Origin of the sequence: Comamonas sp. w2-DMI (assembly GCF_040187735.1) — a bacterium.
Taxonomy (GTDB): domain Bacteria; phylum Pseudomonadota; class Gammaproteobacteria; order Burkholderiales; family Burkholderiaceae_C; genus Comamonas; species Comamonas terrae.
Window position 1 is genome coordinate 1 of the sequence record NZ_JBANEL010000027.1, and the last position, 56,512, is coordinate 56,512.

Sequence of the window (56,512 nt, forward strand, 5' to 3'; positions counted from 1 at the left end):
GTTCGTAGCGGCTGGGACGAGACATTTAGGCTGGTTTCCTCCTGCCTGTATCGTCTCATCTCCCATGCGCATCGCTCTGAATGTCGATTCAGCCTAGGGTTGTCCCCCAAGGCAGCGGGCCACAGCGCAGATAGTCTCAAAATGAGACAACCCACCGCAGCCCACAAGCTCTCCACTCCATGACCTCACTCTGCCCCGCAGCGCCCCCGGCCGGCGAGCGCCATGTATTGGTCGCCCAGGCTCGCACCCAGATGCTTTCCGGCGCCGAGAACGCACTCGCGCCGCAGGGCGTGGCCGGCTGGCTGTGGCGCTCCTGGCAGCGCTGCATGGCAGGCGGCCGGCGCCCGCAGGACAAGGTGGAGTTCGAGGCCGTGGGACCGCATGCGCTGCGCCATGCGCAGGAGCGCCATCAGGCGCTGATCCAGGCCGCGCGGCCCGTGATGGCCCAGCTGGTGGGGGCCGTGGGGGCCATGCGCTATTTCTGCCTGCTGACCGATGCCGCCGGCACGGTGCTCGAAGTCCAGGGCCCGGTGAACCGCCAGGACCTGCGCGCCCTGGCCATCGGCCGCGTGGGCGTGGATCTGTCCGAGCATGGCGTGGGCACCTCGGCCATCGGCGCGGCGCTGGCCGAGCAGGGACCGGTCTGGCTGCACCAACGCGAGCATTTCTTCGATGCGCTGCGCGACTACAGCTGTGCGGGCGCGCCCGTCTTCGGGCCCGAGGGACAGTGCCTGGGCATGCTGGACATCACGGGCATCGAGGTGCCCGAGCGCCCCGAGCTGCAGCTGCTGGCCCTGCGCTGCGCGCGCGCCATGGAAGACCGTCTGCTGCGCGCCATGCCCCATGCGGTGCTGCTGCACCTGAACTGGCCTGGCGGTCCGCTGGGGCAGGAAGGCGAAGGCCTGCTGGCCCTGGATGCCGAAGGCTACCTGCTGGGCGGCAACACCGTGGCGCGCCAGCTGGTTCCACGCCCCCTGCAGCCGCCGGGCGGGCGGCTGCACTGCCAGGAGCTGCTGGCCATGCCCTGGAGCAATCTGGTGGACCATGCACGCCGCCGCCAGGACGAGCCCGTACAGGTGCCACTGTGGTCGGGCCTGCGGCTGCAGGCGCTGGTGCGCACCGGGCCGGCGCTGCAGCCCGGGCTCTTCCAGGGGCTGGCGGCCGCCCCCCGGCCCGCCTCGGGCGCCATGCCGCTGCGCACCAACGAGCAACTGCTGATCCAGCAGGCCGTGCAGGAAGCCGGCGGCAACATCAGCCTGGCGGCCAGGAACCTGGGGCTGAGCCGCGCCACGCTGTACCGGCGCCTGTCCCGGCGCAGGCCGCCGGCCGGCTGAAGCGGACTGCAGCCCAAAGCTTCGGCACGGGACTTACCCCAAGCGCCGCGCCGGCGCCGGGCGCTTGCCTTCGCAACCAATACGAAAGAAAAGCAGTTCGACCCCATATCCGGAAAGCGCCTGCAGCTATCAACAAAAGAGCACATGTTCACTGACGCTATGCCGCCACAGGCACGACGAAATTTGGCGGGAACAGGACCCGCCACTTCGTAGAATCCTTGGCTTGGAACGGCCAGCGCCACCGGCCCCGGCTTTTGCCGGGCATCGCCCTGCCTGACGGCTGCGATCACGGGGCAACCGGGGCCCCGGCCGTTTCCGATCCATCCAAACAGATCGCTCCTGAGGCTTACCGGCCCCCAGCGTGCGACGCACACAGCCTACTTTCTGGAGACACCATGCAGGCTTTACTTGCCCTTTCCAGGGCCATCGACAGGCTGAATGCCTTTGTCGGCAAATATTGCATCTGGCTGATATTTGCCGCCACCTTCATCAGCGCCGCCAACGCCATCGTCCGCAAAGTCTTCGACACCAGCTCCAATGCCTTCCTGGAAGTCCAGTGGTATCTGTTTGCCTGGTCGTTCCTGATTGCCGCCGGCTACACGCTGCTGCACCGCGAGCATGTGCGCATCGACGTGATCAACAGCCGCCTGTCCAAGAAGGTCCAGGTCTGGATCGACATCCTGGGCTTCGCCTTTTTCCTGACTCCGCTGTGCCTGACCATCCTCTGGCTGACGACGCCCGTGGTGATGCAGATGATCCAGTCCGGCGAGATGTCGGGCAATCCCGGCGGCCTGATCCGCTGGCCCGTGTGGATGGCGATTCCCGTGGGCGTGACGCTGCTGCTGCTGCAAGGCATTTCCGAGCTGATCAAGCGCATCGCGTTCCTGACCGGCGACGGCCCGGATCCCACGGGCAAGCTCGGCGACAAGAGCGCGGAAGAAGAACTGGCCGAGGCCCTGCGCGCCGAAGCCGAGCGCAAGCAGCTTGAGGCCCTGGCCGCGCAAGCCGGTTCGCACAAGGCCTGACGGCAGCAGGAGACACATCCAATGGAATTCATTGCTGCCAACTACGCCCCCATCATGTTCGCGGGGCTGATCGTCTTCCTGCTGCTGGGCTTTCCCGTCGCCTTCAGCCTGGGTGCCGCAGGCCTGGCCTTCGGCTTCCTGGGCATCGAACTGGGCGTGTTCCCCTCCTCCGTGATGGCCTGGCTGCCCCAGCGCCTGATCGGCATCATGGCCAACGACACCTTGCTGGCCGTGCCCTTCTTCACCCTGATGGGCCTGATCCTGGAGCGCTCCGGCATGGCCGAGGACCTGCTCGACACCGTGGGCCAGGTATTCGGCCCCATCCGCGGCGGCCTGGCGCTGGCCGTGATCTTCGTGGGCGCGCTGCTGGCCGCGACCACGGGCGTGGTGGCGGCCTCGGTGATCTCCATGGGCCTGATCTCCCTGCCCATCATGCTGCGCTACGACTACGACCGCCGCCTGGCCTCCGGCGTGATCGCCGCCTCGGGCACGCTGGCGCAGATCATCCCGCCGTCCCTGGTGCTGATCCTGATGGCCGACCAGCTGGGCAAGAGCGTGGGCGACATGTACAAAGGCGCCTTCATTCCAGGCTTCATGCTGATGGGCTTGTACGTGCTGTGGGTGGTGCTGCTGGCCGTGTTCAGGCCCAAGATGGTGCCCGCGCTGCCGCCCGAGGCCCGCATCTACCGCGAGGCCAATGGCAGCGGCGGCTACACCTCGCTGGTGGTGGTGGCCGCCATCTCGGCCGCCGTGGCCATCTTCATGGCCCAGCACATGACCGACATCCACACCTGGTGGCAAGGCCAGCTGGTGACCGAAGTCGCCACCGACGAAAAAATCGTCACGGCCATGTGCGGCGGCACCTTCATCGCCTTCGTGATCGCCTCGCTGAACCGCGTCTTCAAGCTGGGGCTGCTGTCCAGGCTGGCCGAACGCGTGACCTTTGTGCTGATTCCGCCGCTGCTGCTGATCTTCCTGGTGCTGGGCACCATCTTCCTGGGCATTGCCACGCCGACCGAAGGCGGTGCCATGGGGGCCATGGCGGCACTGGTCATGGGCTTCGCGCGCCGGCGCCTGAACATGGACCTGCTCAAGCAGGCCCTGGCATCGACGACCAAGCTCGCCAGCTTCGTGATGTTCATCATGATCGGCGCAACGACCTTCAGCCTGGTGTTCCAGGCCGCCGACGGCCCCAAGTGGGTCGAGCATCTGCTGACCAGCCTGCCAGGCGGCCAGGTGGGCTTCCTGATCGTGGTCAACATCATGATCTTCTTCCTGGCCTTCTTCCTGGACTACTTCGAACTCTCGTTCATCGTGGTGCCGCTGCTGGGGCCGGTTGCCGACAAGATGGGGATCGACCTGATCTGGTTCGGCGTGCTGCTGGCCGTGAACATGCAGACTTCATTCATGCATCCGCCGTTCGGCTTCGCGCTGTTCTTCCTGCGTTCGGTGGCGCCTGAAAAGCAGTATGTGGACCGGGTCACGCACAAGGTGGTCGAACCCGTGACCACCATGCAGATCTACAAGGGAGCCATTCCCTTCGTGCTGATCCAGCTGGTGATGGTGGGCGTGCTGATCGCCTTCCCCGGCATCGTGACCGGTGCGCTGGACAAACCTGTGGCCGTGGACATGAACAAGATCGGCGACCAGATGCTCGAGCAGCTCAACGACGCCGGTGGCGGCTATGGCACGGAAAACCCGTTTGGGCCCCCGAGGAAGGCGAGGAAGGTTCGGCCGCACCCGAGGCGCCCAAGGACGGCAGCCCGGCTGCGCCCGAAGCGCCAGCCCCCGACGCCGGCGCCTACGGCTCGGACGATCCGGCCAAGGCCTTGCAGGACTCGCTCAAGGCAGCCCCGGCAGCCAAGTAAAGTTCGCGAAGCCTTGCTTCATCAAGCCCTGTCTCGAAAGAGCTGGGGCTTTTTTTTCTGTCTGTTTCGCAGCGGATGCAGCGAACTGCCAAGCCTCGATATAGGGTGCAGAGATGCGGGCAGCACCACCTGCTCTGCGCGGCCATGTTCGACCGATCAAAGACTTGTCAGCGCCCCACGCAGCCGGCAACGTCCGGCAAGCATCTGCCCCCCTGACTCAGCCCTGGGATTTGGAATCTACACGCAGGCGCTTAAACTCCATCTCATTTTTTGATTACACATTGTTGCAAAGACCGGCGGTCAAATCCTTAGTCGTCTTTGCAAAGCGATGTGCCACAGACTCCAGCGCAGACTGCTTACCCATCCCCTTTGAATCTCAACATGGTTGCTACCGTTCTCGTCGGCATGCTGTGCGCACATCTGCTGTGCTTTTCGGTCATGTTTTTGCTCATCAGCAAGCGCCTGCAAGGCAAAAAAATGGGGATGGATTTTTTTGCCATGGGCAACCTCCTGCTGGGTTTGGCCTATGTGCTGCAACTGCTGGAGGGAGGCCCCGCCTGGAGCCTGATGAGCGTGGTCAACCATACCCTGACACTGGCCTCACCGGTGGCTTACTGGCTCGGGGCCATGCGCTTCTTTGGGCACCCCGTTCCTCTGTTGCGCCCGCTGCTGGCATTTGCCGCGGTCTACAGCGTCGCCCAAGTATTGGTGCAGTGGAGCCTGGGCCCGGTCGCCCGCTACGCCATGCTTTCAGGCATGTCGGCACTGCTGTTCTTGATCATGGCCATCACCGTGATCTATGGCGTGCGCACCTTTGCCAAGGACTTGTATGGCGAAATGGTGTTCTTTGCAGTTCTGATCAGCGGCATCTGCATACTCAACGCACTGAAGTTCATGAAGCTGCTGGAGGGGGGCCTGGAGGCGCTGCAGATGGACCGCAATTTTCAACTGGTGTTCTACATCTATATGTCGTTCCTGGCCACGGTGTTGCCGCCATCGATTGTCTGGCTGATATTGCGCCGCTTGACCGACGAGCTTCGCGGCATTGCTGCGCGCGACCCCATGACGCAGCTACTCAACCGCCGAGGACTCAAAGAGACCCTGCAACTGTGTTTCAACACGCGCAAGACAGAGGCTGCATACCTGCTGATGCTGGACGTTGACCATTTCAAACGCATCAACGACACCTATGGGCATCAGATCGGAGATGCGGTTCTATGCCACGTGGCCGAGGTTCTCCGGGCCACCGCTTGCCGCGGCGATCTGGTCAGCCGTCTTGGCGGGGAAGAGTTCGTTGTCATCTGCCTGGACACTGACACACAGGGAGTTCTGCATTTGGCGGAACGCTTGCGTCTGGAGGTAGAAAAGCAAGCTCTCCGGATCAACGACTCCGATCAATCGCTGCATTGCACAGTCACGATTGGGGTTTCACAGAGCTTCGCGAACAACTCTGCGCTGGAAGACGCCATGAAACAGGCCGACACCGCGCTTTACCGCGGCAAAACCTCAGGACGCAATCGGGTTGAATTGTTCCAACCTGCCGACAGCCATCACCCCGTTCAGGGCATGAGCTCATCTACGCGCCAGATCAGCCCGATGATCTAGCCTAGGCCCGCCGATCTTCCAGCAGGTATCAATCACCCGCGCCAGTCGCCCAGCGGCAGCCATATTTCGGCCAGTAGCAGGCCTTTGAGTCCATGTCGCAAAATGGGGAGCGTTTTTTCAAGCCACAAAAATCGATCAGTTAAAAATGGCGGTACATGCATCAACCAAATCATCGAAATGCTGTATCAGCACATCGGGGGCGAGCTCAGCAGCAGGAGTTTCGGTATAGCCGAAATCAACCAAGATTAGCGGTGTCGCCGCTGCACGAGCAACTCCCGCATCGGTATCTGCATCCCCGACCATGACCGTGCGAGCCAAATCACTTCCCACAGATTCCACCGCTTCAATCAAGTGTGCTGCATTAGGCTTCGCCGCAGTAACGGCATCAATTCCGACCACGCCATCAAATAGTGCAACCATACTGAGCTTGGTCTGCAGACTAATTGACAGGTCAGCAGGCTTATTGGTACAGACCACCAGTTTCGCGCCCGCTGCCTTCAATTCTTTTAAGGCATCAATCACACCGGGAAAAGGCAGGCTCTCATCCGCGATATGCGCACCGCAATGATTTAGAAAGCGCCCAAAAAGTGCATTAGCGAGACCGTCGGGGTCTTTCGCTCCAGCTTCCGTAAGACCCCCTGAAGCAGCCAATGGGCTCCACGGTTGATGAAAGGCCATGCATTTTTGTATAGGGCAGCGCCTTAAAGCCTTCTGAGATCAGGGTGGCGTTCACTGCTCCAATTAAATCTGGGGCCGCTTCACTTAGCGTGCCATCAAGGTCGAACGCGATGGTCGCGCCGCGAAGGGTTCGTGTATCAGTCACTGCGAATATCTCCAAAGGCTTTTCCGACTTATATGCCAAAGCCGAATGAGTTAGTGAAAAAGCGTATCGGGAAAGCAGTCAGCACGCCCCCCTATGGGAGCGATAAAGAGATCAAAGAGGGATGCGAAAGCTACCCCAGAGCAGCCTCAGCCACATCGTCCGCTGCTTAAATTTCTGCGAGCTCAAAGACAAAAACCGCAGCAAGCTGCGGTTTTTTTTCGAACAGGGCCATGCCCTGCTCATATCCATCAGATCTTGGCGGATGCCATGTACTGGTTGAACGGGAACTCGGAGAAGCGGTTCCACAGGATCTGGTCGCGCTGGAAGGCGCGCATGTCCTGGTGGATCTTCTTGAATTCAGGCGACTTGGCTTCGTGCTCGGCAAACACTTCCATCGAAGCCTTGAAGCCGGCGTCCATCAGCGCCTTGGGGAACATCTTGAGCTGGGTCTTGTTGGCCACCAGTTTCTTGATGGCGATGGGGTTGAGCACCTGGTACTTGCTGGTCATGTCGGCCGCCGCCACGCGGGTGGCGGCATCCAGGATGGCCTTGTTCTCGGGCGACAGCGCGTTGTACTTCTTGATGTTGATGAAGAACTCCAGGTCGGCCGAACCTTCCCACCAGCCGGGGTAGTAGTAGTAAGGCGCGACCTTGTTGAAGCCCAGCTTTTCGTCATCGTAGGGACCGACGAACTCCACGGCATCCAGCGTACCCTTTTCCAGGGCCTGGTACACGTCGCCGGCGGGCATGTTCTGCGCCACCACGCCCAGCTTGGCCATGGCTTCGCCGAACACGCCGCCGCCCAGACGCATCTTCAGGCCCTTGAGGTCTTCCACGCTCTTGATTTCCTTGCGGTACCAGCCGCCCATCTGGGTCGTGGTATTGCCTGCGCTGGCGGTCTTGAAGTTGTACTTCTCGAAGAAGGCGTCCAGCAGCTTGCGGCCGTTGCCGTGGTCCTTCCAGGCATTCATCTGCAGCGTGGTCAGGCCGAAGGGCACGGCGCAGCTGAAGGCGAAGATGGGGTCCTTGCCGGTGAAGTAATAGGCCGCCGTCTCGGCGATATCGATGGTGTCGGCCTGCAGGGCATCCACCACGCCGAAGGCGGGCATCAGCTCGCCGGCGGGGTGGACCGAAATTTCAAACTTGCCGCCCGACAGTGCCTTGACGGTCTGGGACAGCTTTTCGGCGCTGCCGAAAATGGTGTCCAGCGACTTGGGAAAGCTGGAAGCCAGGCGCCAGCGCACTGCGGCCTGGGCATGGACGGCAGGGGCCGCGCCGGCAGCCAGGACGCCGGCGATGCCGGCATTTTTGAGAATGGAACGACGATCCACTTCTGTCTCCTTGATGAACGGGGGGTATGGGCAGGCAGCCGATCTGCGTCGGCCTGCAATCGCAAAACGATCTCAAAATGTACACGAGCCATGGCCCGCGCCCCATCGAAAAAACAGCCGCATGCTTAGGAATTTCTACCTAGTGGCACGGCTCCAACAGCGGCTACAGGCGCGCCCCGCTCATATAGCTGCCGTAACGGAACTCCGAGAAGCGGTCCCACAGCAGCTGGTCGTGCTGGAAGCCGCGCAGGCTTCGATGGATCTTCCTGAAGGTGGCGGACTTGGCCTCGTGCTCGGCCATGGTCGCCATCACGGCCTTGAAGCCCGCATCCATCAGCTCGCGCGGGAAGGCCCTGAGCTGCACCCGTTCGCTGAGCAGCTTCTTGAGCGCCACGGGGTTGAGCGCCAGGTACTTGGCCGTCATGTCCTTGGCCGCCAGCGCGGCGGCGGCTTCCACCATGGCCTTGAATTCCGGTGTCAGCGTCGCCCAGGCCTTGGTGTTGATGAAATAGGACAGCTCGGAGCCTCCCTCCCACCAGCCGGGGTAGTAGTAGTAAGGCGCGATCTTGCCGAAGCCCAGCTTCTGGTCGTCGTAGGGACCGACGAACTCCACGGCATCGAGCCGGCCCTTCTCCAGCGACTGGTAGGCATCGCCGACGGGCAGATTGAAGGCCTGCACGCCCAGCTTCTGCAGGACCTCGCACAGCAGGCCGCCGCCGGCGCGCATGCGCAGGCCCTTGAGGTCGGCAACGGTCCTGATTTCCTTGCGGTACCAGCCGCCCATCTGGGTGCCGGTATTGCCCGCGCTCAGGCTCTTGATGTTGTACTGCGCATAGAACTCGTCCATGAACTTGCGGCCGCCGCCGTATTCCATCCAGGCATCCATCTGGCGGGCCGTGAAGCCGAACGGCACGGCGCAGCCGAAGGCAAAGCAGTCGTCCTTGTCCGTGAAGTAATAGGAAGCCGTCAGCGCCATCTCGACCGTGCCGCTTTGTACGCCTTCCATCACGCCGAAGGCGGGCATCAGCTCGCCGGCGGGATGGATGCTGACCTCGATCAGGCCACCCGACATGAGCTTGAGCGTCTGGGCGAACTTCTCGGCAGCGCCGGAGATCGCATCCAGCGATTTCGGAAAGCTTGTCGCCAGGCGCCAGCGCAGTGTCTCCTGGGCATGGACGGCGGGCGCCATGCCGGCAGCCAGTACACCGGCCAGACCCACGTTTTTGACAAGCGAGCGGCGGTCCATTGGCGTCCTCTTTCAGTTGCTTTGCGGTGGAACTCAGCGGGAGTGCAGGGCCTTGCGGATCGATGCTTCGATGCCTGCGGCATCCAGTCCCTGCCCGGCCAGCAGCTTGGCCGGATCGCCGTGCTCGATGAACTCGTCGGGCAGGCCCAGCTGCAGCACGCGCTTGACAACGCCATGGGCCTGCAGGCACTCCAGCACGGCGCTGCCCGCGCCACCCATGATGCATCCCTCTTCGACGGTGACGAGCAGGTCGTGCCCCGCAGCCAGCTCCAGCACCAGCTTCTCGTCCAGCGGCTTGGCCCAGCGCATATTGGCCACGGTGGCATCCAGCGCCTCGCCGGCAGCCAGCGCCGGATACAGCAGGGTACCAAAGGCCAGGATGGCCACTGTCCCGGCTACGGATTCCCGGCGGATCTCGCCCTTGCCGAAGGGCAGGCCCTCGAGGCCCTCCAGCGGCACCACGCCCACGCCCGCGCCGCGCGGATAGCGCACGCACACGGGGTGGTCCTGCTCGTAGGCCGTGCTCAGCAGCTGGCGGGTCTCGCGCTCGTCGGCCGGGCAGGCCATGCTCATGTTGGGAATGCAGCGCACGAAGGCGATGTCGTAGGCGCCGGCGTGCGTGGCACCATCGGCGCCCACCAGGCCCGCGCGGTCCAGCGCGAAGACCACGGGCAGGTTCTGCAGCGCCACGTCGTGGATCAATTGGTCGTAGGCCCGCTGCAGGAAGGTGGAGTAGATGGCCACCACGGGCTTGACGCCCTCGCAGGCCATGCCCCCCGCGAAGGTGACGGCATGCTGCTCGGCGATGCCCACGTCGTAGTAGCGGCCCGGAAAGCGCTTGTGGAACTCCACCATGCCCGAGCCTTCGCGCATGGCCGGCGTGATGCCGACCAGGCGCGGGTCCTTCTCGGCCATGTCGCACAGCCACTGGCCGAAGACCTGGGTGAAGGTCTGCTTCGCAGGCGTGGCCGGCTTGACCAGACCCACGCTGGGATCGAACTTGCCGGGACCGTGGTAGGCCACGGGGTCGGCCTCGGCCAGCTTGTAGCCCTGGCCTTTCTTGGTGACCACGTGCAGGAACTGCGGGCCCTTGAGGCTTTTGATGTTCTCCAGCGTGGGAATCAGCGAATCGAGGTCATGGCCGTCGATGGGACCGATGTAATTGAAACCGAAGTTCTCGAACATGGTGGCCGGCACCACCATGCCCTTGGCCTGCTGCTCCAGGCGCTTGGCCAGCTCCAGCAGTGGCGGCACCTGCTTGAGCACGCTCTTGCCCACGTCGCGGGCCTTGGCGTAGAACTGGCCGCTCATGAGCTGCGCCAGGTAGCGGTTGAGCGCGCCCACGGGCGGACTGATGCTCATGTCGTTGTCGTTGAGGATGACCAGCAGGTTGGCCTCCGACACGCCCGCATTGTTGAGCGCCTCGAAGGCCATGCCGGCCGTCATCGCGCCGTCGCCGATCACGGCGATCGCACGGCGGTCCTCGCCCTTTTGCTTGGCCGCCAGCGCCATGCCCAGCGCCGCCGAGATGCTGGTCGACGAATGGGCCGTGCCAAAGGTGTCGTACACGCTCTCGGCGCGCTGCGGAAAGCCGGACAGGCCGCCGAGCTGGCGCAGCGTGGCCATGCGGTCGCGCCGGCCCGTGAGGATCTTGTGCGGATAGGTCTGGTGGCCCACGTCCCAGACGATGCGGTCGTGGGGTGTGTCGAACACCGAGTGCAGCGCCACCGTCAGTTCCACCGTGCCCAGGTTGGAGCTCAGGTGGCCGCCGGTCTTGGAGACGCTGTCGAGCACATAGGCGCGCAGCTCGCCCGCCAGTGCCTTGAGCTGGGCACGCGACAGGCCGCGCAGGTCGGCAGGATCGTTGACGGTTTGCAGCAGGGAATAGGTGTTCGTGGACATGGGCATTATTTTGTAGGACTTGCGCAAACCGCAGAGCATCCGCGGCGGCGGCACAGAAGTAGGCCTGCCGTGGGCGCCTGTTTTGCGTAAGCCATGTTCGACAGCTGCGCCCGTGCATCCAGATCTGGATGGCGGTCGGGCAGCTGCTTCGTGGTCACAACAGTCGGGCAGTGTAGGCCGGGATGCTCAGTGCGTGCGGCGCACGACCATATCCGCGAGCGCCGCCAGCGCGCGGGTATCGGCCAGGCCGCTGCCCGCGAGGGCCGCATGGGCCTGTGCGCACAGCTCCTCGGCATGGGCGCGCGCGCGCTCCAGCCCCAGCAGCGAGACATAGGTGGGCTTGTCGTTGGCCGCATCCTTGCCGGCCGTCTTGCCCAGCGTGGCCGAATCGGCCACCACGTCGAGAATGTCGTCCACCACCTGGAAGGCCACGCCCAGCGCCTGGCCGTACGCGGTCAGCGCTTCCCAGGCTGCGGGATCGACCTGCGGATTGCAGGCCGCGCCCATGCGCACGCTGCCCAGCAACAAGGCCCCGGTCTTGAGGCGGTGCATCTCGCGCAGCTGGTCTTCGGTCAGCTGCTTGCCCACGCTGGCCAGATCGATGGCCTGGCCGCCGGCCATGCCCTGGCTGCCGGCCGCAGCGCCCAGCAGGCGGCATAGCCGCGCCTGCAGGGCGGCGGGAATCTCTTCGGCGGTTCCGTCGTTTTCCGGCACCAGCAGCTCGAAAGCCAGGGCCTGCAGCGCATCGCCGGCCAGCAGGGCCGAGGCCTCGCCGAACTGCACATGCACCGTGGGCTTGCCGCGGCGCAGCACATCGTTGTCCATGCAGGGCATGTCGTCATGCACGAGCGAATAGGCATGGATCAGCTCCACCGCGCAGCCGGCGCGGATCGCTGCGGCCGGCAAGCCGCCCACAGCTTCGGCCGCGGCCCAGACCAGCAGCGGTCGCAGGCGCTTGCCGCCGTCGAGCACGGCATAGCGCATGGCGTCGCCCAGGCCCGCCGGTGCGCCCACGCCGACCCAGCGGGACAGTGCGCTTTCGGTGCGTTCCAGGCACTGCTGCATCCAGGCGGAAAATTCCTGCGCGGAAAAAACCGCTCCGGCGGTCGGCTGCGGTTCGGCAATCATCGCTACGTTCATTGAGTGTTCGCTTACAGATGCACAAGGCAAGGCCCGGTCGGTTGCGGGCCGGCAAGAGGTTTCAGTCCTGGCTCCAGGGCGCCAGCGTGCCTTCGTCCAGCACCTTGACCTGCTCCTGCACCGCATCGAGCTTGCTGCGGCAGAAGTTCAGCAGCTCGGCGGCACGCTGGTATCCGGTCAGCATCTGCTCCAGCGGCAGCTGGCCCGATTCGATCTGGGCAATCAACTGCTCCAGCTCCTGCAGTGCAGCTTCGTAACTGGCGGGCAATGCGGCGGTCGGTGCGGACGTTTTGGAGGCTGCGGCCTTGGGCATGGGCGGTCTGGGCAGTGTTGGAGGCAAACGACGATTTTAGGCGCCCCGGCACGGCAAGCCGGCAATGCGGGCAAAGGCCGGCCGGCATTGCGCCTTTCATGCCCGGATCGGCCGTGGCCGCCATCTTTTCCATGGTGCCCCCGGAGCCCCGCTGCTTCAGGCCGCCAGCGGCTGCCCAGGCCAATACACGTACCGAAAAGCCGGAAATAACCCCACGGGCTATAATCCCATTCCCGTCAAGCCGGCCCCGTGCCTGGTCATCTTGGCTGGGCTTGAAGAAGGTGAGCGCTTGCGCCATGGATTCCAGCCCAGTGCCCATGTCCAGACAAGGCCGGTTTCGTTTTTTACCCGTGCGCACGCGCACCCTCCCTGTGGGGAGTCTTTAGGTCAGGTCACCCATGTCTGATTTAAGTCTTCAACTGCAGCAGGCCGCAAGCCAACTACCAGTTTCAAGCTACTTCGACGAAGCGCTGTTCCAGCGCGAGTTGGAAACCATTTTCAAGCCCGGCCCCCGCTATGTGGGCCACCAGCTGGCCGTTCCCGAGATAGGCGACTACTACGCCCTGCCCCAGGAAAAGGAAGGCCGTGCGCTGGTGCGCAATGCCAGGGGCCAGATCGAGCTGATCTCCAACGTCTGCCGCCACCGCCAGGCCGTGATGCTCAAGGGCCGCGGCAATCTGCTGACCGAGGGCAAGGGCCATGCGGGCGGCAACATCGTCTGCCCGCTGCACCGCTGGACCTACAGCACCAGCGGCGAGCTGCTGGGCGCGCCCCATTTCAGCCACGACCCCTGCCTGAACCTCAACAACTACAAGCTGCGCGAATGGAACGGCCTGCTGTTCGAGGACAACGGCCGCGACATCGAAGCCGACCTGGCCGGCATGAAGCTGCGCGAGCAGCTCAGCTTCGACGGCTTCGTGCTCGACCATGTCGAGATGCACGAGTGCAACTACAACTGGAAGACCTTCATCGAGGTCTATCTGGAGGACTACCACGTCGGCCCCTTCCACCCCGGCCTCGGCAACTTCGTGACCTGCGATGACCTGCAGTGGGAGTTCGCCAAGGAGTACTCGGTACAGACCGTGGGCGTGGCGCCCGGCTTCGGCCGCCCGGGCTCGGATGTCTACAGGAAGTGGCACGAGGTCCTGCTGAACTACCGCGAAGGCAAGCTGCCCGAGCGCGGCGCCATCTGGCTGACCTACTACCCCCACATCATGGTGGAGTGGTATCCGCATGTGCTCACCGTCTCGACGCTGCACCCGCTGGCCGTGGACAGGACGCTGAACGTGGTGGAGTTCTACTACCCCGAGGAAATCGCGGCCTTCGAGCCCGAGTTCGTGCAGGCGCAAAAGGCCGCCTACATGGAAACCTGCATCGAGGACGACGAGATCGCCGAGCGCATGGACGGCGGCCGCAAGGCCCTGTACGAGCGCGGCGACAACGAGGTCGGCCCCTACCAGAGCCCCATGGAAGACGGCATGCAGCACTTCCACGAGTGGTACAGAGGCGTGATGGGCGATTCCATCCCCAAACGCTGAACGAGGCATTCACCTCAAAACCGATAGCTGCTAGCGCTTACCCCACAAGCGCTGCAGCTATTTTTTATGCTGAATTGATTTAGGTATGCAAGCCCTGTGGATGGTGCTGGCCGCGTTCATTTTCGCGGTCATGAGTGTGTGTGTGAAGTTTGCCTCCCGGGACTTCAATGCGGCGGAAATCGTCTTCTACCGCGGCCTGGTCAGCATGGCGCTGCTGGCATTGCTGGCGCGCCGCGACGGCATCTCTCTGGCCACCAGGTTTCCCAGGGAGCATGCCTGGCGCAGCTTTGTGGGCGTGATTTCCATGGGTGCCTGGTTCTACGCCATCGGCCACCTGCCGCTGGCCACGGCCACCACGCTCAACTCCATGAGCAGCATCTGGATGGCGGTATTCCTCATCGTGCAGGGCCTGTGGCTGCGCCACCGCATGCGGCAGGACGATGCGCACGGCCTGCCTCCGGGACCGCGCACGTTGCCGCCCTTTCCCTGGGGCCTGGTCAGCACCGTGGTCATGGGCTTTGTGGGCGTGCTGCTGGTGCTGCGGCCCAGCTCCGCCCCTGCGGGCGAATGGGTGGCAGCCATGGGCGGGCTGTTTGGCGGCATGTTCGCCGCCATGGCCTATATGCAGGTGACAACGCTCTCGCGCATGGGCGAGCCCGAGTCGCGCGTGGTGTTCTATTTCTCCCTGGGCTCGGCAGTCGCCGGCGGCGCGGCCATGTGCCTCACGGGCGTTTCGCCCTTTCCGGGCTGGAGCGCGCTGTGGCTGCTGCCCGTGGGCGTGCTGGCCGCCGTGGCGCAGGTCTGCATGACCAAGGCCTATGCCTCGGCCGGCAGCAAGCGCAACACCCTGGTCGTGGCCAATCTCCAGTATTCGGGCATCGTGTTCGCAGCCCTGCTCAGCCTGGTGATGTTCGGCGAGCGCATTCCTCTGATCGGCTGGGCGGGCATCGCGCTCATCGTGGTCAGCGGCGCCATTGCGACGGCGCTGCGTTCCAGGACTTGACCCTGGAGCCGCTGAGCGGCTCCCCCTGGTCAGCCCCCAAGGAAGACGATGCCTTCGGCGAGGCCGCGGGGCCGCCTGGGTTCTGTGCTCCACGTCTTGCGCGAAGGGACGGAACAGGCATTGCCGGCAGGCTCAGGCCGCTGCCCCTGCGACCCGGAACACGGGCTTGGTGCACGCATAATGGATCGTCATTTCCGGAGCGCTCATCCATGACCACCACGCCTTCCATGCCCGCATCCGGGCATTACAACACCCTGATTTCCGTACAGCAGCTGGCCGACCTGCAGGCCGCCGGCAGGCCGCTCATGGTGTTCGACTGCAGCTTCGACCTCGCCGACCCGGCCGCAGGCCATGCGCAGTATCTGCAGGCCCATATTCCCGATGCCGTATTCGCCGACCTGGACAAAAACCTCAGCGCCCCGCACGGCACGCCCGGGGCACACGGCGAAGTGGCCACCAGCAGCCAGTCGGCCTCGGGCGGGCGCCATCCCCTGCCAACGCGCGAGCGCTTTTCCGCCTGGCTGAGCTCCGTCGGTTTCGACAACGGAATGCAGGCCGTGGTCTATGACCGCAACGGCGCCAACTACTGCGGGCGCCTGTGGTGGATGCTGCGCTGGGCCGGGCACGATGCCGTGGCCGTGCTCGACGGCGGGCTGCAGGCATGGCAGGCAGCCGGCCAGCCCGTCGTCTCGGGCGAAGAGCCCAGCCACTTCAGCAGCAATTTCGAACTGGGCACGCCGCTAGAAACCTTGAAGACCGTGGACCAGGTGCAGGCCGAGCTGGGCCAGCCCACGCAGACATTGATCGATGCCCGCGCACCGGCCCGCTACCGCGGCGAGGTGGAGCCGCTGGACCCCGTGGCCGGCCACATCCCCGGCGCGCTCAACCGCCCGTTTGCCAGCAATATCGCCGCCGATGGCCGCTTCAAGCCCGCGGCCCTGCTGCGCGCCGAATTCGAGGAGCTGCTGGCCGGACGCGATCCCTCCACCGTGGTGCACCAATGCGGCAGCGGCGTCAGCGCCCTGCCCAACCTGCTGGCCATGCGCATCGCGGGCCTGCCGCCCACGGCGCTGTTTGCAGGCAGCTGGAGCGAATGGTGCAGCAACCCCGAACGCCCCGTGGAGCGCGGCTGACCACAGGCATTTAGGCCTGCCACTACCACACGCACCGCCCACAATCGACAAAGCTGGCGCGGCCCAACAGCGGGACGGCCTGCAAGGGCCCAAGCCGGCCGCGCAGCCCCGCAGCATGGACTGCCCCAGCAAAGGCCGTCGTCCCCCTTGGGGGCGCCCGGCCAGGGGAAGCCGCGCAGCGGCCAAGGGGCAACTATTCAGCCCACACCACGCTGTTGCGCCCCTGCCGCTTGGCCGAATAAAGCGCCTCGTCGGTACGCTGCAGCAGCCGCAGCGGCGTCTCATCGCGGTTCAGTTGCGCCGCACCGATCGAGATCGTGAGATTGATGATGACGCCCGGCGCCAGCTGGACCGGCGTGTCGGCGACCGTCGCCCGCACCCTTTCGAGCAGGCGCTGGCCGTCTTCGGCCGAGGTGTCCGCCATGAGCAGCACGAATTCCTCGCCCCCCCAGCGCGCCAGAATGTCGGTATTGCGCACGCAGGCCAAGACCGTGCGGGCAAAGCACTGCAGGACCTGGTCGCCGGCGCCATGGCCATAGGTGTCGTTGACGGCCTTGAAGAAATCCAGATCCAGCTGCGCCATCAATAGCGGCTGCCCGCTGCGGCCGGCGCGCAGGCCTTCTATGCGCATCACCTCCAGCATGTAGCGCCGGTTGGGCAGCCCGGTCAGTTCGTCGCGCGTGGCCAGGTCGCGGATCTGCTCCACCGCCCGGGACAGCTCGCGCTTCTTGGCCTGCAGCCTCTCGCGCACGGCGTGGGCCCGCAAGGTCAGCGCCGTACTGGTGACCAGCACCATCACCACGATCAGCAGGTATACGGCAGCCAATGCACCGGGCGTGGTGGCGTCGGGCGGCCCCCACCATTGCACCACCGCTCCTGCAATACAAAAGGCCACCAGCCCATAGGCCAGCACTGCCTTGATCTGCGCAGGCCCCAGCCCGAAGACGCCGAACATCATGATCACCGCCAGTATGGGCGGCACGATGCCGCGCGCATGGCCCGCAATCACATAGGCGGCGGCATTGCTCGTGATGGCGTAGGTGATCTGTATGTGCGTGAAGGCCGGATCGTGCCAATGGCGCGTGAAGCCGCTGCGGATCAGCGCAAAGCTGGCGAACACGCAGGCACCGCTGGCCAGCGCCCACCAGTGCACCAGTTCCTCGTCTGCCAGGCCCGCAGCCGCCACCAGCTTCATGGCGAGAATGCAAAACACCATGAGCAGGCAGGCCAGGCCTGTCGTGACAAGAGACATGCGCTGGCGGGGCTCGTTCGTGAGCAGCAGATCCAGCATGCGCTGCAGCAGGCTGCGGCTCGGGGCAGAGGTCTCTGGGCTCAAGCGGATTCCTCATTTCTGTAACACAAACCAGGGTGTTTGATACAGATTATCACCACCAGGCCTGGCGCGAGAAGCATTTCCACCGATGCTCTCAAATAGCTAGCAAAAGCCACTCACTTCGCCGCATGAGCGGGCATGTGCTGGCGCACAATGCCTCCCATGCTCGTTGGCCATCCTGGGACAGCACGCATGCCGGGCCCTTGAGCCACGTCATCAAACAGGAAGACATTCTTGTAGGGGAAAGCTTACATACCCCCCTCCCCAACCAGACATGTCGTACCGCCGCGCCCCGACTTCAGTGAAACAAGGGCCTCCAACACAATCCATCCCAACAGATCGCAACTCCTCTTTGTGTCAGCCGTTGCGAGCCGCCGTGATTGAAAGGATGGTCCCCATGAACAACGAACAACTGCTTGCCGAGATCCGCGAAGCCAACCTCACCTACCTGATGCTGGCCCAGACCCTGATTCGTCAGGACAAGGCCGAGGCGGTGTTCCGTCTGGGCCTGAACGAAGAGTCCTGCGACCTGCTGGCTTCGCTGTCTTCGGCGCAGGTGCTCAAGCTGGCATCGCGCAACACCCTGCTGGCCAGCTTCCGCGTGGACGACGAAATGGTCTGGAGCCTGCTGACCAACCACAGCAGCAACAAGATCGCCAACAGCGCCACCAACACCCTGCACGCCAACATCCTGATGGCCAGCCGCGTTTCCGAAGTGCTCTAAAGACAGCGCGCCGCCCCTTCTGCCGAACGACAGCCACCAGGAAAAGTCCATGCCCGCCACCAAGCCCGCCACCAAAAGCGTTCTGAACGAATCCAAGCAGATCGAGCGCGCCGCCATGCTCATCGAGATGGGCGCCCGCATGCAGGTCCTGGAATCGGAGACCACCCTGTCGTACGAACGCCTGATCCGCCTGTACAAGGAAATCTCGGGCAAGTCGCCTTCCAAGGGCCAGCTGCCGTTCTCCACCGACTGGTTTCTGACCTGGCAGGAAAACATCCACAGCTCGCTGTTCCTCAACATCTATGAATACCTGGCCAAGGGCGCCGAGCTGGACTCCGTCGAGCAGCTGACCAAGGCCTATCGCCTCTATTGCGAGCAGATCCAGGCCGCCGAACTGGACGTGCTACTGTCGTTCACTCGCGCCTGGCGCCTCGTGAAGTTCGTCGACGCGCAAATGCTCACCCGCACCCAATGCTCGGTCTGCAAGGGCCAGTTCGTGACCGAGCCCTACGAGAACGCCCGCCACTACCAGTGCGGCCTGTGCAATCCGCCTGCACGCGCCGGCAAGAGCAAGAGCGCCGGCTCTCTCATGCTGCACTGATGCCTGTTTGACACCCCGGCCCCGGCGCTGCGGGCATCATGTACAAGATGCCCACGACTCCGCCTGCCATGGCCCCCTCCTGCGATCACGGCCAGCCCGCTCCAGCGCCCTGGACCGGGCTGTTGCTGCTTGCCACCGGCTTCATCCTCAGCCAGGCCTTCCGCACCATTGCCGCCATCATGGCTGCCCCGCTGCAGGACCAGTTCCAGCTCACGCCGCAGCAGCTGGGCCTGTTTGCCGGCTCCTTCCATTTCGCCTTTGCCGCGCTGCAGCTGTTCATGGGCATCGGCCTCGATATGCACGGCCTGCGGCGCACGGTGCTGACGGCTTCGCCGCTGATGGTGCTGGGCGCGGCCCTGTCGGCGCTGGCCACCAGCTTTCCCATGCTGGTGGCGGGGCAGGTGCTGATCGGCATAGGCTGCGCACCGGCCTTTCTGGTCTGCACGGTCTACATCGCGCGCTGCTTTGCGCCGCAGCGCTTTGCTGCCGTGTCGGGCGCCATCCTGGCCATTGGCAGCACCGGCATGCTGCTGACGGGCACGCCGCTGGCCTGGCTGATCGAGGCCAGTTCCTGGCGCATGGGCTTTGCGGTGCTCGGCGCCTGTGCGGCCGCTTCATGGGTGGCGATTGCGCTATGGGTCGGCGAGCCTCCCGCAGCCCCTGCATCGACACCCCACCCGCGCGAATCGCTGGGCCAAGCCGTGCGCGCCTTCGGCCAGTTGTTCCGGCTGCCGCACACGCTGGGCATCATTGTGTTTTCGCTCGTGACCTATGCGTCCTTCGTGGCGCTGCGCGGCCTGTGGCTCGGGCCCGTCATGATGCAGCGCCATGGCTGGAGCCTGGTGGACAGCGGCAACCTCGCCATGCTGCTGTCCGTCGTAGCCCTGGCCGGACCGCCGCTGTTCGGCCGCGCCGACCCCGGGCCGCGCCGCCGCCGGCGCTGGCTGGTGGTTCTGACCCTCCTCACCGCGGCCCTGTTCGCCGGCATGGCGCTGGCGCCCAGCGCGTCCGTCGATGTGGCGCTGATGCTGCTGATGAGCACCTTCGGCGGCTACATGGCCTTGCAGTATCCGGACGTCAAGGACGCCTACGCGCCCGCCGTCATGGGCCGCGCCATGGCGCTGTTCACCATGGCCACCTTCATGGGCGTGGCGCTGATGCAGTGGCTGACCGGCGCCATCGCCTCGGCCGCGCAGGCGCACGGCATGGAGCCGTTCAGCGCCGTGTTCGGCAGCATTGCCGCACTGCTGGTGGCCGGGACCCTGGCCTTTCGCTGGCTGCCACAGCCGCCGAGCGTGGCCGGGTCCGGCGCCAGGACGACAAAGGCCTGAAGCACGACAGCCACAGGCCCGTCAAGCGCCGAAAGCGCCTTATGAAGCAGCACTCAACCCGTGTTGCGCACTCCGGCTGCAATCCCGTTGATCGACAGATGGATGCCGTTCTTGACGCGGTCATCGGTCTGGCCCGCGCGCCAGCGGCGCACCAGCTCGACCTGCAGATGGTGCAGCGGATCGATGTAGGGGAAGCGGTGGCGGATGGAGCGCGCCAGCGCCGTGTTGTGCGCAAGGCGCTCCTTGTCGCCGGTGATCTGCGTCAGCGCCTGCGCGGTGCTCTTCCATTCGGCCTCGATGGCGCCGAAGATGCGGCGGCGCACGCGCACATCAGTCACCAGCTCGCTGTAGCGCGAGGCCAGATTCAGGTCGCTCTTGGCCAGCACCATGTCCATGTTCGACAGCAGCGTGCGGAAGAACGGCCACTGGCGGAACATCTTCTGCAGCAGCGCCAGCTGTGCCTTGGCATCCTTGCCGGGACGGTGGATGAAGGCCTGCACGGCCGAGCCGAAGCCGTACCAGCCCGGCAGGGTCAGGCGGCACTGGCCCCAGCTGAAGCCCCAGGGAATGGCACGCAGATCCTCGATGGCCTGCGTGGCCTTGCGCGATGCGGGACGCGAGCCGATGTTGAGCTCCGCGATCTCCCGGATCGGGGTGCTGCTGAAGAAGTAGCTGGTAAAGCCCGGGGTCTCGTACACCAGCGCGCGGTAGGCCGCCATGCTGGCCTCGGACAGAAAGGCCGCGGCCTCCAGGAAAGCCTTGGTCGCAGGCTTGGTGGGCTGCAGCAGGGTGGCCTCCAGCGTGGCGGCCACCAGGGTCTCCAGGTTGCGCCGGCCGATCTCGGGATTCGCGTACTTGGAGGCGATGACCTCGCCCTGCTCGGTCAGGCGGATCTGGCCGCGCACCGTGCCCGGCGGCTGGGCCAGGATGGCCTGGTAGCTGGGACCGCCGCCGCGGCCCACGGTGCCGCCGCGGCCGTGAAACATGCGCAGCCGTATGCCATGCTGGTCGGCCAGGTCGTCGAACAGGTCGACCAGCGCGATCTCGGCCCGGTACAGCTCCCAGTTGCTGGTGAAGATGCCTCCGTCCTTGTTGCTGTCGCTGTAGCCCAGCATGATGTCCTGCTCGCCGCCGCTTTGCCTGACCATTTCCGCCACGCCGGGCATCTGGTAGTAGCGGCGCATGATGGGCTCGGCATTGCGCAGATCGGCAATGGTCTCGAACAGCGGTACGACGATGAGGCCGCACTCGGCGCCGTCCTGCAGCGTGCCGCGCATCAGCCCCACTTCCTTTTGCAGCAGCAGCACCTCGAGCAGATCGCTCACGGTCTCCGTGTGGCTGATGATGCAATGGCGTATGGCCTCCACGCCCTGGCGCTCGCGCAGGCGCCTGGCGGCCTCGAAGATGGCCAGCTCGCTGCGCGCATGGTCCGAATATTCGGCGCCCATCACGCGCAGCGGACGGGCGTCGTCGAGCAGGCGCACCAGCAGCGCGCACTTGGCGTCCTCCTGCAGGCCGCTGTAGTCGGCCTCCACCTTGGCCACGGCCAGCAGCTCGGCGATCACTTCCTCATGCTTGTCGGAACTCTGGCGCAGGTCGACCGTGGCCAGATGGAAGCCGAACACCTGCACGGCCCGCATCAGCGGGCGCAGGCGCTGGGGCGCCAGCGCGTCGCCGTGAAAGCGCGAGAGCGAATCGTCGATGACCTGCAGGTCGGCCAGGAATTCGGCGGCCGAGGCATAGGCATTCTGCGGCGCCACCGCGTGGCGCGCGGCCTCGCCGCCGCTGAGGACCTTGAGCGTGGCGGCCAGGCGCGCGTACATGCCGGTCAGGGCACGGCGGTAGGGCTCGTCGCTGCGGTGCACATTGGTATCGGGCGAGGCATCGGCCAGCGCCTGCATCTGCGGCGTGACCTGCACCAGATTGCCCGACAGCGACAGCTCGCCGCCCAGCCAGTGCACCTCGCGCAGGTAGTGGCGCAGCGCCACGTCGGCCTGGCGCGACAGGGCCAGCTCCAGGCTTTCGGCCGTCACGAAGGGATTGCCGTCGCGGTCGCCGCCAATCCACTGGCCCATGCGCAGAAAGCTGTGCGCCGGCAGCGCCTGGCCCAGTTCCTGCTCCAGCTGGGCATAGATCTTGGGGATCTCGTGCAGGAAGGTGGCTTCGTAGTACGACAGGGCGTTCTCGATCTCGTCGGCCACGGTGAGCTTGGAGTGGCGCAGCAGCCGCGTCTGCCACAGCTGGGCCACGCGGGCGCGCAGCTGGGCCTCTACACGGGCCAGCTCGCGCGGCGTGAGCGCATCCTTGGCGCTGTTGTACAGCTGGGCACGCATCAGTATGTCGTCGCGCTCGGCCAGCAGCTGCGCAATGCTGCGCTCGGCCGTGAGAATGCTCTGGCGCTGCACCTCGGTGGGATGGGCCGTGAGCACGGGCGAGATATAGCTTTGCGCCAGCGTCTGCGCCACCGTGCCCGAGCTGATGCCGGCCCAGCGCAGGCGGGCCAGCGCCACCTCGATGCTGCCCTCCTGCGTGTTGCCGGCGCGCTCGTGCACGGCGCGGCGGCGGATATGGTGACGATCCTCGGCCAGGTTGGCCAGGTGAGAGAAATAGGTGAAGGCGCGGATCACGCTCACCGTCTGGTCGCTGGTCAGCCCCTTGAGCAGCTTCTTGAGCGCCTTGTCGGCCGCCTCGTCGGCATTGCGCCTGAAGCTCACGGACAGCTGGCGCACCTGCTCCACCAGCGCGAATGCCGCCTCGCCCTCCTGCTCGCGGATCACATCGCCCAGGATGCGACCCAGCAGGCGTATGTCCTCGATCAGCGGCAGATCCTTGTCCTTGGACTTGTCCGTCGTGCGCCCCGGCGGGTCAACAGGCACGGGCGACTTGTGGCGGGCGGCAGGCATTCGCGTTTCTCCTTCGGGCAGGGTAAGACTGCGCCGCATGCTAGCATCCCCTGTTCCCTGTCAGATAACGTCTCCGTTATGAGTTCCGCACCGTCTTCTCCCTCCTCCATCGTGATCGCCACGCGCGAAAGCCAGCTGGCCCTGTGGCAGGCCGAGCATGTGCAGGCCCTCCTGCGCGGCCGCGGCCACCAGGTCGAGCTGCTGGGCATGACCACCAAGGGCGACCAGATCCTGGACCGTGCCCTGTCCAAGGTGGGCGGCAAAGGCCTGTTCGTCAAGGAGCTCGAGGTCGCGCTGGAGGAAGGCCGTGCCGACATGGCCGTGCATTCGCTCAAGGACGTCCCCATGGAGCTGCCCGAAGGCTTCGTGCTGGCCTGCGTGATGACCCGCGAAGACCCGCGCGACGCCTTTGTCTCCAACCGCTACGCCACGCTGCAGGATCTCCCCCAGGGCGCCGTGGTCGGCACTTCCAGCCTGCGCCGCCAGGCACTGCTGCAGGCGCTGCGGCCGGACCTGAAGATCGAGCCGCTGCGCGGCAATGTGAACACCCGCCTGCGCAAGCTGGACGAAGGCCGGTACGACGCCATCGTGCTGGCCGCCGCCGGCCTGATGCGCCTGGGCCTGGCCGACCGCATCCGCACCAAGTTCGAGCCGGCCCAGATGCTGCCGGCCGCCGGCCAGGGCGCGCTGGGCATCGAGGTGCGCAGCAGCCGCCAGGACATCATCGACGCGCTGGCCCCGCTGGCCGACCAGGCCACCTGGCTCACCGTCACCGCCGAGCGCGCCGTCAGCCGCAGCATGGGCGGCAGCTGCTCCATGCCGCTGGCGGCCTTCGGGCGCTTCGAGGGCGAAACCCTGCACCTGGATGCTGCCTGGGGCGACCCCGAGGGCAAGCTGTCCATGGTGCGCGTGCAGGACAGCGCCGTGGTCAAGGACTTCGCCGCCGCCAACGCCCTGGGCGAACGCCTGGCCGCGCAATTGCAGGCAGCCGGCGCGGTGCCGGCCGTCCCCGGCCATCCGCAGGCCTGAGCGCGGCATGCAGCAGGCCATGCGCCGCGTCCTGGTCACCCGCCCGCTGCACGACGCCCAGCCCTGGGTGCAGGCCCTGCGCGCGCACGGCCTGCAGGCCCAGGCCTTGCCGCTCATCGCCATAGGCCCCTGCCGCAGCGCTGAATCCCGCCAGGCCCTGGCCGCCACGCGCACCGCAGCGCAGACCCCGGGCCACTACCGCGCGATCATGTTCGTCAGCGGCAATGCGGCCCAGTATTTTTTTCAGCCCAATCCGGCTCAACCCCATACCCATAAAGCGCTGCTAGCTCCCGATACCAGAGCATGGACGCCTGGCCCCGGCACGGCGCGCGCGCTGCGGAACCTGGGCGTGCCGGATGACCGGATCGACGGTCCGCCGCCCGATGCCGCCCAGTTCGAATCCGAAACCCTATGGCAGCAGGTGCACGGCCAGATCCGTCCTGGCGACCGGGTGCTGATCGTGCGCGGCGACACGCCGTCGGCGCCAGCTACCGACACCCCGTCGGCCACGACGCCGGCGCCGGCCGCGACTGGCTGGCCGCACGCCTGGGCGAAGCCGGCGCCCGGGTGGAGCTGCTGGCCGTCTATGAACGCCAGCTGCCGCAGTGGACGGCCGAGCAGCGGGCGCTGGCGCGCGGCGCCGCTGCCGACGGCACGCTGTGGCTGTTCAGCAGCTCCGAAGCTGTTGCCAACCTGCAACAGCTGCTGCCGGAGCAGGACTGGCGTGCAGGGCGAGCGCTCGCTACCCACGAACGCATTGCCAGCAAAGCATTGCAGGCCGGTTTCGGCATGGTCCTGCGCAGCCGCCCCGCACTGGATGAGGTGCTCGCGTCGATAGAATCGGCTCCATGAGCTCCGACGCCACGCACACCGCCCCTCCGACCTCCCGCACGGACACACCGCCTCCGCCCCACGCACCTGGAGCCACTGCAGCATCCGGCGCGCCCACGGCCCTGGTTTTCGTCCTGGGCGCAGTCGCGGTCGGCGCGCTGGTCGCCAGCGGCATGCTGTGGCAGCGCGTGGGCAATATGCAGGAGCAGCTGGCCCGCCAGTCGGCCCAGTCCGGTGCGCAGTCGGTGGAGGCCCGCACGCTGGCCAAGGATGCACAGGACCTGGCCCGCGACAGTGCGGCACGCGTCTCGGTAATGGAGGCCCGGATCGGCGAGCTGAGCCTGCAGCGCAACCAGCTCGAGGAACTGATGCAGAGCATGTCGCGCTCGCGCGACGAGAACCTGGTGGCGGATATCGAGTCGTCCATCCGCCTGGCCCAGCAGCAGGCCGAGCTTTCGGGCAGCCTGCAGCCGCTGGTGGCCGTGCTCAAGTCCGCGCGCAAGCGCGTGGAAAGCGCCGCCCAGCCGCGCCTGGCACCCGTGGTGCGCGCCATCGACACGGACCTGGACAAGCTCTCGCGCATGAGCGTGACCGATACCAGCGGCGTGCTGGTGCGCATCGAGGATCTGGCCCGCCAGGTGGACGAGTTGCCCCTGGTCAACGATGTGGGCCGCCAGCGCGCCATCCGCGCCGCGGCGGCGGATGCCAAGGCCCGGCCCTCACCGGCCCCGGCCGCGATCGATGCCAGCGCCACGCCCACGCAATGGGCCTGGTGGCAGGGCCAGGGTCAGCGCCTGTGGAGCGCCATGCGCGACGGCACGGCGGATCTGGTGCGCGTGCGCCGCATCGACCACCCCGAGGCCGTGCTGCTTGCGCCCGAGCAAGCCTATTTCCTGCGCGAGAACCTCAAGCTCAAGCTGCTCAATGCGCGGCTGGCCCTGCTCTCGCGCCAATGGGAGTCGGCGCGCGCCGACCTGAGTTCGGCGGGCGCCGCGCTCAACAAATATTTCGACACGCGCTCGCGGCGCACCCAGATCGTCCAGGCCCAGCTGGAGCAGCTCCAGAACAATCTGCACAGCACCGAGCGCCTGCAGCTGGACGACACGCTGACCGCACTGGCCACCGCTGCGGCGGGCCGCTGACCCCGAGGAGAACACTGATGCGTGCTGCCTTGTGGCTCATCGCCCTGTTTGCCGCGGCCGTGGCCGCCGCGCTGTTTGCCGGCAACAACCAGAGCACCATGACCTGGTTCTGGCCGCCGTACCGGGTGGACATGTCGCTCAATCTGGCCATCGTGCTGATCGCCCTGGCCTTTGCCGTGCTCTACGCGGCGCTGCGCGCCCTCGGCGCGCTGCTGCAGATGCCGCACCAGGCGCGCCGCTGGCGCGCCCAGCAACAGGAACGCGGCATGAACCAGAACCTGCTGGAAGCCCTGTCCCACCTGCAGGCCGGCCGCTTCCTGCGTGCACGCAAGGCCGCGCTGGCCGCCCTGTCCACCGAGCAGTCGCTTAGCGCCTCCCGCTCCTCCCCGCCCTATGGCGCACGCCTGCGGGCCACGGCCCACCTGATCGCCGCCGACGCCTCGCATGCGCTGCAGGATGCTGCCCTGCGCGACAGGCACTGGCAGCAGGCCCTGCAGGCGCTGCCCCAGGCCGGCAGCACCCAGGATGCGGAAATCCGCGAAGGCGCGCAGATGCGCAGCGCGCGCTGGGCGCTGGACGACCGCGACGCCCCGGAGGCGCTGCGCCGCCTGGCCGAACTGCCCCAGGGTGCGGCCCGCCGCACGATTGCCCTGCGCATACGCCTGAAGGCCTCGCGCCTGGCCGGCGATACCCGCAATGCACTGGACACCGCCCGCCTGCTGGCCAAGCATCGCGCCTTCTCTCCGGCCGCCTCGGCCAGCGTGGTGCGCAGCCTGCTGCTGGCCAGCATTCGCGATGCGCGCGACACCTCGTCGCTGCAGCAGTTCTGGCTTTCGCTGGATGAAGAGGAGCGCGCCATGCCCGAAGTGGCCATTCCCGCGACCGAGCGCCTGATCGAGCTCGGCGGCGAGGCCCCCCAGGCCCGCTCCTGGCTGCTTCCGGTCTGGGAGAATCTGACCGCCCGCCCCGGCCCGCGCACGGACAACTATCTGCCCAAGCTGGTGCAGGTCATGGTGTCCTGCCTGGGCAGGCTCGATGGGGCCTGGCTGGCCCGCATGGAAGGCGCGGCCAATACCCATCCGCACGAGCCCCGCCTTCAATTCCTGGCCGGCATGGCCTGCGTGCAGCGCGAGCTGTGGGGCAAGGCCCAGCAGCTGCTGGCCCGCTGCGCCCCTCAGCTGCAGGAGCCGCTGCTGCGCAGCATGGCCTGGCAGCGCCTGGCCCTGATGGCCGAGCACCGCGGCGACAGCCAGGCCGCCGCCCAGGCCTGGAAGCAGGCGGCCCGGGCCACCGTGGTTCTGGCCGACAACCCGGCCCGCCAGGACTGAAACGGCGGCCGCCCAGCCGCTCTGCCCGCGTCAGGGCAGCAGCACGACGGCGCTCTGGTTGCGGCCCTGTTCCATGTCGGCATGGGCCTGCACCACCTGGTCCAGCGCATAGCGCTGCGCCACGCGGGGCTGCAGAATGCCGGCAGCCACCGCCTCCAGCACATCGCGGGCCCTTTGCTGGTATTCCTCGGCCGTGGCGGTATGCGCGGCCAGCGAAGGACGCGTGGCGAACAGCGAACCCTTGGCGTTGAGCGTGGCTATCTCTATGGGCGCCGGAGCCCCTGAGGACGCGCCGAAGGACACCAGCAGGCCGCGCGGCCGCAGGCTGTCCAGCGAGGCCTGCAGCGAAACCCGGCCGATGCAGTCGTAGACCACATCGACCTTGCGGCCCTCGGTCTTCTCCTGCACCTGGGCCGCAAGGCGGTCGGCATCAAAGACCAGCACCTCGTGGCAGCCGGCGACTCTCGCACGCTCCACGCTCTGCGGCCGCGAGACCACGCCGATCACAAAGGCTCCCAGATGCCGGGCCCAGGCCGCCATGAGCTGGCCCACGCCACCGGCCGCGCCATAGATCAGCGCCCGCGTGCCGGGGCCCACGGGATAGGTGGTCTTGATCAGGTATTGCGCGGTAATGCCCTTGAACAGAATGGCCGCCGCGTCTTCGGGCGCCAGCGCGGCCGGCAGCTTCACCAGCCGCTCTGCGGGGTAGAGACGCCCGCTCGCATAGGCGCCCAGCGGCCCCGTGGCATAGCCCACGCTGTCGCCCACGGCCACGTTGCTGACGCCTTCGCCCACGGCCAGCACCCGCCCCGCGCCTTCCAGGCCCAGCCCGGACGGCAGGGGAATGCGCACCTGACCGCCGCGCTGCAACAGGTCCAGCGGATTGACGCCTATGGCCGTGTGCTCCAGCCAGACCTCTCCGGCTCCCGGCTCCTGCGGCTGCAGCGGCTCCAGGCGCATCACCTCGGGGCCTCCGGCTTCATGGATACGTACGCGAACCAGCATTTGCTCCATCCTCCTGCGCGCCTGCGCCTGTTCGATCCCGCCAGCGTAGCGGTCGCGCAGCACTCCTGCAATCGGACGGCCGGCAGGTCCGGCGGGGGCCTGGCTGGCGACACTTCATGTTTTTTGAATCAAGCACTCAATTTGACTGAACTCTTTTGCACTTTCGGCTTCCTACACTGCAGCCTTATTGCATTGCAGCATGCAGGCCAAGTTCTTCACGGCCTTTTTCCATTCCAAACATGAATACCGTTGCCGCCACTTCCCCGACCGGCAGGACTGCCACCGGCGCCACCCGCTACAGCGGCGTGGCCATTGCCCTGCACTGGGTGCTGGGCTTGGCCCTGATCGGCCTCTTCGCCTTCGGCCTGTACATGACCGGCCTGCCGTTCTCGCCCGCCCGCCTCAAGTATTTCAACTGGCACAAATGGGCCGGCATGACGATTCTGATCCTGTCGTTGCTGCGCATTTTCTGGCGCCTGACCCACCGTCCGCCCGAGCTGCCCGCCGCCGTGACGCGTGCCATGCCGCGCTGGCAGCATGTGGCCCATGCAGGCACGCACCACCTGATGTATCTGCTGTTCCTTGCCGTGCCGCTGATCGGCTGGGTCTACAGCTGCGCCGCGGGCTTTCCCGTCGTGCTGTTCGGCCTGCTGCCCCTGCCCGACCTGGTCGGCAAGAGCCCCGAACTGGCCCAGGCGCTCAAGCCCTGGCATGGCTATGCGGCCTATGCGCTGGCGGCGCTCGTCGTGCTGCACGTCGGCGCCGTCATCAAGCACCAGTTCATCGACCGCGACGGCCTGCTCTCGCGAATGATTCCGCACTGATCACCCCTGTCCACCCTGGAGTTTCTGCATGAAAGCCCTTTTCTCCTCCGCCCTGATCGTCGCAGCCTTCATCGGCAGCGCCGCCCATGCCGAGCAGGCCCTGGTTGCCGCCCAGAGCGCCGTGAACTTCGAAGCCAGGCAGATGGGCGTGCCCATCAAGGGCCACTTCAAAAAGTTCGACGCCAAGATCAATTTCGACACGGCCAAGCCCGAGGCCAGCAAGATCCACTTCACGGTGGACACGGGCAGCGCCACCATGGGCGCCAAGGAAACCGATGCCGAACTGCCCAAGGCGGACTGGTTCAACGTGGCCAAGTTCCCCCAGGCCACGTTCGACTCCAGCGCCGTCAAGCCCCTGGGCGGCGGCAAGTACCAGGTGGACGGCACGCTGACCATCAAGGGCAATGCCCAGAAGGTCAGCCTGCCCGTGCAGCTGGCCCAGTCCGGCGCCACCACGACCGCCACCGGCACATTGCCGCTCAAGCGCCTGGCCTTCAAGATCGGCGACGGCGACTGGGCCGACACCTCGATGGTGGCCGACGAGGTCACCGTGCAGTTCAAGCTGGCACTGACCGGCGTCGGCAAGCTTTAAGCATTTTCGGGCTCCAGCGCTTATGAATAAAGCGCTGGCAGCTCATCTTTTTGATTCACCCTTCCCTCAATCCAAGGAGTCTTTCCGATATGCGCACCGCTTTGTTCGCCCTGGCCGCCGCTTCCCTGTTTGCCACCGCCGTGCAGGCCGCCCCGGCCAGCTATGCCATCGATCCCACCCACACCTTCGCCACTTTCGAGATCGACCACATGGGCACCACGACCAACCGGGCCCGCTTCGACAAGAAGAGCGGCAGCGTGGAATTCGACAAGGCCGGCAAGAGCGGCAAGGTCGAGGTGTCGCTGGACATGGCGTCGGTGAACTCGGGCACGCCGGCCTTCAACAAGCACCTGCAAAGCGCAGAAATCTTCGATGCCGAGAAGTTCCCCAGCGCCAAGTTCGTGTCCGACAAATTCGTGTTCGACGGCGACAAGCTCAAGGAAGTCACCGGCCAGCTGACCATCAAGGGCCAGACCCATCCCGTGACCTTCAAGGCCAACAAGTTCAACTGCTACGAAAACCCCATGCTGCAAAAGCGCGAGACCTGCGGCGGCGACTTCGAAGCCACCATCGACCGCACCCAGTGGGGCGTGGACTACGGCATGGCCTACGGTTTCCCCAAGCAGGTGCGCGTGGTGCTGCAAATCGAAGCCGTCAAGCAGTAACCCGGCGTTTCGACGACAAGCCCAGCCGGTCGCCCGGCGGGGCTTTTTTCATGGCATCGTTTTCCAAAAAAAATTCCATTTAGTAGAATTGATTACGGATAGTAGAATAACCAACATCTTTCCAGGAGACACGCCATGACCGTCAGCAGCGCCCCCGCCGCCCCGTATCCCGACCTTTCCCAGCTGCCCGCCCCGGCCGCCTGGCGCCAGCTGCACCACTATGCCTACAAGGCCAGGGATGCCGAGGAAACGCGCCACTTCTACGAAGACATCCTGGGCCTGCCGCTGTTCCACATCATCCAGAGCGACTACGTGCCCTCCACGGGCGAGTACTGCCCCTACACCCACTTCTTCTTCCGCCTCAAGGACGGTTCGTTCATCGCCTTCTTCGACATCGGCGACGACGAGGCGGCCCAGCCCTCGCCCAACACGCCGCTGTGGATCAACCACATCTCGTTCCGCGTGGACACCGTGCAGGAGCTGGAGAACACCAAGGCCCGCCTGCAGGCCTGCGGCGTGGAAGTGCTGGGCGTGACCGACCACCACATCTTCAAGAGCATCTACTTCTTCGACCCCAACGGCATCCGCCTGGAGCTGACCGCCCAGCTGGCCGACGAAATGCAGATGCTGCAGGAAAGCAAGACCGCCCATGCGCGACTGGACGAATGGACGCAGCGCAAGCAGCAATGGCGCAAGGACCGCGCCGAAGGCAAGTCCAGCGCACCGCTCAAACCCCAGACGAACGACCGCCCGGAATTCGCACCGGGCACCAGGGCCTGAAGCAGAAATCCATAGCAGCCAGCGCATGATGGGCATGCGCCCAAGGCAGAAATAAGGCCTACCGCGCCCAGCGGCGGAACGGATCGCTAAAATCGTTGGCAATCCGTCCATCCAACCTTGCAGACGGCATCCCGCACACGGATGCCGTTTTCATTTCCAGATTTTTGCCACGCAGCCATGAGCGACACCCCTGCACAACCCGGCCTCGACAGCCTCTCCAAGTCTTTTGAGCCTTCCTCCATCGAAGCCCACTGGGGGCCCGAATGGGAAAAGCGCGGCTACGGCCACGCCGGCGTGCGCGGCACGGGCAAGCCCGATGCATCCCAGCCCTCGTTCTCCATCCAGCTGCCGCCGCCCAACGTGACCGGCACGCTGCACATGGGCCATGCGTTCAACCAGACCATCATGGACTCCCTCACGCGCTACCACCGCATGAAGGGCTACAACACGGCCTGGATTCCCGGCACCGACCACGCCGGCATCGCCACGCAGATCGTGGTGGAGCGCCAGCTGCAGGAGCAGGGCAAGAGCCGCTACGACCTGGGCCGCCCCGAGTTCGTGAAGAAGGTCTGGGAATGGAAGGAAAAGAGCGGCAACACCATCACCACGCAGATGCGCCGCATGGGCGATACCGTGGACTGGAGCCGCGAATACTTCACCATGGACGACAAGCTGTCCACCGTGGTGACCGACACCTTCGTCAAGCTCTACGAGCAGGGCCTGATCTACCGCGGCAAGCGCCTGGTGAACTGGGACCCGGTGCTGCAATCGGCCGTGTCCGACCTGGAAGTGGAAAACCAGGAGAAGGACGGTTCGCTCTGGCATATCGCCTACCCTCTCTCCGACGGCTCGGGCCAGCTGGTGGTGGCCACCACCCGCCCCGAAACCATGCTGGGCGACGTGGCCGTGATGGTCCACCCCGAGGACGAGCGCTACCGGCACCTGATCGGTCAGACCGTGACGCTGCCGCTGGTGGGCCGCCAGATCCCCATCATCGCCGACGAGTATGTGGACCGTGCGTTCGGCACCGGCGTGGTCAAGGTCACGCCCGCGCACGACAACAACGACTACCAGGTGGGACAGCGCCACGGCCTGCCCATGATCTGCGTGCTGACGCTGCAGGCCAAGATCAACGACGAGGCGCCCGAGAAGTACCGCGGCATGGACCGCTTCGTGGCCCGCAAGGCCATCGTGGCCGACCTCGAGGAACTGGGCCTGCTGGTCGAGACCAAAAAGCACAAGCTCATGGTGCCGATCTGCGACCGCACCGGCCAGGTGATCGAGCCCATGCTGACCGACCAGTGGTTCATCGCCATGAGCAAGGTCAGCGACCAGGACCCCACCGGCAAGAGCATTGCGCAAAAGGCCATCGACGCCGTGGCCTCGGGCCAGGTGCAGTTCGTGCCCGAGAACTGGGTCAACACCTACAACCAGTGGATGAACAACATCCAGGACTGGTGCATCTCGCGCCAGCTGTGGTGGGGCCACCAGATTCCCGCCTGGTATGACGAGGAAGGCAACCTCTACGTGGCCAGGAGCGAAGCCGAGGCGCAGGCCCAGGCCGACAAGGTCGCCCCGGGCAAGAAGCTCACGCGCGACCCCGACGTGCTCGATACCTGGTATTCGTCGGCCATGGTGCCGTTCTCGACCATGGGCTGGCCCGCGCAGACCGACGCCGCCGACGACGATTTCAACCTCTACCTGCCCTCCTCGGTGCTGGTCACGGGCTACGACATCATCTTCTTCTGGGTCGCCCGGATGATCATGATGACCACGCACTTCACGGGCCGCGTGCCGTTCAGGCACGTGTACATCCACGGCCTGGTGCGCGACGCGCAGGGCAAGAAGATGTCCAAGTCCGAGGGCAATGTGCTGGACCCCGTGGACCTGATCGACGGCATCGCGCTCGAGCCCCTGCTGGACAAGCGCACCACCGGCCTGCGCCGCCCCGAGACCGCGCCCACGGTGCGCAAGAACACGCAAAAGGAATTCCCCGAAGGCATTCCGGCCTACGGCGCCGATGCGCTGCGCTTCACCTTCGCGGCGCTGGCGTCGCTGGGCCGCAGCATCAACTTCGACAGCAAGCGCTGCGAGGGCTACCGCAACTTCTGCAACAAGCTCTGGAACGCCTCGCGCTTCGTGCTGATGAACTGCGAAGGCTACGACTGCGGCCTCAAGGAGCACACCAAGGAGCAGTGCCAGCCCGGCGGCGAGTTCGCCGGCTACATGCACTTCAGCCAGCCCGACCGCTGGATCGCCTCGCAGCTGCAGAAGGTCGAGGCCGAGGTCGCCAAGGGCTTTGCCGAGTTCCGCCTGGACAACGTGGCCAACGCCATCTACGACTTCGTCTGGAACGAGTTCTGCGACTGGTACCTGGAAATCGCCAAGGTGCAGATCCAGACCGGCAACGAGGCGCAGCAGCGCGCCACGCGCCGCACGCTGATCCGCACGCTGGAAGCCATTCTGCGCCTGGCCCACCCCATCATCCCCTTCGTCACCGAAGAGCTGTGGCAGAAGGTGGCCCCCGTGGCCGGCCTGCCGGGCGAATCCATCGCCGTGGCACGCTACCCCGAGGCCCAGCCCGCCAAGATCGACGAGGCGTCCATTGCCTATGTGGACCGCCTCAAGCAGATGGTGGACGCCTGCCGCACGCTGCGCGGCGAGATGGGCGTCTCGCCCGCCCAGCGCCTGCCGCTGCTGGCCGTGGCCGGCAATGCCGCCGACGCCGACTTCCTGCGCGCCAATGCCGCCGTGCTGCAGAACCTGGCCAAGCTCAGCGAGGTCAAGGTCTTCGACGACGAGGCGGCCTGGAGCCAGGCCGCGCAGAGCGCGCCCGTGAACGTGGTCGGCGACATCCGCCTGGCGCTGTTCGTCGAGATCGACGTGGCCGCCGAGAAGGCCCGCCTGTCCAAGGAAGCCGCGCGCCTGCAAGGCGAGATCGCCAAGGCCAACGGCAAGCTGTCCAACGAGGCCTTCGTGGCCAAGGCGCCCCCGGCCGTGATCGAGCAGGAAAAGAAGCGCGTGGCCGATTTCGGCGCCACGCTGGTCCGCATCCAGGAGCAGCTCGCCCGCCTGGGTTGATGCAAAAACAGAAGCTGCCAGCGCTTGCAGGCATTAGGTTTTGCAGGAAGAATCTGCGAAATTCCATTGCCAACCAGCGCTGGCAGCTTTTATTTCAGGAGCAAAAATGAGCCATACCCGCGTCCGCAAAGCCGTCTTCCCCGTCGCCGGCCTGGGCACCCGCTTTCTGCCCGCCACCAAGGCATCGCCCAAGGAGATGCTGCCCGTGGTGGACAAGCCGCTGATCCAGTACGCCGTGGAAGAGGCCTACGAGGCCGGCATCCGCGACATGGTCTTCGTCACCGGCCGCAGCAAGCGCGCCATCGAGGACCATTTCGACACCGCCTACGAGCTGGAAAACGAGCTCGAGCAGGCCGGCAAGCAGGCCATGCTGGACCTGGTGCGCAGCATCAGCCCGGCCGACATGAACTGCCTGTTCGTGCGCCAGCCGCGCTCGCTGGGCCTGGGCCATGCCGTGCTGTGCGCCGAGCCGCTGGTGGGCAACGAGCCCTTTGCCGTGATCCTGGCCGACGACCTGATGGTGGGCGACAACGGCGGCCCCGGCGTGATGGCGCAGATGACGGCCGCCTTCCAGAAGCAGGGCCGCTCGCTGCTGGCCGTGCAGGAAGTGCCGCTGGAGCACACCAAGCGCTACGGCATCGTCAAGGGCGAGGCTGCCGGCGGCGCGCTGATGCGCATCGAGGAGATCGTGGAAAAGCCCGCTCCCGAGAAGGCGCCTTCGCGCATGGGCGTGGCCGGCCGCTATGTGCTCACGCCCGCGATCTTCGACGAGATCCGCAACCAGCCCAAGGGCGTGGGCGGCGAGATCCAGCTGACCGACGCCATCGAGCGCCTGATGGCGACCGAAGCCGTCTACGCATTCCAGTACAAGGGCAAACGCTACGACTGCGGCAGCAAGGAAGGCTTTCTGCAGGCCACGGTGGAACTGGCGCTGCAGCACCCCGAGGTCGGCGCAAGCTTCCGCGACTACCTCAAGAACCTGAGCATCTGACGCATCCCCTGCGCGCTCCTCCAATGCAAAGGGCCTGCAAATGCAGGCCCTTTGCGCGTTGGCAGCTCATGGATCCATGGCCGCCTCAGCGGCGGCGGAGAATGTGGATGAACTCGTCGCCCACCGTCTGCTGCTCCACGAGCGCATTGCCGGTCTGCTTGGCAAAGGCCTGGAAGTCGCGGATGGAGCCGGTATCGGTGGCCACCACCTTGAGCAGCTGGCCGCTTTCCATGGCCGCCAGCGCCTTCTTGGCCTTGAGGATGGGCAGCGGGCAGTTCAGCCCGCGGGTATCGATTTCTTGGTCTATGTGCATTTGAAGATTCCTGACGCGGCGGCAGATCCGGCCCGGCCGGACCGCCTCGCTGCATGGCACAGGATTTTAGGAAAGCCGCGCCATGGCAAGGCCGACGCGGTCTTTGCCCGGCAGGCTTTCAGTCCAGCGCGGGGGCCACAACAAAGCGCGGGTCCTCGGCCCAGTACTTCACAGGCCAGCGCGCCGGGTCGGGCTCGGGATTTTGCCCAGGGCGGAAGGCGCCAAAGCGCGGCTCGAAGCCCTTTTGCTTAATCCACTCGGCCAGCGCATAGCCCGTGCCAGCGGGCCAGCACAGCGACTCCTCTGCCGTCTGCCAGCGGTATTCCAGCAGCTCGGGCGAAAGCTTCACGTCCTCGGGCCGGCCGTCCACGCGTACATGGTAGGCAATCAGAACCTGGTTCATGCGCAGGAATTCGGAGCACGACAGCAGGCGCAGCGCCTTGACCTTCAGCCCGGTCTCCTCCAGCACCTCGCGGCAAATGCCGGCCTCGGGCGACTCGCCGGCCTCCATGAAGCCGGTGATCAGGCCGAACACCCCTTCCTGCCACAGCGCATTGCGCGCCAGCAGCACACGGCCGTCATCGCCCTCGACCACGGCCGCCAGCACGGGCGTGGGATTGCCCCAATGCGTCCAGCCGCAGGCCTGGCAGCGCAGCCGCGCCACATTGCCGCTGTCTTCCGTGGCGGTAATCCACTGCAGCTCGGTGCTGCAGTTGGTGCAGAAACGTGTCTCATAGGCCATGAAACCCTCCACTTTCCTGGTGATCGCGGCGTCAAGCGCCGGCAATGCGCAGCGCCCCTCTGAAGGGGGCGCTGCATCCATGCTCAAAAGAAATGTTCAGGCGGGGAAAACGCCTGTCGAGAGATAGCGATCGCCACGGTCGCAGACCACGAAAACAATGGTCGCATTGCGCTCGCGCTCGGCGATCTGCTGGGCCACCCAGCAGGCGCCGGCAGCCGAGATGCCGGCAAAAATGCCTTCTTCGCGCGCCATGCGGCGGGCCATGTCCTCGGCATCGTCCTGGGTTACCGAGACCTGCTCGTCGACCAAGCTGCCGTCGTAGATCTTGGGCATGTATTCCTCGGGCCACTTGCGGATGCCGGGAATGCGCGAGCCCTCGGCGGGCTGGGCGCCGATGATCCTGATGCCGGGGTTCTTTTCCTTGAGGAACCTGGCCACGCCGGTGATGGTGCCCGTGGTGCCCATGGCGCTCACGAAATGCGTGATCTCGCCGCCCGTCTGCTCCCACAGTTCCGGGCCCGTGGTCTCGTAGTGGGCGCGCGGATTGTCCGGATTGGCGAACTGGTCCAGCAGCACGCCCTTGCCCTGGGCCACCATCTGGTCGGCCAGGTCGCGCGCATATTCCATGCCGCCGCTCTTGGGCGTGAGGATCAGCTCGGCGCCATAGGCCTTCATGGTCTGGGCGCGCTCGATGGACAGGTCCTCGGGCATGATGAGAATCATGCGATAGCCCTTGATGGCCGCCGCCATGGCCAGCGCGATACCGGTGTTGCCCGAGGTCGCCTCGATCAGCGCATCGCCGGGCTTGATCTCGCCGCGCTCCTCCGCCCTCTGGATCATGGACAGTGCAGGCCGGTCCTTCACAGAGCCGGCGGGATTGTTGCCTTCGAGCTTGCCCAGCACCACGTTGCCGCGCTCACGGTTTGCATCCGCGCCAATGCGTTGCAATGCCACCAGCGGCGTGTGACCGATAGCATGTTCGATGGTCAAATAATTTTTCATGAACAATACTGTGCCATAATTTCTATCTGCACTACGCCAGCCCGGGTGGTGAAATTGGTAGACGCAGGGGACTCAAAATCCCCCGCCGCAAGGCGTGCCGGTTCGATTCCGGCCCCGGGCACCAGACACCGAAAAAGCCGCCAAGTCACAAGACCTGGCGGCTTTTTTCATGGCGGCCTGACGCCCGGGGCAATCGCTCAGTAGCGGCTGGAGAAATTGGCGCTGATGCGCTGGCGCAGATACTCCCCTGCGGTGATGGGAGGATATTTCTTGCCAGGCCCCTCGATCACGGCATCCTCGTTGGCCTGGCAGAAGAAGGCCAGGCTGTAGCGCGCGCCCTGGTATTCGTGCGGCAGCGGGTTGCGCACGCGGTGGAAGTTGCTCGGCAGCCGATCGTCGCTCCAGCGCATGAGCATGTCGCCGATATTGCAGGTGATCACGCCCTCCACCGGCTCCACGGAAGTCCACTGCCGCGACTCCATCTCCTTGCCCGGCAGCACCTGCAGGCCGCCCTGCCCCTCGCGCTGGAACAGCAGCGTCAGGCAGTCGAAATCGGTGTGCGCGCCCGCGCGCCACAGGCCCAGTTCGCCCTTGAGCGCAGGATCGACCGCGAAGTAATGCAGCATGCGCAGCGTGCTTTGGTAGGCAGGCGACGCGGGGTTGTGCGCGCGGGTGAAGAAATCGTCATCGAAGCCCAGCTTCCACGCAAAGCATGACAGCAACTGCATGCCCACGGTCCAGCACTGGTGCTCGAAATCGAGCGTGGCCCGCTCAAAGCCCGGCAGTTCCTGGTCTGTGGGCCACAGGCCTTCCATGCGCGGCCGGGTGACCTGATAGGACTCCTTCTGGTCCGGCGTCCTGGTGGAGGGACGGATCTGCGCCTTGTGCTCCCAGCCTGCATTGCACGCCAGGGGCCACCGGGCCTTGGTCTCGCGCGGCAATGCAAAAAGCTGCTCGGCGCGCGCAAAGGCGGCCTGGATATCAGCCAGCGCAATGCCGTGGCCCGAGACCTGGAAGAAGCCGATCTCGACGGAAGCAGCCCAGATCTGCTCGGCGATCTCGGCACGGCGCGCCTCAAAGTCGGAGATATCGACGATGCGCACTTCGCGCGAATGGGTTTCCTCGCCCATCCCGCCCATGCGGGATTCCTTGTCGAGTTCGCCCAGCGCATAGGCCGTGGATGGAGCGGAGGGATGAAGCGTATGCATGGCAGGTTCCTTTGATTGCCTTGGTTGTGGGACAAGAGCAATGACCCGCGAGGCCGGCCGGGCAGGCCGCATGTGCACGCTGAACGCTTCTACTCTTGCCGCTGCGCAATGCAAGTTGCGCGCCAGTTCGTCGCACAGGGCGCCGCTTTCCGAAGCGGCCCCAAACTGGTGCGAGGCACGAACGAACAGGTCCCGGCAAAGGGCTCCCAGGCACCAAGCTGAAGCATCTCCAGCAGGCCGATGCACGGCAGGCAATCCGGCACGCCTATTGCTTGAATGGTTCCACGAGTAGAAGCGTTCAGCCTTGCGCATCGCGCAGCGCCCGGAAATTGCTCATGTCATTCCCGCCATCGGACACCGGTGCCTAGGCGGGGTTGTTGTCCTCCTGACCTGAGACATCCATCATGCAACGCCGCCATTTCCTAGCCGCTCTTCCCGTTGCCTGCGCGCCGCTGGCCCATGCGCAGGACAGGACTCTCGTCCCGCTCAAGTTCACGCTGGACTACCGCATCACGTCCCAGACAGCGCCATTCCTGCTGGCGCAGCAAAAAGGCTACTACCGCGAGGAAGGCCTGGACGTGTCCATCGACGTGGGCTCGGGCTCGGTGGCATCCATCACGCGCGTCGCCAGCGGCGCCTACCAGCTAGGGCTGGGCGATCTCAGCGCCCTGATCGAGTTCCAGGCACAGAACCCCGGCGCGGCCAGGGTGCAGGCCGTCTACCAGTACTACAACCGGGCGCCTTTCGTCATCATCGGCCGCAAGGACCGCGGCATCGGCCAGGATTTCGCCAGCCTCAAGGGCAAGAAGGTGGCTGCCGCGGCGGTGGAGTCCACACGCCGTGCCTGGCCCATCGTGGCCCGCAGGCAGAACCTGCCGGCCGACCTGTTCACCTGGTCCACCACCGAATTCTCGGCGCGCGACAACGTGATGGTGCGCGGCGACGTGGACGCGGCCACCTATTTCCACGACTCGGCCGTGTCGCTGTTCGCCCGCATGAAGCCCGAGGAGCTGGCCGTGCTGCGCTATACCGATGCAGGCGTGCACCTCTACGGCAATGCCATCCTGGCATCCGGCAACCTGATGGCCGAGCGTCCCCAGGCGGTCGCGGCCTTTCTGCGCGCCAGCAACCGCGCCATCGTCGAGACCCTGGCCGATCCGGGCCCCGCGCTGGCCGCCATGCGCCAGCGCGAACCCATCCTCGACGAGAAGGTGGAGCTGGCACGCTGGGCCATCACCCGCCAGTACGTGGCCGGCGCCGACACGCACAGGCACGGCCTGGGCGACATCCATCCGCAGTTGCTGGCCCAACAGATAGCGGAAGTGGCCCAGGCCTTCTCGCTCAAGGCCCAGCCCTCCGTCGACAGCATCTTCAACCGCAGCCTGCTGCCCACGGCAGCGGCACGCACGGCCAAGGCCTGAAGGCGGATGCATATGGCAGATTCCACCCCCTCCATGCCTGTCGAATGCAGGCTCCACGAGCACGACGGCCGCCATCTGCGCCAGGCCATTGCGCTGGCCGACCGGGCCCGCGCGCGCGGCAACCGGCCTTTTGGCGCGCTCATCGTCGGCGCCGACGGCAGCGTGCTTGCACAAGCCTCGAATGCCAACGGCGAAAGCGGCGACTGCACGGCACATGCCGAGCTGTCGGCCATCCGCGCAGCCAGTCCGCATCACACCCGCGAACAGCTTGCGGGCGCCACGCTCTATTCGTCGGCGGAGCCCTGCGTGATGTGCGCAGGCGCCATCTTCTGGTCCGCCATAGGCCGCGTGGTCTACGGCATAGACGCGGTGCGGCTGCGCGCCTTCCGTGGCGAGCGGCTGGACCAGAAAGACGCCGAGCTGTCCTGCCGCGATGTCTTCGCGGCCTCCTCGCACCCCATCGAATGCATAGGCCCGGCGCTGATCGAGGAGGCCTCGGCCTCCCACCGCGGAGCCTGGAAAAGCTGATCCCCATTCCCGTTTTCATTTCATCAGAGAGGAAGCCACCATGCAAAAACGACTGTTCCTGCACACCGTACTGGCGCTGTCCGCCTGTGCCGGCCTGGCGCCGGCACAGGCCGCCACACCGCTGAAATTCCAGCTCGACTGGCGCTTCGAAGGCCCGGCCGCATTCTTTCTCCAGCCGGCTGCAAAGGGCTACTTCAGGGAAGCAGGCCTGGATGTCGCCATCGACGCGGGCAGCGGCTCGGGCGGCGTGGTGCAGCGCGTGGCCTCGGGCGCCTACGACATGGGCTTTGCCGACCTGGCCGCGCTGATGGAGTTCCAGGCCAACAACCCCGACGTACCCAACCAGCCCGTGGCCGTGATGATGGTCTACAACAACACGCCTGCCTCGGTGATGGCGCTGAAGAAAAGCGGCATCGCCAGGCCTGCCGACCTGACGGGCAAAAAGCTGGGCGCGCCGGTGTTCGACGCGGGCCGGCGCGGCTTTGCGCTGTTCGCCAAGGCCAACCAGGTGGGATCCGTTCAGTGGACGGCCATGGATCCGCCGCTGCGCGAGACCATGCTGGTGCGCGGCGATGTGGATGCGATCACCGGCTTCACCTTCACCTCGCTGCTGAACCTGGAGGCACGCGGCGTCAAGGCCGCCGACATCACCGTGATGCCTTTCGCCGACTACGGCGTCAAGCTCTACGGCAACGCCATCATCGCCAGCCCCCGGCTCATCAAGGAGAACCCGGCAGCGGTGAAGGCCTTCCTCCAGGCCTTCACCCGGGGCGCCAGGGAAGTCATGGCCGACCCCGGCGCGGCCATTGCCTATGTGAAGGAACGCGACGGCATCGTCAACACACAGCTGGAAACACGTCGTCTGCAACTGGCCATTGCCACCGTGGTGAACACCCCCGACGCGCGCGCAGAAGGCTTCGGCCAGATCGCGCCCACGCGCCTGGCGCTGATGGCATCGCAGGTCTCGGATGTGTATGGAACCAAGACGCGGGTCAAGCCGGAAGCCGTCTGGAACGGCAGCTTCCTGCCCACGGCCGCCGAACGCCATGTGCTGCCCAGCAAGTAAGCATCAATTTCAATAGCTACCAGCGCTTTCCACACAAGCGCCTGAACCGGTTTTTCTATGCAATCTGTTGAATCCGACCCTGCAGCTCCTTTCGTGGAATTCCGCGATGTCTGGCTGGCCTACAACGAGGAGCTGCTGCGCGCCAACCACTTTGCCGTGGAGGGCATCGACCTGCAGGTGCGCCGCGGCGAGTTCATCGCCATCGTCGGCCCCTCGGGCTGCGGCAAGTCCACCTTTATGAAGCTGACCACGGGGCTGAAGATGCCGTCCATCGGCCGCATCCTCGTGGCCGGCGAGCGCGTGACCGGGCCGCTCAAGATCTCGGGCATGGCCTTCCAGGCGCCGTCGCTGCTGCCCTGGCGCACCACGGTGGACAACGTGCTGCTGCCGCTGGAGATCGTCGAGCCGCACCGCGGCCGGTTCAAGGCCCGGCGCCAGGAGTACGAGGCCCGCGCCCGCACGCTGCTGCAGAAGGTGGGCCTGGCCGGCTACGAGGACAAGTACCCCTGGCAGCTGTCGGGCGGCATGCAGCAGCGCGCCAGCATCTGCCGCGCGCTGATCCACGAGCCGCAGATGCTGCTGCTCGACGAACCCTTCGGCGCGCTCGACGCCTTCACCCGCGAGGAGCTGTGGTGCATCCTGCGCGACCTGCAGGCCGAACAGGGCTTCAACGTCATCCTCGTCACGCACGACCTGCGCGAGAGCGTGTTCCTGGCCGACACGGTCTACGTGATGAGCAGGAGCCCGGGCCGCTTCGTCGTGCGCCGCGAGATCGACTTTCCGCGTCCGCGCGATCTGGCGCTGACCTATACGCCCGAGTTCACCGACATCGTGCTCGAGCTGCGCGGCCACATCGGCGCCATGCGCCACGCCCCGGCCGGCGGCGCCGCCATCCACCCATAAGACCAGAGGGAACATCGCATGCAACGCAAGAACGTGGAACGCTGGGCGCCGTGGGTGGTGCTGCTGGCCGTCATCGTGCTGTGGCAGATCATCTGCTCGGGCTTCGGCGTGTCGGAATTCATCTTTCCCAGCCCGATGACCATAGGCCGGCAGCTGGCCGAGTTCAGCGGCGTCATCGCCGGCCACGCCTGGCGCACCTTCTGGGTGACGATGGCGGGCTTCGGCCTCGCCATCGTGGTGGGCGTGCTGCTGGGCTTTTTGATCGGCTCGTCGCGCCTGGCCTACGCGGCCTTCTACCCGCTGATGACGGCCTTCAACGCGCTGCCCAAGGCGGCCTTCGTGCCCATCCTCGTGGTGTGGTTCGGCATCGGCGCGGGGCCGGCCATCCTCACGGCCTTCCTGATCAGCTTCTTCCCGATCACGGTCAACATCGCCACCGGCCTGGCCACGCTGGAGCCCGAGCTGGAGGACGTGCTGCGCGTGCTGGGCGCCAAGCGCTGGGACGTGCTGGTCAAAGTCGGCCTGCCGCGCTCGCTGCCCTACTTCTACGCCTCGCTCAAGGTGGCGATCACGCTGGCTTTCGTGGGCACCACGGTGAGCGAGATGACGGCCGCCAACGAGGGCATTGGCTATCTGCTGGTGTCGGCCGGCTCGTCGATGCAGATGGGGCTGGCCTTCGCGGGCCTGATCGTGGTCGGCGCCATGGCCATGCTGATGTACGAGCTGTTCAGCGCCATCGAGAAGCACACGACGGGGTGGGCGCGGCGGGGGTCGCAGGGGGAGTGAGGTTTGCGCTGCGGCGCTATCAATATCATTGCTGCTGGCGCTTGATACTCCTTTGATTCAGGTTGAATTTATTCTGAAACCATTGAATAGCAAGCGCGAGCAGCTATATTTTTTATGGGCAGAGGCCGGGAGTTCGTCCCGGCGGCCGACCTACTTTTCTTGCGCGCGCCGGAGTGCCGGCCACAAGAAAGTAGGCAAAAGAAAGCGCCCCTGCTGTCTGCGACCCCGCTGCGCAGCAGCGGGGCAACCTGTGGCGGGACGTTTGCGGGGTGCGCCGTGGAACTCGACTCCGCGCCAAGGCGCTCCGCTCGAACAACCCCGGCGAGTCAGACCACGAAGCATGCGCGCTCCGACGCGCATGCCACCCCGCAAACGCCCCGCCACAGGCGCAGCCAGAAGGGGGTTGCACGGGCCATCGCTTCGCTCGGCCCCAGTGAACTGCCGAGCGAAGCGATGGCACGTGTGGCTGTTGGGGTTCCCTTCTGTCCGTGCCGAGAAGCACAGGGCGCGGGGCCGCATGCGCGTCGGAGCGCGCATGCTTCGTGGTCTGACTTGCTGCGGTTGTTTGAGCGGAGCGCGCCTTGGCGCGCGGAGTCGAGTTCCGCAGCAGGCCCCGCGCCCGAGCATCACAGGTTGCCCCAGCGCCTGCGGCGCTGGGGTCACGGACAGCAGGGTCGCCTTTCTTTGCTACTTTCTTTGTCGAAGCAAAGAAAAGTAGGTCGCCCGCCGGGGCGAAATCCCGGCCTCCGCCCTCCGCAGGAAGCCCGTCATTGGACTCGAACCAATGACCTCACATCGCCCAAATCCGCGGCATCCCTCCCGCCAGCCGCCAGAGTTGGCTACGCCACAGCGCCCAGGCGCTTTTCCAGAAGACCATGGCCGGCTCCACCACCGGCGCCAGCGCACGCAACACCACCATGTGGTCGTTGGGTGCGGTCACGCCGGCCAGCACATCCGGGGGAGCGGCCTGCAGCAGTTCGTGCGTGACCTCCAGCAATGCCTCGCGCTGCGCCCGGGGCAAGGGCGTGCCGCTGGCGAAGACCAGGCTCGCCAGGCAGCGCCGGCCGGCCAGGCCCAGGTCGCCGTCGAGCAGCAGGTGGTCGTGCGCCGCGATCACGCCGCGCTCCAGAAAGTGCCCCGGCCATTCCAGGTGCTGGGTGAAGCGGCCCTGCTCGAAGGGCTGGCCGGCCAGCGGCAGGCCCAGGGCCGTCACGTCCCAGGCCAGCAGCTGCGCGCCTTCGGCCAGGTCCAGCTCCAGGTGGTTGACCGCGTCGCAGGCGTTGTAGGCAATGGCTTCCAGCGGCAGCCATTCCAGCCGCGCGCCGGGCGCCAGGCTGAGCCGCGTGCGCTGCAGCGCCGGCTGGCCCAGGCTCTTGTAGAAGCGCGTGGCGCCCGGCGTGGTGACCAGCGCGTGCGCGCCCTCGCCCACGCGCACGGCGATGTCGAGCACGTCGCCGCCGACCAGGCCGCCCGGCGGATGCACCAGCACGTTGTGGCAGATGCCCGGCCCCTCCGGGTACAGGCTCTTGAGCACGCGCAGCGGCCCGTCGTGCGTGAAGTGCACGGCCGTCCTGCCCTGTTGCGCGCGGTAGTCGAGGTTCAGTTGTGCATGCCAGCCCATGGGCACCGATCTTAGATCGCCACCAGGCGCTGGATGCCCTTTTCCTGCATCTCGCTGCCCGGCCCGCTGGCGATGACCTCGCCGCGCTCCATCACCACGTAGTGGTCGGCCAGTTCCTCGGCGAAGTCGTAGTACTGCTCGCACAGCACGATGGCCATGTCGCCACGGTTCGCCAGCATGCGGATGACGCGGCCTATGTCCTTGATGATGCTGGGCTGTATGCCTTCGGTGGGCTCGTCGAGGATGAGCATGCGCGGCCCTGGCGCCAGTGCGCGGGCGATCGCCAGCTGCTGCTGCTGCCCGCCCGAGAGGTCGCCGCCCCGCCGGTGCAGCATTTGCTTGAGGACCGGGAACAGCTCGTACAGCTCGCCGGGGATGCGCGTGCCCGCCGGGCTGTAGGCCAGGCCCATGCGCAGGTTCTCTTCGACCGTCAGGCGCGCGAAGATCTCGCGGCCCTGCGGCACATAGCCTATGCCGGCGCGCGCGCGCTCGTAGGGCGTGCTGCGCACGATGTCGCGGCCCTGCCATTGGATGCGGCCACTCTTGATGGGCACCAGGCCCATCAGGCTCTTGAGCAGCGTGGTCTTGCCCACGCCGTTGCGGCCCAGCAGCACGGTGATCTGGCCGATCTCGGCCGTCAGGTTCACGTTGCGCAGGATGTGCGAGCCGCCGTAGTACTGGTGCAGGTTCTGAACTTCAAGCATTTTTGGCCTCTAGCCCTTATGTATCAATCGCAAGCAGCTATTGTTTTTGAATCATCAACGCCCGAGGTATACCTCGATCACGCGCTCGTCGGCCTGCACCTGGGCCAGCGGGCCTTCGGCCAGCACGGCGCCGTCGCACAGCACCGTGACCTTTTCGCTGATGGTGGCGATGAAGCCCATGTCGTGCTCCACCACCATCAGCGAGTGTTTGCCCTTGAGCGTGAGGAACAGCTCGGCCGTGCGCGCGGTCTCCTCGTCGGTCATGCCGGCCACGGGCTCGTCCAGCAGCAGCAGCCTGGGCTCCTGCACCAGCAGCATGCCTATCTCCAGCCACTGCTTCTGGCCGTGGCTCAGCAGCCCGGCCTGGCGCGTGACGCTGCCGGCCAGGTGGATGGTGTGCAGCACCTCGGCGATGCGGTCCTTCTGCGCGCCGTTGAGGGCAAAGCGCATGGACGCGGCCACGCCCTTGTGCGTCTTCAGCGCCAGCTCCAGGTTCTCGAACACCGTGAGCTGCTCGAACACCGTGGGCTTCTGGAACTTGCGGCCTATGCCCATGGCGGCGATCTGCGGCTCGTTGTAGCGCAGCAGGTCGATGGTGGAGCCGAAGAACACCGTGCCGCGGTCGGGCCGGGTCTTGCCGGTGATGATGTCCATCATCGTGGTCTTGCCCGCGCCGTTGGGGCCGATGATGCAGCGCAGCTCGCCGGGCGCGATGTCGAGATTCAGGCCATTGATGGCCTTGAAGCCGTCGAAGCTCACGTGCACGTCCTCCAGGTAGAGGATGCGGCCGTGGGTCACGTCCACCTCGCCGGCCACCACGGGCCGCGCCATGCTGGCGCTGCGCCCGCCGGATTCGGTGCGGTGCCCGCTGCGGTGTTCGCGGTAGTGCTGCAGGCGCTCGCTACCCGCTTCCATCAGGTCGGGCGTCATGCCAGTGCCTCCTTGACAGGCGTACTCTTCAACGCTGCCGATTGCGCGCGGCGCCCGGCGCGCCAGTCGCGGATCTGCTGCGGCAGGCGGATCAGGCCGCCGGGCATGAACAGCGTGACCACGATGAACAGCGCGCCCAGCACGTACAGCCACGACTCGGGCGCGGCCACGGTGAGCCAGCTCTTGCCGCCGTTGACGGCAAAGGCGCCGATGATGGGGCCGACCAGGCTGGCGCGCCCGCCCACGGCCGTCCACACGGCCATCTCGATGGAGTTGCCCACGCTCATCTCGCCGGGGTTGATGATGCCCACCTGCGGCACGTAGAGCGCGCCGGCCAGGCCGCACATCATGGCCGAGATGACCCAGACCGAGAGCTTGTAGGGCAGCGGGTTGTAGCCGCAGAACATGGTGCGCGACTCGGCATCGCGCACGGCCTGCAGCACGCGGCCGTACTTGCTGCGGATCAGCCAGCGCGAGAACAGGAAGCAGCCCAGCAGCGCCAGCCCCGACAACGCGAACAGCAGCACGTGCATGGACGGGGTGTTCAGCGAAAAGCCGAGAATGCTCTTGAAGCCCGTGAAGCCGTTGTTGCCGCCAAAGCCCGTTTCGTTGCGGAAGAACAGCAGCATGGCCGCATAGGTCAGCGCCTGGGTGATGATGGAGAAATACACGCCCTTGATGCGCGAGCGGAAGGCGAAGTAGCCGAACACGCCGGCGATCACGCCCGGCACCAGGAACACCAGCAGCACCGTGGCCGTGAAGCTGCCCGACAGCGCCCAGTGCCAGGGCAGCTGCTTCCAGTCCAGGAAGCCCATGAAGGCGGGCAGCGCGCCCGGCCCCGCGGCCTCGCGCATCAGGTGCATGCCCATCACATAGCCGCCCAGCGCGAAGAACAGCCCGTGGCCCAGGCTGAGGATGCCGGTGTAGCCCCAGATCAGGTCGATGGCCAGGGCCACGATGGCGTAGCACATGAGCTTGCCCAGCAGCCCCACCAGGTAGTCGGACAGGTGCAGCGGGTGGCCCTCGGGCACCCACAGGTTCAGGGCCGGCGCCACCGCGCAGACCACGATGAGCGCGGCCAGGAACACGGCCCAGCCCCGGGCGCCAAGCAGGGGCTCGGGAGCGGGCAGTGCCGTGGGCGGCATGGTTGCGCGAAAAACAGGTGGAGCAGTTGTCATATCCATGATCCCGGGCACAACGTTTGAAAAGATCGGCTCTCGACAGCGACGGCGAGCAAAGGCCGCCCTGCAGCGAGGCTGTCGTCTCCCTTCCAGGGGGAAAGCGCAAGGCGCTTCAGGGGGTAGTCCATCTATGCCTCGGCGCTGCGGCCCTTGAGGGCGAAGATGCCTTGCGGACGTTTCTGGATGAACACCACGATGAACAGCAGCACGGCGATCTTGGCCAGCACCGCGCCCGTCCATCCTTCGAGCAGCTTGGACAGCACGCCCAAGCCCAGGGCCGCATACACCGTGCCCGCGAGCTGGCCCACGCCACCCAGCACCACGACCAGGAAGGAGTCGACGATGTAGTTCTGGCCCAGGTCCGGCCCCACGTTGCCGATCTGGCTCAAGGCGCAGCCGGCCAGGCCCGCGATGCCGGAGCCCAGCGCGAACGCATAGGTGTCGGTGCGTGCGGTGTTCACGCCCACGCAGGACGCCATGGCGCGGTTCTGCGTGACGCCGCGCACGAACAGGCCCAGCCGCGTCCTGGCGATCATGAAGGCCACGGCGCCCAGCACCGCGAAGGCGAAGGCGATGATGGCGATGCGGTTGAACGGCAGCGTGAGATTGGGCAGCAGCATGACGCCGCCGCTCATCCACGCGGGGTTTTCCACGCCCACGTTCTGCGCGCCGAACAGGCTGCGCACCGATTGCTGCAGCACCAGGCTGATGCCGAAGGTGGCCAGCAGCGTCTCCAGCGGGCGGCCGTAGAGGAAGCGGATCACGCCGCGCTCCAGCACCGCGCCCACCAGAGCCGCGGCCGCGAAGGCCACGGGCACGGCCACGACCAGGTACCAGCCGAACAGGCCTGTAGGCAGCCAGCGCTGGAACAGCACCTGCACCAGGTAGGTCGCGTAGGCGCCGATCATGATCAGCTCGCCATGCGCCATGTTGATCACGCCCATCAGCCCGTAGGTGATGGCCAGGCCCAGGGCCGCCAGCAGCAGCACCGAGCCCAGGCTCAGGCCGCTGAAGACCGCGCCCAGGCGCTCGCCCCAGGCCAGCGATTCGGCAATCGCCGGCAGCGCGGCCTGGATGGCCTTCTGCACTGCGGGGTCGGTCTCGTCGGCCAGGCGCTGGTTCAGCAGCAGCTGGGTCTCCGGCGTCTTGAGCTGCGCCAGCTGCCGCACCGCCCGCAGGCGCTGCGCGGCGTCGTCGCTGCCCAGCAGGCTGGCGGCGCGGGCACGGCCCAGCAGGGCCTTGACCTGTTCATCGCTCTCGCCGGCCAGGGCCTTGGCGATCAGGGGCAGCCGGGCGGCATCGGGCTCGGCCGCCATCTGCCGCGCGGCCTTGCGGCGCTGCTGCACGTCGCTGCTGGAAAGCGCCAGCGCGGCCTGCGCGGATTCGATCACGCCGCGCAGGTAGTTGTTGTTGACGACTTCCTCGGCATCGGCAGGCAGCGTGGCGGCTGCGCCGGTGGCGGGGTCGGTGGCGCGATCACCCTGGACGACATAGGCCTTGCCGCCGGCGGTGCGCACCGCGTCATCGGCCAGGGCCTGCAGGTAGGCGGCAGTCCTGCCAGTGGGGCCGCCCGCATCGGGCGCCAGCACCGCGGCGTTGATGGCCGCGGCGCGCGCGTCGTTGTCCTCGGCCGCCGCCATGGCAAAGGCCTGCTCGGCGGTCAGCGCGTGGCTGTGCAGGGACAGCAGCAGGCCCAGTGCACTCACCCATGCCAGGTGCAGGATTTTCATAGTCAAAACCACCTCCAGCGCTTACCCATCAAGCGCCAGCAGCTATCATTTTCATAGATACCACCCGGCCAACACCGCGCCGGCCGGGCGGTGCGCCATCAGGAACTGCTCTTGCCGTCCGGCTCGTCCTTCTTCTTGTCGTTGCCTTCGATGAACGGGCTCCAGGGCTGGGCCTTGACCGGGCCCTTGGTCTTCCAGACCACGCTGAACTGGCCGTCGGCCTTGATCTCGCCCACCATCACGGGCTTGTGCAGGTGGTGGTTCTTCTCGTCCATCTTCACGCTGAAGCCGTCGGGCGCGGTGAAGGTCTGGCCGGCCATGGCGGCGATGACCTTGTCGGTATCGGTGCTCTTGGCCTTTTCCACGGCCTGCTTCCACATGTGGATGCCGATCCAGGTGGCCTCCATCGGGTCGTTGGTCAGCGGCTTGTCCTTGTGGCCGGCGATGCCCTTGGCCTTGGCGTAGTCGCTCCACTGCTTGATGAAGGCCGTGTTGGTGGGGTTCTTCACGCTCATGAAGTAGTTCCATGCGGCCAGGTGCCCGACCAGCGGCTTGGCGTCCACGCCGCGCAGTTCCTCCTCGCCCACGCTGAACGCCACCACGGGCACGTCCTTGGCCTTGAGGCCGGCATTGCCCAGCTCCTTGTAGAAGGGCACGTTGGAGTCGCCGTTGATGGTGGAGATCACCGCCGTCTTGCCGCCGGTGGAGAACTTCTTGATGTCGGCCACGATGGTCTGGTAGTCGCTGTGGCCGAAGGGCGTGTAGGTCTCGAGGATGTCGGCGTCCTTCACGCCCTTGGACTTGAGGAAGGCGCGCAGGATCTTGTTGGTGGTGCGCGGGTACACGTAGTCCGTGCCCAGCAGCACGAAGCGCTTGGCACCGCCGCCCTCTTTGCTCATCAGGTACTCGACGGCCGGAATGGCCTGCTGGTTGGGCGCGGCGCCGGTGTAGAAGACGTTCTTGGACAGCTCCTCGCCCTCGTACTGCACGGGGTAGAACAGCAGACCGTTGTTCTGCTCGAATACCGGCAGCACGGACTTGCGCGACACGCTGGTCCAGCAGCCGAAGACCACGGCTACCTTGTCCTGCGTGATCAGCTGCTTGGCCTTCTCGGCGAACAGCGGCCAGTTGGAGGCCGGGTCCACCACCACGGGCTCGAGCTTCTTGCCCAGCACGCCGCCCTTGGCGTTGATGTCGTCGATGGCCATCAGCACCGTGTCCTTGAGCACGGTCTCGGAGATGGCCATGGTGCCCGAGAGGCTGTGCAGCACGCCGACCTTGATGGTGTCGGCCGCCCGGGCCTGGGTGCCCAGCCCCAGGCCCAGAGCCAGGGATGCAGCCAAAGTGGTGAGGGATCCGCGACGATTCATTTCAGAACTCCAACGACGTTTTGCTCGGTCACTATCGACCGCAGTCGTTGAAACGCAATTACCATGCCATGGCGTCCCTGCCCTGGCTGCACCCTTTTTGGCAGGACCTGGCCGCGCCCTCTGCACCACCGCAGTGCCCGCGCACCAGAACAGGACTGGAGCCGGGTGCGGACTGCAAGCCCATGCCCCATTTCAATGCGCGGCAAAGCGCAGCAGGTATTCGTAGCTGTTCTCGGTGGTGCGCGCATCGCCCTGCACCGGCACGCGCAGGATGGCCTGCAGGGTATTGGTGCCCGGCGCCGGCACCACGCTGGCCATGCCCTGTGCGTCGCTGGTCACTGGCGAGCCATGCTCGCCCCAGCTCAGCCGCACGCCGGCGCGGGGCCGGCCGTCCAGCAGCACCAGCACCTTCAGCGGCTGGCCCGCCTGGGGCGGGCGGCCCTGCAGGGGCACCAGCTCGAACATCTGGCCCAGGGGCTTTTGCAGCACCGCGCCCCACTGCACCACGGTCTTGTGGAACTTGCGCGCATGCACGCCGCGCACGGCGCCGGGGTTGCGGTCCATGGGCAGGGGTTGCATCTGCGCGTCGCCGCCCGGGGTGCTGAAGAAGCCGTTGTCCAGCTCCACGGCAATCAGCGCGGCCCGCGCATCGGGCCTGATGCGGATGCCATCGGACAGGCGCTGCACCTCGCTGGCTACCGGCCGGCCGCGCAGGTCGTAGGCATGCACGCGCTGCAGCTTGGCAGGGTCGAAAGGCTCGACCTGGCCTTCGTGGCCGCCGAACTGCATCACGTAGCCGCCTTGCGCGTCGAGCTCCAGCCACACGTTATGGGCCTGGGCGGTGCCGGCCAGCAGCAGTGCGCCGCAGGCCATGGCGCGCAGCGGGATCGAAAGGCTTGGGATAGGCAACATCAAAGTCCTCTTTTCAGATTCAGAGCGAGACCTGCAAACCCAGCTGCAGCGTGCGCGGCGCGCCGGGCGCCACCAGGCGCTCGCCGCCGATCAGCACTGTGGTGCTGGCATAGCGGGCATTGCCCGCATTGCGCAGCCACAGGCTGAGAGTGGCGTTGCGGGCCACGCCGGCGGGCAGGCGGTATTGCAGGCCGAGGTCCGCCCAGTGGTAGGCGCCGGCCCATTCGGTGTTGGCCGCATTCAGGGCACTGCGGCCCACGTGGCGCAGCACGGCGTGCACGGTCAGGTCGGCGCGCGGGCTCCAGCGCGCATGCACGGTGCTGGTGGTGCCGGGCACGCCGCTGACCTGGCGGCCGATCAGAGCGGCATCGGCGTTCTGCGTGACCCGCGAGCGCGCGCGGCCCCAGGCCCATTCGATATGCCAGTCGCTGCGCGGCAGCCAATGCAGCTTCAGCTCTGCGCCCTGGCGCAGCGTGGCGCCGAAGTTCTCGTACTCGCCCGGCGCCGTGTTGCGGATCTCCTGGCTCGACGTGATGCCGTAGACCGCGGCATCCACCAGCCACCGCGCCGAGGGCTTCCACTGCAGGCCCAGCTCGGTCTGGCGGAAGATGTTGGACTCCAGCTCGCGCGCACCCAGCGCGTATTTGGCAAAGTCGCTGGGCAGGGCAAAGCCCTCGGCCCAGCTGGCCCGCAGCGCCATGCTGGCGCCAAGTTGCGCCGACACGCCCAGCTTGGGGCTGGCATGGCTGCGGCTTGCCATGCGGCCGCAGGGATCGTCGCCGTCTTCCGGCCCCAGCGGGCGGCAACTGCCCGTGAAGCGATCCCGGCGCAGCGCGGCCGTGGCCTGCAGCCAGTCGTTGGCCTGCCAGCCGGCCTGGCCGTAGGCCGCGGTGTTGACCAGCTGCGTGCGGCGGTCGTCCAGCGCCGGCCCGATGCGCCGCCGCGCATCCACGCCATCCCAGTAGCCGTAGTCGGTGGATTCGCGCACCTGCTCCAGGCCCAGCATCCAGTCCAGCGCGCCGCCGCCCAGCGCGGCCTTGCCGGCCAGGTTCAGGCCCGCGCCGCGCACGCTGCGCTCGTAGTCCTCCTCGCGCTGCATCCAGCGGCCGGCGCGCGGCCGGGTAAACCAGCGGGTGAACTCCTGCCGCGTGCCATAGGCAAAGCCCAGCAGGCGGGTGCCGCCGCCCAGGTCGTAGCCGGCATCCAGGCGCAGCGTGCCGAAGCGCTTGCGCGAGCCGTCGCCGACCACCCGCGCATCCTGGCCCTGCGGATCCTGCCGCCACTGCGCCTCGGTCAGGTAGCCGGGCGAGTCGCCGCGGGCCTCGTGCCAGCGGCCGGACAGGGCTACATCCAGTCGCGGCGTCACGCGGTGCTTCCAGGAGCCGCTGAGCGTGCTGCGCGAAAAGCCGGCATCCGGCCGCGCGCCGTCGCCGCGCACCTGCTGGGCCGCGAGGTTGAGCTGATCGCCCGACTCCAGCGTCTGCCCGATGGCCAGTTGCGTGTCGAGCAGGCCGTGCGAGCCTGCGGTCACGTCGATGTCGCGGTAGCTGCCGCTGCGGCGCGTGCGCAGCTCGATCAGCCCGGCACGGTTGTAGTTGCCCTGCAGCACCGACGTGGGGCCTCGGTGCACGGCAGCCTGCTCCAGCTCCAGCGGCACGACCACGTTCAGGTCGAAGTAGCCGTCGGCGTGCGACATGGCCTCGTTCAGCGGTATGCCGTCCAGCGTGGCGGCAATGTCGCCGCCGTGGCCGCCGCCGGCAAAGCCGCGCAGCACCACGGCATTGGCCACGCCGTTGATCTGGTAGCTGGTGACATGCATGCCGGGCACCTTGCTCCACAGCGACTCCAGCTCCTGCACGGGCTGCTCGCGCACCTGCTCGCCGTCCAGCGTGGTCACCGAAAACGGCTGCTGCGCGGCGTCCAGCGCCTGGCCCTTGACGGTGATGGCGGGCAGCTCGGCAGGAGCCTCCTGGGCCATGGCCACGAGACCCAGCTCCCACAGGAGCCCGCAGCAGGCAAGGCGTGGTTTCAAAGGCATGGAATGCTCCCCCGATTTTTTTGGAGCCCATGCCGTGCAAGCTTCATGCCATCGATACTGCACCGCAATGCACCGTCAAATGCACCACAAGAAGGCATCGGCCGTTCAGGACAAGGTGCACCAGACGCGGATGCACCACAAATGCGCAGCCATCTGCATTTTTCCATTCACGCACCAGGCCGGCGCACTGGCATGGCAATTGCTTCGGTCCTGTACCATGCAACTCACACCGCGCGCGCCCGGCTGGCTTCCTGGCTTTCCGAGCCACAGGGCTCACGTCTTCCAGCATCGAGTGAAACACCATGGAACTCACACCGCGTGAAAAAGACAAGCTGCTGATCTTCACGGCCGCGCTGCTGGCCGAGCGCCGCAAGGCGCGCGGCCTCAAGCTCAACTATCCCGAGGCCGTGGCCCTGATCAGCGCCTACGTGATGGAGGGCGCGCGCGACGGCAAGAGCGTGGCCCAGCTGATGAGCGAGGGCCGTACCGTGCTCACGCGCGCCGACGTGATGGAGGGCATCGCCGAGATGATTCCGGACATCCAGGTCGAGGCCACCTTCCCCGACGGCACCAAGCTGGTCACGGTGCACGAGCCGATCGTTTAAGGTTTTTTCGCTCTTCAACCCTTACCCATCAAGCGTCAACAGCTATGAAAAAGATAACAGCCATCGCTCTCGCCGCCCTGCCTGCCCTGCCCATCGCCGCGCTGGCCCACAGCGGCAGCCAGGCGCACACGCACGGCCTGCTGGACAGCTTCATGCAGGGCCTGGCCCATCCGTTCACCGGACTCGACCACCTGGCCGCGATGCTGGCCGTGGGTGTGTGGAGCGCATTGACCGTCACGCCGGCCTGGCGCGCGCCGGCGGCCTTTGTGGCATTGCTCGTGGCCGGTGCGCTGGCAGGCTTTGCCGGGCTGTGGGTGCCGGGCGTGGAGCCCATGATCGCCGCCTCGGTGCTGGTGCTGGGCCTGCTGGTGGCCGTGCAGAAGCAGATGCCCTGGGTGCTGGCCGCCACGTTGGCGGGCGTGTTCGCGTTCTTCCATGGCGCAGCCCATGGCTACGAGCTGGCGGGCGATACCGGCCTGACGGCCCTGGGCGCGCTGGCCGGCATGGCGCTGGGCTCGGCGGCCCTGCATGTCGCCGGCATGGCCCTGGGCCATGCCGTGGTGCAGCGCCACCGCTGGCTCGCGCGGCTGGCCGGCGCGGCCACGGCCCTGCTCGGAGCCTTCCTGCTGACCCGCCTGGCCTGAGCGGAGGTGCGCCATGATCCCCGGTGAACTGTTCATCGACGACGGCGAGCACGTCCTCAACCCCGGCCGCCGCACCGTCACGCTGGTGGTGCACAACGCCAGCGACCGGCCCATCCAGGTGGGCTCGCACTACCACTTTGCCGAGACCAATGCCGGCCTGGCCTTCGACCGCGCCGCGGCGCGCGGCATGCGCCTGAACATCGCCTCGGGCATGGCCGTGCGCTTCGAGCCCGGCCAGCAGCGCACGGTGGAGCTGGTCGACATCGCCGGCGACCGGCAGATCCACGGCTTTCGCGGCCTCGTGATGGGAGCACTCTGATGGCCACGATGAACCGGCGCGCCTACGCCGAGACCTATGGGCCCACCACCGGCGACCGCGTGCGGCTGGCCGACACCGACCTCGTCCTCGAGGTGGAGCGCGACTTCACGCTGGCTGCGGGCGGCTATGGCGAGGAGGTGAAGTTCGGCGGCGGCAAGACCATCCGCGACGGCATGGCGCAAAGCCAGCGCAGCCGTGCGCAAGGCGCCATGGACACGGTGCTGACCAACGCCCTCATCATCGACCACTGGGGCATCGTCAAGGCCGACATCGGCCTGAAGGACGGGCGCATCGCCGCCATCGGCAAGGCCGGCAACCCCGACACGCAGCCGGGCGTGGACATCGTCATCGGCCCGGGCACCGAGATCATCAGCTGCGAAGGCAGCATCGTCACGGCCGGCGGCATAGACACCCACATCCACTTCATCGCCCCGCAGCAGATCGAGGAGGCGCTGACCAGCGGCGTGACCACCATGATCGGCGGCGGCACGGGCCCGGCCACCGGCACCTTCGCCACCACCTGCACGCCCGGCCCCTGGAACCTGGAGCGCATGCTGCAGGCGGCCGATGCCTTTCCGATGAACCTGGGCTTCCTGGGCAAGGGCAATGCCAGCCAGCCCCAGGGCCTGCACGAGCAGATCGCGGCCGGCGCCATCGGCCTCAAGCTGCACGAGGACTGGGGCAGCACGCCGGCGGCCATCGACAACTGCCTCACCGTGGCCGAGGACACCGACACCCAGGTCGCCATCCACACCGACACGCTCAACGAAAGCGGCTTCGTGGAGGACACGGTGGCCGCCTTCAAGGGCCGCACCATCCATACCTTCCACACCGAGGGCGCGGGCGGCGGCCATGCGCCCGACATCCTCAAGGTGGTGGGCGAGGCCCATGTGCTGCCCAGCTCCACCAACCCCACACGCCCCTACACGGTGAACACGCTGGACGAGCATGTGGACATGCTCATGGTCTGCCACCACCTGGATGCCGGCATCGCCGAGGACCTGGCCTTTGCCGAAAGCCGCATCCGCAAGGAGACCATCGCGGCCGAGGACATCCTGCACGACATCG

General features: G+C 66.4%; 48 protein-coding genes, 1 tRNA gene and 2 pseudogenes (1 of these 51 cut by a window edge). 30 read left to right on the forward strand and 21 right to left on the reverse strand.

Going from position 1 to position 56,512, the window contains the following annotated elements; all coding sequences use genetic code 11:
* The first annotated feature begins 179 nt into the window (after positions 1-179).
* The 4 genes and pseudogenes from V8Z74_RS21715 (at position 180) to V8Z74_RS21730 (ending at position 5,832) form a co-directional block, all read left to right on the forward strand.
* Positions 180-1,334, forward strand: a complete 1,155-nt coding sequence (locus V8Z74_RS21715) for a helix-turn-helix domain-containing protein (RefSeq protein ID WP_349711129.1) — start codon at positions 180-182, stop codon at positions 1,332-1,334.
* A 395-nt stretch (positions 1,335-1,729) separates the two neighbouring features.
* Positions 1,730-2,359, forward strand: a complete 630-nt coding sequence (locus tag V8Z74_RS21720) for a TRAP transporter small permease subunit (protein WP_349711130.1) — start codon at positions 1,730-1,732, stop codon at positions 2,357-2,359.
* A 21-nt stretch (positions 2,360-2,380) separates the two neighbouring features.
* Positions 2,381-4,227, forward strand: a pseudogene (locus V8Z74_RS21725) (TRAP transporter large permease).
* 381 nt (positions 4,228-4,608) lie between these two features.
* A complete protein-coding gene (locus V8Z74_RS21730; protein ID WP_349711132.1) occupies positions 4,609-5,832 on the forward strand; it encodes a GGDEF domain-containing protein in 1,224 nt (407 codons plus the stop codon).
* Between the two features lie 135 nt (positions 5,833-5,967).
* Here the strand turns inward: V8Z74_RS21730 and V8Z74_RS21735 are convergent, their stop codons facing one another.
* From V8Z74_RS21735 to xseB, 6 genes are all read right to left on the reverse strand, one after another.
* Positions 5,968-6,510 carry an HAD-IA family hydrolase gene (locus V8Z74_RS21735; RefSeq protein WP_349711133.1) on the reverse strand — a complete coding sequence of 181 codons (543 nt, stop codon included), beginning with the start codon at positions 6,508-6,510 and terminating at the stop codon, positions 5,968-5,970.
* Between the two features lie 393 nt (positions 6,511-6,903).
* A complete protein-coding gene (locus V8Z74_RS21740; protein WP_066476537.1) occupies positions 6,904-7,986 on the reverse strand; it encodes a TRAP transporter substrate-binding protein in 1,083 nt (360 codons plus the stop codon).
* Positions 7,987-8,149: 163 nt separating this feature from the next.
* Positions 8,150-9,232 carry a TRAP transporter substrate-binding protein DctP gene (dctP, locus tag V8Z74_RS21745; protein ID WP_349711134.1) on the reverse strand — a complete coding sequence of 361 codons (1,083 nt, stop codon included), beginning with the start codon at positions 9,230-9,232 and terminating at the stop codon, positions 8,150-8,152.
* A gap of 33 nt (positions 9,233-9,265) precedes the next feature.
* Complete coding sequence (gene dxs, locus V8Z74_RS21750) at positions 9,266-11,134, reverse strand: 1-deoxy-D-xylulose-5-phosphate synthase (protein ID WP_349711135.1); 1,869 nt, start codon at positions 11,132-11,134, stop codon at positions 9,266-9,268.
* A 186-nt stretch (positions 11,135-11,320) separates the two neighbouring features.
* Positions 11,321-12,262, reverse strand: a complete 942-nt coding sequence (locus V8Z74_RS21755) for a polyprenyl synthetase family protein (RefSeq protein WP_502879591.1) — start codon at positions 12,260-12,262, stop codon at positions 11,321-11,323.
* A 73-nt stretch (positions 12,263-12,335) separates the two neighbouring features.
* Positions 12,336-12,587: an exodeoxyribonuclease VII small subunit gene (xseB, locus tag V8Z74_RS21760; protein WP_066476543.1), complete on the reverse strand. Its 252-nt coding sequence runs from the start codon at positions 12,585-12,587 to the stop codon at positions 12,336-12,338.
* 398 nt (positions 12,588-12,985) lie between these two features.
* Here xseB and V8Z74_RS21765 point away from each other — a divergent pair, with 398 nt between their 5' ends.
* From V8Z74_RS21765 to V8Z74_RS21775, 3 genes are all read left to right on the forward strand, one after another.
* Positions 12,986-14,125: an aromatic ring-hydroxylating oxygenase subunit alpha gene (locus V8Z74_RS21765; protein ID WP_066476550.1), complete on the forward strand. Its 1,140-nt coding sequence runs from the start codon at positions 12,986-12,988 to the stop codon at positions 14,123-14,125.
* Positions 14,126-14,210: 85 nt separating this feature from the next.
* A complete protein-coding gene (locus V8Z74_RS21770) occupies positions 14,211-15,128 on the forward strand; it encodes a DMT family transporter (protein ID WP_349711136.1) in 918 nt (305 codons plus the stop codon).
* A gap of 209 nt (positions 15,129-15,337) precedes the next feature.
* On the forward strand, positions 15,338-16,261 hold the full coding sequence (locus tag V8Z74_RS21775) for a sulfurtransferase (protein ID WP_349711138.1): 924 nt from the start codon (positions 15,338-15,340) through the stop codon (positions 16,259-16,261).
* Positions 16,262-16,454: 193 nt separating this feature from the next.
* On the opposite strand, the gene V8Z74_RS21780 is transcribed toward V8Z74_RS21775, so the two are convergent.
* The gene (locus tag V8Z74_RS21780; RefSeq protein ID WP_349711139.1) at positions 16,455-17,597 is read right to left on the reverse strand and encodes a GGDEF domain-containing protein; all 1,143 of its coding nucleotides are present in this window, start codon (positions 17,595-17,597) and stop codon (positions 16,455-16,457) included.
* A 394-nt stretch (positions 17,598-17,991) separates the two neighbouring features.
* Between V8Z74_RS21780 and flhD the strand changes: the two genes are divergently transcribed.
* From flhD to V8Z74_RS21795, 3 genes are all read left to right on the forward strand, one after another.
* The gene (gene flhD / locus V8Z74_RS21785) at positions 17,992-18,318 is read left to right on the forward strand and encodes a flagellar transcriptional regulator FlhD (RefSeq protein WP_066476563.1); all 327 of its coding nucleotides are present in this window, start codon (positions 17,992-17,994) and stop codon (positions 18,316-18,318) included.
* Between the two features lie 49 nt (positions 18,319-18,367).
* On the forward strand, positions 18,368-18,919 hold the full coding sequence (gene flhC / locus V8Z74_RS21790; RefSeq protein ID WP_066476566.1) for a flagellar transcriptional regulator FlhC: 552 nt from the start codon (positions 18,368-18,370) through the stop codon (positions 18,917-18,919).
* Between the two features lie 68 nt (positions 18,920-18,987).
* The gene (locus tag V8Z74_RS21795) at positions 18,988-20,250 is read left to right on the forward strand and encodes an MFS transporter (protein WP_349711177.1); all 1,263 of its coding nucleotides are present in this window, start codon (positions 18,988-18,990) and stop codon (positions 20,248-20,250) included.
* Positions 20,251-20,303: 53 nt separating this feature from the next.
* On the opposite strand, the gene ppc is transcribed toward V8Z74_RS21795, so the two are convergent.
* Entirely contained in the window at positions 20,304-23,153 is a 2,850-nt protein-coding gene (ppc, locus tag V8Z74_RS21800; RefSeq protein ID WP_174522913.1) for a phosphoenolpyruvate carboxylase, read from the reverse strand.
* A 78-nt stretch (positions 23,154-23,231) separates the two neighbouring features.
* On the opposite strand from ppc, the gene hemC reads away from it, so the two are divergent.
* The 4 genes and pseudogenes from hemC to V8Z74_RS21820 all read left to right on the forward strand — a co-directional run bounded on the left by hemC (position 23,232) and on the right by V8Z74_RS21820 (position 27,483).
* On the forward strand, positions 23,232-24,182 hold the full coding sequence (gene hemC / locus V8Z74_RS21805; RefSeq protein ID WP_349711140.1) for a hydroxymethylbilane synthase: 951 nt from the start codon (positions 23,232-23,234) through the stop codon (positions 24,180-24,182).
* 19 nt (positions 24,183-24,201) lie between these two features.
* A pseudogene (locus tag V8Z74_RS21810) lies at positions 24,202-25,034 on the forward strand (uroporphyrinogen-III synthase).
* A complete protein-coding gene (locus V8Z74_RS21815) occupies positions 25,031-26,155 on the forward strand; it encodes a uroporphyrinogen-III C-methyltransferase (RefSeq protein WP_349711141.1) in 1,125 nt (374 codons plus the stop codon). Before V8Z74_RS21810 ends, V8Z74_RS21815 begins: the two are co-directional and overlap by 4 nt.
* 17 nt (positions 26,156-26,172) lie before the next feature.
* Positions 26,173-27,483, forward strand: coding sequence for a heme biosynthesis HemY N-terminal domain-containing protein (locus tag V8Z74_RS21820; RefSeq protein ID WP_349711142.1), 1,311 nt, complete (start codon positions 26,173-26,175; stop codon positions 27,481-27,483).
* A gap of 30 nt (positions 27,484-27,513) precedes the next feature.
* Here the strand turns inward: V8Z74_RS21820 and V8Z74_RS21825 are convergent, their stop codons facing one another.
* Entirely contained in the window at positions 27,514-28,488 is a 975-nt protein-coding gene (locus tag V8Z74_RS21825; RefSeq protein ID WP_349711143.1) for a quinone oxidoreductase family protein, read from the reverse strand.
* Between the two features lie 239 nt (positions 28,489-28,727).
* On the opposite strand from V8Z74_RS21825, the gene V8Z74_RS21830 reads away from it, so the two are divergent.
* The 6 genes from V8Z74_RS21830 to galU all read left to right on the forward strand — a co-directional run bounded on the left by V8Z74_RS21830 (position 28,728) and on the right by galU (position 35,421).
* A complete protein-coding gene (locus tag V8Z74_RS21830; RefSeq protein WP_349711144.1) occupies positions 28,728-29,312 on the forward strand; it encodes a cytochrome b in 585 nt (194 codons plus the stop codon).
* Positions 29,313-29,340: 28 nt separating this feature from the next.
* Entirely contained in the window at positions 29,341-29,904 is a 564-nt protein-coding gene (locus tag V8Z74_RS21835; RefSeq protein ID WP_349711145.1) for a YceI family protein, read from the forward strand.
* Positions 29,905-29,993: 89 nt separating this feature from the next.
* Positions 29,994-30,569, forward strand: coding sequence for a YceI family protein (locus V8Z74_RS21840; protein ID WP_349711147.1), 576 nt, complete (start codon positions 29,994-29,996; stop codon positions 30,567-30,569).
* A gap of 135 nt (positions 30,570-30,704) precedes the next feature.
* Positions 30,705-31,349, forward strand: a complete 645-nt coding sequence (locus V8Z74_RS21845; RefSeq protein WP_349711149.1) for a VOC family protein — start codon at positions 30,705-30,707, stop codon at positions 31,347-31,349.
* A 177-nt stretch (positions 31,350-31,526) separates the two neighbouring features.
* Complete coding sequence (locus tag V8Z74_RS21850; protein ID WP_349711151.1) at positions 31,527-34,430, forward strand: valine--tRNA ligase; 2,904 nt, start codon at positions 31,527-31,529, stop codon at positions 34,428-34,430.
* 106 nt (positions 34,431-34,536) lie between these two features.
* Positions 34,537-35,421, forward strand: a complete 885-nt coding sequence (galU, locus tag V8Z74_RS21855) for a UTP--glucose-1-phosphate uridylyltransferase GalU (protein ID WP_066476595.1) — start codon at positions 34,537-34,539, stop codon at positions 35,419-35,421.
* Between the two features lie 85 nt (positions 35,422-35,506).
* Here galU and V8Z74_RS21860 read toward each other — a convergent pair whose 3' ends face one another.
* From V8Z74_RS21860 to cysM, 3 genes are all read right to left on the reverse strand, one after another.
* Positions 35,507-35,734: a sulfurtransferase TusA family protein gene (locus V8Z74_RS21860; protein WP_066476615.1), complete on the reverse strand. Its 228-nt coding sequence runs from the start codon at positions 35,732-35,734 to the stop codon at positions 35,507-35,509.
* 118 nt (positions 35,735-35,852) lie between these two features.
* Entirely contained in the window at positions 35,853-36,476 is a 624-nt protein-coding gene (locus tag V8Z74_RS21865; protein WP_349711152.1) for an NUDIX domain-containing protein, read from the reverse strand.
* Between the two features lie 96 nt (positions 36,477-36,572).
* Positions 36,573-37,478 (reverse strand): cysteine synthase CysM, encoded by a 906-nt coding sequence (gene cysM, locus V8Z74_RS21870; RefSeq protein WP_066476619.1) that lies wholly within the window; start codon positions 37,476-37,478, stop codon positions 36,573-36,575.
* Positions 37,479-37,517: 39 nt separating this feature from the next.
* Here cysM and V8Z74_RS21875 point away from each other — a divergent pair.
* Positions 37,518-37,602 (forward strand) — tRNA-Leu (locus tag V8Z74_RS21875).
* Positions 37,603-37,675: 73 nt separating this feature from the next.
* Here the strand turns inward: V8Z74_RS21875 and V8Z74_RS21880 are convergent.
* Positions 37,676-38,686 carry an isopenicillin N synthase family dioxygenase gene (locus tag V8Z74_RS21880; RefSeq protein WP_349711153.1) on the reverse strand — a complete coding sequence of 337 codons (1,011 nt, stop codon included), beginning with the start codon at positions 38,684-38,686 and terminating at the stop codon, positions 37,676-37,678.
* Between the two features lie 404 nt (positions 38,687-39,090).
* Between V8Z74_RS21880 and V8Z74_RS21885 the strand changes: the two genes are divergently transcribed.
* The 5 genes from V8Z74_RS21885 to V8Z74_RS21905 are packed head-to-tail and all read left to right on the forward strand — an operon-like array spanning position 39,091 to position 43,390.
* A complete protein-coding gene (locus V8Z74_RS21885; RefSeq protein WP_066476622.1) occupies positions 39,091-40,107 on the forward strand; it encodes an ABC transporter substrate-binding protein in 1,017 nt (338 codons plus the stop codon).
* Positions 40,108-40,119: 12 nt separating this feature from the next.
* Positions 40,120-40,635: a nucleoside deaminase gene (locus V8Z74_RS21890; protein WP_349711154.1), complete on the forward strand. Its 516-nt coding sequence runs from the start codon at positions 40,120-40,122 to the stop codon at positions 40,633-40,635.
* 40 nt (positions 40,636-40,675) lie between these two features.
* Complete coding sequence (locus V8Z74_RS21895) at positions 40,676-41,701, forward strand: ABC transporter substrate-binding protein (RefSeq protein ID WP_066476626.1); 1,026 nt, start codon at positions 40,676-40,678, stop codon at positions 41,699-41,701.
* Positions 41,702-41,758: 57 nt separating this feature from the next.
* Entirely contained in the window at positions 41,759-42,604 is an 846-nt protein-coding gene (locus V8Z74_RS21900; RefSeq protein WP_349711155.1) for an ABC transporter ATP-binding protein, read from the forward strand.
* Between the two features lie 18 nt (positions 42,605-42,622).
* Positions 42,623-43,390, forward strand: a complete 768-nt coding sequence (locus tag V8Z74_RS21905) for an ABC transporter permease (RefSeq protein WP_349711156.1) — start codon at positions 42,623-42,625, stop codon at positions 43,388-43,390.
* A 790-nt stretch (positions 43,391-44,180) separates the two neighbouring features.
* Here the strand turns inward: V8Z74_RS21905 and V8Z74_RS21910 are convergent.
* From V8Z74_RS21910 to V8Z74_RS21945, 8 genes are all read right to left on the reverse strand, one after another.
* Complete coding sequence (locus V8Z74_RS21910) at positions 44,181-45,011, reverse strand: urease accessory protein UreD (protein WP_349711157.1); 831 nt, start codon at positions 45,009-45,011, stop codon at positions 44,181-44,183.
* A gap of 11 nt (positions 45,012-45,022) precedes the next feature.
* Complete coding sequence (gene urtE, locus V8Z74_RS21915; protein ID WP_349711158.1) at positions 45,023-45,715, reverse strand: urea ABC transporter ATP-binding subunit UrtE; 693 nt, start codon at positions 45,713-45,715, stop codon at positions 45,023-45,025.
* 54 nt (positions 45,716-45,769) lie between these two features.
* A complete protein-coding gene (gene urtD / locus V8Z74_RS21920) occupies positions 45,770-46,645 on the reverse strand; it encodes an urea ABC transporter ATP-binding protein UrtD (RefSeq protein WP_349711159.1) in 876 nt (291 codons plus the stop codon).
* Positions 46,642-47,823 (reverse strand): urea ABC transporter permease subunit UrtC, encoded by a 1,182-nt coding sequence (urtC, locus tag V8Z74_RS21925; protein ID WP_349711160.1) that lies wholly within the window; start codon positions 47,821-47,823, stop codon positions 46,642-46,644. The genes urtD and urtC overlap by 4 nt, the downstream gene beginning before the upstream one ends.
* Positions 47,824-47,954: 131 nt before the next feature.
* On the reverse strand, positions 47,955-49,556 hold the full coding sequence (urtB, locus tag V8Z74_RS21930; RefSeq protein WP_349711178.1) for an urea ABC transporter permease subunit UrtB: 1,602 nt from the start codon (positions 49,554-49,556) through the stop codon (positions 47,955-47,957).
* A 98-nt stretch (positions 49,557-49,654) separates the two neighbouring features.
* Positions 49,655-50,926, reverse strand: a complete 1,272-nt coding sequence (gene urtA, locus V8Z74_RS21935) for an urea ABC transporter substrate-binding protein (protein ID WP_349711162.1) — start codon at positions 50,924-50,926, stop codon at positions 49,655-49,657.
* Positions 50,927-51,118: 192 nt separating this feature from the next.
* Positions 51,119-51,838: a DUF4198 domain-containing protein gene (locus V8Z74_RS21940; protein ID WP_349711164.1), complete on the reverse strand. Its 720-nt coding sequence runs from the start codon at positions 51,836-51,838 to the stop codon at positions 51,119-51,121.
* A gap of 19 nt (positions 51,839-51,857) precedes the next feature.
* On the reverse strand, positions 51,858-53,876 hold the full coding sequence (locus V8Z74_RS21945) for a TonB-dependent receptor (RefSeq protein WP_349711165.1): 2,019 nt from the start codon (positions 53,874-53,876) through the stop codon (positions 51,858-51,860).
* A gap of 302 nt (positions 53,877-54,178) precedes the next feature.
* Between V8Z74_RS21945 and V8Z74_RS21950 the strand changes: the two genes are divergently transcribed.
* The 4 genes in view from V8Z74_RS21950 to ureC are tightly spaced (at most 44 nt apart) and all read left to right on the forward strand, a layout consistent with a single transcriptional unit that may run on beyond the window.
* Entirely contained in the window at positions 54,179-54,481 is a 303-nt protein-coding gene (locus V8Z74_RS21950; RefSeq protein ID WP_349711166.1) for an urease subunit gamma, read from the forward strand.
* Positions 54,482-54,525: 44 nt separating this feature from the next.
* Entirely contained in the window at positions 54,526-55,125 is a 600-nt protein-coding gene (locus V8Z74_RS21955) for a HupE/UreJ family protein (RefSeq protein WP_349711167.1), read from the forward strand.
* A gap of 13 nt (positions 55,126-55,138) precedes the next feature.
* Positions 55,139-55,444, forward strand: a complete 306-nt coding sequence (locus V8Z74_RS21960; RefSeq protein WP_349711169.1) for an urease subunit beta — start codon at positions 55,139-55,141, stop codon at positions 55,442-55,444.
* On the forward strand, positions 55,444-56,512 hold the 5' portion of the coding sequence (gene ureC / locus V8Z74_RS21965) for an urease subunit alpha (RefSeq protein WP_349711171.1). Its footprint extends 650 nt past the window's final position; only the first 1,069 of its 1,719 coding nucleotides appear in the window; it begins with the start codon at positions 55,444-55,446; its stop codon lies off the right edge, out of view. The genes V8Z74_RS21960 and ureC overlap by 1 nt, the downstream gene beginning before the upstream one ends.

Excerpts from the sequence above, each read along its gene's own strand:
- V8Z74_RS21775 (WP_349711138.1), top strand. The coding sequence starts at position 15,338 with ATGACCACCACGCCTTCCATGCCCGCATCCGGGCATTACAACACCCTG.
- V8Z74_RS21795 (WP_349711177.1), top strand. The coding sequence starts at position 18,988 with ATGGCCCCCTCCTGCGATCACGGCCAGCCCGCTCCAGCGCCCTGGACC.
- V8Z74_RS21815 (WP_349711141.1), top strand. The coding sequence starts at position 25,031 with ATGAGCTCCGACGCCACGCACACCGCCCCTCCGACCTCCCGCACGGAC.
- V8Z74_RS21720 (WP_349711130.1), top strand. The coding sequence starts at position 1,730 with ATGCAGGCTTTACTTGCCCTTTCCAGGGCCATCGACAGGCTGAATGCC.
- cysM (WP_066476619.1), bottom strand. The coding sequence starts at position 37,478 with ATGAAAAATTATTTGACCATCGAACATGCTATCGGTCACACGCCGCTG.
- hemC (WP_349711140.1), top strand. The coding sequence starts at position 23,232 with ATGAGTTCCGCACCGTCTTCTCCCTCCTCCATCGTGATCGCCACGCGC.
- V8Z74_RS21755 (WP_502879591.1), bottom strand. The coding sequence starts at position 12,262 with ATGATTGCCGAACCGCAGCCGACCGCCGGAGCGGTTTTTTCCGCGCAG.
- V8Z74_RS21940 (WP_349711164.1), bottom strand. The coding sequence starts at position 51,838 with ATGTTGCCTATCCCAAGCCTTTCGATCCCGCTGCGCGCCATGGCCTGC.
- urtA (WP_349711162.1), bottom strand. The coding sequence starts at position 50,926 with ATGAATCGTCGCGGATCCCTCACCACTTTGGCTGCATCCCTGGCTCTG.
- V8Z74_RS21715 (WP_349711129.1), top strand. The coding sequence starts at position 180 with ATGACCTCACTCTGCCCCGCAGCGCCCCCGGCCGGCGAGCGCCATGTA.
- V8Z74_RS21880 (WP_349711153.1), bottom strand. The coding sequence starts at position 38,686 with ATGCATACGCTTCATCCCTCCGCTCCATCCACGGCCTATGCGCTGGGC.
- V8Z74_RS21865 (WP_349711152.1), bottom strand. The coding sequence starts at position 36,476 with ATGGCCTATGAGACACGTTTCTGCACCAACTGCAGCACCGAGCTGCAG.
- V8Z74_RS21850 (WP_349711151.1), top strand. The coding sequence starts at position 31,527 with ATGAGCGACACCCCTGCACAACCCGGCCTCGACAGCCTCTCCAAGTCT.
- V8Z74_RS21840 (WP_349711147.1), top strand. The coding sequence starts at position 29,994 with ATGCGCACCGCTTTGTTCGCCCTGGCCGCCGCTTCCCTGTTTGCCACC.
- V8Z74_RS21770 (WP_349711136.1), top strand. The coding sequence starts at position 14,211 with ATGCAAGCCCTGTGGATGGTGCTGGCCGCGTTCATTTTCGCGGTCATG.
- V8Z74_RS21890 (WP_349711154.1), top strand. The coding sequence starts at position 40,120 with ATGGCAGATTCCACCCCCTCCATGCCTGTCGAATGCAGGCTCCACGAG.
- urtE (WP_349711158.1), bottom strand. The coding sequence starts at position 45,715 with ATGCTTGAAGTTCAGAACCTGCACCAGTACTACGGCGGCTCGCACATC.
- V8Z74_RS21835 (WP_349711145.1), top strand. The coding sequence starts at position 29,341 with ATGAAAGCCCTTTTCTCCTCCGCCCTGATCGTCGCAGCCTTCATCGGC.
- V8Z74_RS21945 (WP_349711165.1), bottom strand. The coding sequence starts at position 53,876 with ATGCCTTTGAAACCACGCCTTGCCTGCTGCGGGCTCCTGTGGGAGCTG.
- V8Z74_RS21950 (WP_349711166.1), top strand. The coding sequence starts at position 54,179 with ATGGAACTCACACCGCGTGAAAAAGACAAGCTGCTGATCTTCACGGCC.
- V8Z74_RS21910 (WP_349711157.1), bottom strand. The coding sequence starts at position 45,011 with ATGGGCTGGCATGCACAACTGAACCTCGACTACCGCGCGCAACAGGGC.
- dctP (WP_349711134.1), bottom strand. The coding sequence starts at position 9,232 with ATGGACCGCCGCTCGCTTGTCAAAAACGTGGGTCTGGCCGGTGTACTG.
- dxs (WP_349711135.1), bottom strand. The coding sequence starts at position 11,134 with ATGTCCACGAACACCTATTCCCTGCTGCAAACCGTCAACGATCCTGCC.
- V8Z74_RS21765 (WP_066476550.1), top strand. The coding sequence starts at position 12,986 with ATGTCTGATTTAAGTCTTCAACTGCAGCAGGCCGCAAGCCAACTACCA.
- V8Z74_RS21900 (WP_349711155.1), top strand. The coding sequence starts at position 41,759 with ATGCAATCTGTTGAATCCGACCCTGCAGCTCCTTTCGTGGAATTCCGC.
- V8Z74_RS21735 (WP_349711133.1), bottom strand. The coding sequence starts at position 6,510 with ATGGCCTTTCATCAACCGTGGAGCCCATTGGCTGCTTCAGGGGGTCTT.
- V8Z74_RS21860 (WP_066476615.1), bottom strand. The coding sequence starts at position 35,734 with ATGCACATAGACCAAGAAATCGATACCCGCGGGCTGAACTGCCCGCTG.
- V8Z74_RS21820 (WP_349711142.1), top strand. The coding sequence starts at position 26,173 with ATGCGTGCTGCCTTGTGGCTCATCGCCCTGTTTGCCGCGGCCGTGGCC.
- V8Z74_RS21895 (WP_066476626.1), top strand. The coding sequence starts at position 40,676 with ATGCAAAAACGACTGTTCCTGCACACCGTACTGGCGCTGTCCGCCTGT.
- V8Z74_RS21905 (WP_349711156.1), top strand. The coding sequence starts at position 42,623 with ATGCAACGCAAGAACGTGGAACGCTGGGCGCCGTGGGTGGTGCTGCTG.
- flhD (WP_066476563.1), top strand. The coding sequence starts at position 17,992 with ATGAACAACGAACAACTGCTTGCCGAGATCCGCGAAGCCAACCTCACC.
- ppc (WP_174522913.1), bottom strand. The coding sequence starts at position 23,153 with ATGCCTGCCGCCCGCCACAAGTCGCCCGTGCCTGTTGACCCGCCGGGG.
- xseB (WP_066476543.1), bottom strand. The coding sequence starts at position 12,587 with ATGCCCAAGGCCGCAGCCTCCAAAACGTCCGCACCGACCGCCGCATTG.
- urtB (WP_349711178.1), bottom strand. The coding sequence starts at position 49,556 with ATGAAAATCCTGCACCTGGCATGGGTGAGTGCACTGGGCCTGCTGCTG.
- V8Z74_RS21830 (WP_349711144.1), top strand. The coding sequence starts at position 28,728 with ATGAATACCGTTGCCGCCACTTCCCCGACCGGCAGGACTGCCACCGGC.
- V8Z74_RS21955 (WP_349711167.1), top strand. The coding sequence starts at position 54,526 with ATGAAAAAGATAACAGCCATCGCTCTCGCCGCCCTGCCTGCCCTGCCC.
- urtC (WP_349711160.1), bottom strand. The coding sequence starts at position 47,823 with ATGACAACTGCTCCACCTGTTTTTCGCGCAACCATGCCGCCCACGGCA.
- V8Z74_RS21825 (WP_349711143.1), bottom strand. The coding sequence starts at position 28,488 with ATGCTGGTTCGCGTACGTATCCATGAAGCCGGAGGCCCCGAGGTGATG.
- urtD (WP_349711159.1), bottom strand. The coding sequence starts at position 46,645 with ATGACGCCCGACCTGATGGAAGCGGGTAGCGAGCGCCTGCAGCACTAC.
- V8Z74_RS21730 (WP_349711132.1), top strand. The coding sequence starts at position 4,609 with ATGGTTGCTACCGTTCTCGTCGGCATGCTGTGCGCACATCTGCTGTGC.
- V8Z74_RS21960 (WP_349711169.1), top strand. The coding sequence starts at position 55,139 with ATGATCCCCGGTGAACTGTTCATCGACGACGGCGAGCACGTCCTCAAC.
- flhC (WP_066476566.1), top strand. The coding sequence starts at position 18,368 with ATGCCCGCCACCAAGCCCGCCACCAAAAGCGTTCTGAACGAATCCAAG.
- V8Z74_RS21885 (WP_066476622.1), top strand. The coding sequence starts at position 39,091 with ATGCAACGCCGCCATTTCCTAGCCGCTCTTCCCGTTGCCTGCGCGCCG.
- V8Z74_RS21845 (WP_349711149.1), top strand. The coding sequence starts at position 30,705 with ATGACCGTCAGCAGCGCCCCCGCCGCCCCGTATCCCGACCTTTCCCAG.
- galU (WP_066476595.1), top strand. The coding sequence starts at position 34,537 with ATGAGCCATACCCGCGTCCGCAAAGCCGTCTTCCCCGTCGCCGGCCTG.